35 protein-coding genes, 1 other RNA gene and 1 pseudogene are annotated in these 42,337 nt (G+C 64.7%); 13 read left to right on the forward strand and 24 right to left on the reverse strand.

Annotated elements, in window-relative coordinates:
* Positions 1-365, forward strand: a 365-nt coding sequence (locus B0E41_RS23110; protein ID WP_143433983.1) for an integrase core domain-containing protein, incomplete at its 5' end; no start/stop codon positions are given.
* Between the two features lie 56 nt (positions 366-421).
* Here the strand turns inward: B0E41_RS23110 and B0E41_RS23115 are convergent.
* The 5 genes from B0E41_RS23115 to dnaX form a co-directional block, all read right to left on the reverse strand.
* Positions 422-1,414, reverse strand: coding sequence for an ABC transporter substrate-binding protein (locus B0E41_RS23115; RefSeq protein ID WP_171984852.1), 993 nt, complete (start codon positions 1,412-1,414; stop codon positions 422-424).
* A gap of 217 nt (positions 1,415-1,631) precedes the next feature.
* Positions 1,632-2,036, reverse strand: a complete 405-nt coding sequence (locus B0E41_RS23120; RefSeq protein ID WP_077334922.1) for an MAPEG family protein — start codon at positions 2,034-2,036, stop codon at positions 1,632-1,634.
* 26 nt (positions 2,037-2,062) lie between these two features.
* On the reverse strand, positions 2,063-2,668 hold the full coding sequence (recR, locus tag B0E41_RS23125; RefSeq protein WP_077334924.1) for a recombination mediator RecR: 606 nt from the start codon (positions 2,666-2,668) through the stop codon (positions 2,063-2,065).
* A gap of 22 nt (positions 2,669-2,690) precedes the next feature.
* The gene (locus B0E41_RS23130) at positions 2,691-3,023 is read right to left on the reverse strand and encodes a YbaB/EbfC family nucleoid-associated protein (RefSeq protein ID WP_077334926.1); all 333 of its coding nucleotides are present in this window, start codon (positions 3,021-3,023) and stop codon (positions 2,691-2,693) included.
* A 46-nt stretch (positions 3,024-3,069) separates the two neighbouring features.
* Positions 3,070-4,998, reverse strand: coding sequence for a DNA polymerase III subunit gamma/tau (gene dnaX / locus B0E41_RS23135; RefSeq protein WP_077334928.1), 1,929 nt, complete (start codon positions 4,996-4,998; stop codon positions 3,070-3,072).
* A 64-nt stretch (positions 4,999-5,062) separates the two neighbouring features.
* Between dnaX and ffs the strand changes: the two genes are divergently transcribed.
* An RNA gene (ffs, locus tag B0E41_RS23140) (signal recognition particle sRNA small type) lies at positions 5,063-5,159 on the forward strand.
* A 79-nt stretch (positions 5,160-5,238) separates the two neighbouring features.
* Here ffs and B0E41_RS23145 read toward each other — a convergent pair.
* From B0E41_RS23145 to B0E41_RS23160, 4 genes are all read right to left on the reverse strand, one after another.
* Positions 5,239-6,231 (reverse strand): tripartite tricarboxylate transporter substrate binding protein, encoded by a 993-nt coding sequence (locus tag B0E41_RS23145; RefSeq protein WP_077334930.1) that lies wholly within the window; start codon positions 6,229-6,231, stop codon positions 5,239-5,241.
* A gap of 78 nt (positions 6,232-6,309) precedes the next feature.
* Positions 6,310-7,587, reverse strand: coding sequence for a TIGR03862 family flavoprotein (locus tag B0E41_RS23150; RefSeq protein WP_290440864.1), 1,278 nt, complete (start codon positions 7,585-7,587; stop codon positions 6,310-6,312).
* Positions 7,588-10,974, reverse strand: coding sequence for a UvrD-helicase domain-containing protein (locus B0E41_RS23155; RefSeq protein WP_077334932.1), 3,387 nt, complete (start codon positions 10,972-10,974; stop codon positions 7,588-7,590).
* A complete protein-coding gene (locus B0E41_RS23160; protein WP_143433984.1) occupies positions 10,971-13,628 on the reverse strand; it encodes a PD-(D/E)XK nuclease family protein in 2,658 nt (885 codons plus the stop codon). Before B0E41_RS23160 ends, B0E41_RS23155 begins: the two co-directional genes overlap by 4 nt.
* A 114-nt stretch (positions 13,629-13,742) precedes the next feature.
* Between B0E41_RS23160 and trxA the strand changes: the two genes are divergently transcribed.
* From trxA to B0E41_RS23180, 4 genes are all read left to right on the forward strand, one after another.
* Positions 13,743-14,075: a thioredoxin TrxA gene (gene trxA / locus B0E41_RS23165; RefSeq protein ID WP_077334934.1), complete on the forward strand. Its 333-nt coding sequence runs from the start codon at positions 13,743-13,745 to the stop codon at positions 14,073-14,075.
* A gap of 192 nt (positions 14,076-14,267) precedes the next feature.
* Positions 14,268-15,530: a transcription termination factor Rho gene (rho, locus tag B0E41_RS23170; protein WP_077334936.1), complete on the forward strand. Its 1,263-nt coding sequence runs from the start codon at positions 14,268-14,270 to the stop codon at positions 15,528-15,530.
* A 220-nt stretch (positions 15,531-15,750) separates the two neighbouring features.
* Positions 15,751-16,008 carry a type B 50S ribosomal protein L31 gene (locus B0E41_RS23175; RefSeq protein ID WP_077334938.1) on the forward strand — a complete coding sequence of 86 codons (258 nt, stop codon included), beginning with the start codon at positions 15,751-15,753 and terminating at the stop codon, positions 16,006-16,008.
* Positions 16,009-16,110: 102 nt separating this feature from the next.
* A complete protein-coding gene (locus tag B0E41_RS23180) occupies positions 16,111-17,808 on the forward strand; it encodes a hypothetical protein (RefSeq protein ID WP_077334940.1) in 1,698 nt (565 codons plus the stop codon).
* Between the two features lie 9 nt (positions 17,809-17,817).
* Here the strand turns inward: B0E41_RS23180 and phoR are convergent, their stop codons facing one another.
* From phoR to B0E41_RS23220, 8 genes are all read right to left on the reverse strand, one after another.
* Positions 17,818-19,137, reverse strand: a complete 1,320-nt coding sequence (gene phoR, locus B0E41_RS23185) for a phosphate regulon sensor histidine kinase PhoR (RefSeq protein ID WP_077334942.1) — start codon at positions 19,135-19,137, stop codon at positions 17,818-17,820.
* Entirely contained in the window at positions 19,134-19,856 is a 723-nt protein-coding gene (phoB, locus tag B0E41_RS23190) for a phosphate regulon transcriptional regulator PhoB (protein ID WP_077334985.1), read from the reverse strand. The genes phoR and phoB overlap by 4 nt, the downstream gene beginning before the upstream one ends.
* A 142-nt stretch (positions 19,857-19,998) precedes the next feature.
* Positions 19,999-20,700, reverse strand: a complete 702-nt coding sequence (phoU, locus tag B0E41_RS23195) for a phosphate signaling complex protein PhoU (RefSeq protein WP_077334944.1) — start codon at positions 20,698-20,700, stop codon at positions 19,999-20,001.
* A 16-nt stretch (positions 20,701-20,716) separates the two neighbouring features.
* The gene (pstB, locus tag B0E41_RS23200) at positions 20,717-21,505 is read right to left on the reverse strand and encodes a phosphate ABC transporter ATP-binding protein PstB (protein WP_077334946.1); all 789 of its coding nucleotides are present in this window, start codon (positions 21,503-21,505) and stop codon (positions 20,717-20,719) included.
* 32 nt (positions 21,506-21,537) lie between these two features.
* Positions 21,538-22,392: a phosphate ABC transporter permease PstA gene (gene pstA / locus B0E41_RS23205; RefSeq protein WP_077334948.1), complete on the reverse strand. Its 855-nt coding sequence runs from the start codon at positions 22,390-22,392 to the stop codon at positions 21,538-21,540.
* Between the two features lie 2 nt (positions 22,393-22,394).
* Positions 22,395-23,375, reverse strand: a complete 981-nt coding sequence (pstC, locus tag B0E41_RS23210) for a phosphate ABC transporter permease subunit PstC (RefSeq protein ID WP_253195108.1) — start codon at positions 23,373-23,375, stop codon at positions 22,395-22,397.
* A 108-nt stretch (positions 23,376-23,483) separates the two neighbouring features.
* Positions 23,484-24,515, reverse strand: coding sequence for a phosphate ABC transporter substrate-binding protein PstS (gene pstS / locus B0E41_RS23215; protein ID WP_077334952.1), 1,032 nt, complete (start codon positions 24,513-24,515; stop codon positions 23,484-23,486).
* Between the two features lie 142 nt (positions 24,516-24,657).
* Complete coding sequence (locus B0E41_RS23220; RefSeq protein WP_077334953.1) at positions 24,658-24,864, reverse strand: ribbon-helix-helix protein, CopG family; 207 nt, start codon at positions 24,862-24,864, stop codon at positions 24,658-24,660.
* A gap of 569 nt (positions 24,865-25,433) precedes the next feature.
* Between B0E41_RS23220 and B0E41_RS23225 the strand changes: the two genes are divergently transcribed.
* The 4 genes from B0E41_RS23225 (at position 25,434) to ppx (ending at position 29,528) form a co-directional block, all read left to right on the forward strand.
* The gene (locus B0E41_RS23225; protein ID WP_077334955.1) at positions 25,434-26,228 is read left to right on the forward strand and encodes a fused MFS/spermidine synthase; all 795 of its coding nucleotides are present in this window, start codon (positions 25,434-25,436) and stop codon (positions 26,226-26,228) included.
* A 179-nt stretch (positions 26,229-26,407) separates the two neighbouring features.
* Positions 26,408-26,746, forward strand: coding sequence for a zinc ribbon domain-containing protein YjdM (locus B0E41_RS23230; RefSeq protein ID WP_077334957.1), 339 nt, complete (start codon positions 26,408-26,410; stop codon positions 26,744-26,746).
* 85 nt (positions 26,747-26,831) lie between these two features.
* Positions 26,832-27,863 carry an isocitrate/isopropylmalate family dehydrogenase gene (locus B0E41_RS23235; protein ID WP_077334959.1) on the forward strand — a complete coding sequence of 344 codons (1,032 nt, stop codon included), beginning with the start codon at positions 26,832-26,834 and terminating at the stop codon, positions 27,861-27,863.
* Positions 27,864-28,043: 180 nt separating this feature from the next.
* Complete coding sequence (ppx, locus tag B0E41_RS23240; RefSeq protein WP_077334961.1) at positions 28,044-29,528, forward strand: exopolyphosphatase; 1,485 nt, start codon at positions 28,044-28,046, stop codon at positions 29,526-29,528.
* A gap of 132 nt (positions 29,529-29,660) precedes the next feature.
* Here ppx and B0E41_RS23245 read toward each other — a convergent pair whose 3' ends face one another.
* From B0E41_RS23245 to B0E41_RS23275, 7 genes are read right to left on the reverse strand one after another with little or no spacing between them, the layout of a single operon-like run.
* Positions 29,661-30,218 carry a hypothetical protein gene (locus B0E41_RS23245; protein ID WP_143433985.1) on the reverse strand — a complete coding sequence of 186 codons (558 nt, stop codon included), beginning with the start codon at positions 30,216-30,218 and terminating at the stop codon, positions 29,661-29,663.
* A gap of 19 nt (positions 30,219-30,237) precedes the next feature.
* Positions 30,238-34,122: a PilC/PilY family type IV pilus protein gene (locus B0E41_RS23250; RefSeq protein WP_077334965.1), complete on the reverse strand. Its 3,885-nt coding sequence runs from the start codon at positions 34,120-34,122 to the stop codon at positions 30,238-30,240.
* A 20-nt stretch (positions 34,123-34,142) separates the two neighbouring features.
* Positions 34,143-34,724 (reverse strand): hypothetical protein, encoded by a 582-nt coding sequence (locus B0E41_RS23255; RefSeq protein ID WP_077334967.1) that lies wholly within the window; start codon positions 34,722-34,724, stop codon positions 34,143-34,145.
* Positions 34,724-35,986, reverse strand: a complete 1,263-nt coding sequence (locus B0E41_RS23260) for a PilW family protein (RefSeq protein ID WP_143433986.1) — start codon at positions 35,984-35,986, stop codon at positions 34,724-34,726. The genes B0E41_RS23255 and B0E41_RS23260 overlap by 1 nt, the downstream gene beginning before the upstream one ends.
* Positions 35,929-36,363, reverse strand: a complete 435-nt coding sequence (locus B0E41_RS23265) for a fimbrial assembly protein (RefSeq protein ID WP_143433987.1) — start codon at positions 36,361-36,363, stop codon at positions 35,929-35,931. The genes B0E41_RS23260 and B0E41_RS23265 overlap by 58 nt, the downstream gene beginning before the upstream one ends.
* Positions 36,357-36,950 (reverse strand): GspH/FimT family pseudopilin, encoded by a 594-nt coding sequence (locus B0E41_RS23270; protein WP_077334971.1) that lies wholly within the window; start codon positions 36,948-36,950, stop codon positions 36,357-36,359. The genes B0E41_RS23265 and B0E41_RS23270 overlap by 7 nt, the downstream gene beginning before the upstream one ends.
* Entirely contained in the window at positions 36,950-37,423 is a 474-nt protein-coding gene (locus B0E41_RS23275; RefSeq protein WP_363352529.1) for a type IV pilin protein, read from the reverse strand. Before B0E41_RS23275 ends, B0E41_RS23270 begins: the two co-directional genes overlap by 1 nt.
* A gap of 486 nt (positions 37,424-37,909) precedes the next feature.
* Here B0E41_RS23275 and B0E41_RS23280 point away from each other — a divergent pair, with 486 nt between their 5' ends.
* From B0E41_RS23280 to B0E41_RS23290, 3 genes and pseudogenes are all read left to right on the forward strand, one after another.
* On the forward strand, positions 37,910-39,022 hold the full coding sequence (locus tag B0E41_RS23280) for a response regulator (RefSeq protein WP_077334975.1): 1,113 nt from the start codon (positions 37,910-37,912) through the stop codon (positions 39,020-39,022).
* Between the two features lie 3 nt (positions 39,023-39,025).
* A complete protein-coding gene (locus B0E41_RS23285) occupies positions 39,026-41,953 on the forward strand; it encodes a hybrid sensor histidine kinase/response regulator (protein WP_077334977.1) in 2,928 nt (975 codons plus the stop codon).
* Between the two features lie 122 nt (positions 41,954-42,075).
* Positions 42,076-42,337 (forward strand): annotated as a pseudogene (locus tag B0E41_RS23290) (hypothetical protein); the annotation flags it as partial.

Raw genomic sequence — 42,337 nt, forward strand, 5'->3', positions numbered from 1 at the left:
AGGACGCGCTGGCCATGGCGTGGTGGCGCCGCCGACCGCTGCCTGGTCTGATATTCCACAGCGACCGTGGCAGCCAGTATTGCAGCGGTGAGTTCCAGGACGCTTTGAAGGACTGGAAGATGCGCTCATCGATGAGCAGGAAGGGCAACTGCTGGGACAACGCGCCGACTGAGAGCTTCTGGGGCCGACTGAAAACGGCCAGCGTGCATGGGCACAAGTTCGCCACCAGAGACCAGGCCAAACAGGCTGTGATGGACTGGATGGCTTTCTACAATCACCGCCGGCTGCATTCGTCGCTTGGCTACCTCAGCCCTATGAAGTTCGAGCAACGCTGGTACGAGGCACCGCGTAAAAAGGCCGCGTAAACCGTGGGCTAAGAACTACACCAAACGAGGGCAAGGTCAGCCCTCTCCTCACATGGTCAAGCGCGGAATCGGGCTTTGGCCTTCTGCGCCAGGGCGTTGGTGTAGGTCTGCGCCAAGTCCACTTTCTTGGGCACAGAGGGCTCTTCGAACCGCTCCAGCACCCGCGCCACGGTTTGTGGCCCGGTCTCTGGCATCAGGCCATCGGGGGCCCAGGCCTCGCGTGCCCGGCTGAACGCGGCGAGATACAGCGCCCGGTCACCTGAAAAATAAGACTCGGGCACGGTCTTGTTGATGTCCGATGGCCCTGCGGTCTGAAGCCATTTCAGCGCATGGACCATCGCGTTCACCATCGCCTGGCACTCTGCTGGGTGGCTGGCCAGGTACTCCGCCGACACGCTCAGACAACCCGCCGGCATCGGCCCGCCAAACACCTCGGCGTTGCCACGCACCGTGCGCGTGTCCGCCACCACCCGCAAGCCTCCGTCTTGCTCCAGCTGCGTGATCACCGGATCGGTGTAGCAGATGGCGTCGACCTGACCGTTTCGAAAAGCAGCCACCGCCGCCGAAGGGCTGCCCATGGGCACGTACTGCACGACATCACTCCCCATCCGGGCATTGGCCAGCAGCATCTGGGTCAAGCGCTGGCTGGCCGACCCCAAAGCGGTCACAGCGACCTTGCGGTCGCGCAGGTCACGGACATCGCGGAAGGCACCCATCGTTTTACGAGAGACACCCATCACGACCTGAGGGGCACGCCCTTGCAGAACGATGGAGGGAAACACCTGCCCACGGGCCTGCAGCCTGATGGCCAGGCTGTAGGGCCCTGACAGGGCCTGAACCGACCCTGAAAGAAGCGCCTGAAGCGCCTGACCAGGCTCGCTCAGGTCACGCACCTGAACGTCCAGCCCCTCTGCGGCGAAATAGCCGAGCCGTTCTGCGATGGTCAAGGGCAGGTAACAAAACGCGGACTTGTTCTCGACCGCCAGCTGCACGCGACCAATGGGCGCGCGCGGCACCACAGGCGGCGCAACGGGTCTGATCTGGCCCATTGCCGCAGGAACCCCTGCGCTCAACGCGGCCGAAGCCACCCAGCGCGCGCAATCACGGCGACTCCACATGCCACATCCTCTCTTGCCCCTGACTTGATTGAAGTCCCGAGGCTAGAGGATGGCTGCCGCGAGCGCATCGGGGCGACTCCCGAGCGGGTTTCCACCGAGAACGAATTTGCAAGCAAATGTCATCGCAGCGCGGTTGCGCCCGGCGCGATCAGAGGAACAGGATCGCGATGTTCAATGCCAGCGCGGCCGTCCACACCACGCTGCGGAACGTGGCCATGTCGGCCAAGTAAAACAGGATGTACATCAGGCGCAGCACGATGTAGAGAAACGCCAGCAGATCCAGCCGGGTCTGGAACACGCCGAGCTGGTGCGCAATGATCACGGCACCGATGTAAAAAGGCAGGGCTTCAAAGCTGTTGGCCTGGGCCGCGTTGGCGCGCGCACGCCAGTCGGTTTGCTGTGCCAGCCAGGCGCGCGGGTGGTGGTTGTCGTACCCGCCCTCGCGGCGCGGCTTGGACAACGCACCCCACTTCGCCAGCGTGGCGCACAAGATGGGCAGCAACGCGGCCACCAGCACCGTCCAGTAGGCCAGGGTCAGTCCGGCGAATTTCATGGGTCGCTTTCCAGGGTCGTGGCCGCTCAGCGGCGGTCCACCAAAGCATGGGCAATGGTGCCCAGATCAACGTATTCAAGTTCACTGCCCACGGGCACACCGCGCGCAAGTCGGGTCACGTTCACGCCACGCGCCTTGAGCGACTGCGCAATCACATGCGCCGTGGTTTCACCCTCGGCTGTGAAGTTGGTCGCGAGAATCACCTCACGCACCTCGCTCTGCCCATCCACCTGCGTGTCGATGCGGTCAAACAGCTTCTGCAGGCCAATGTCGTGCGGCCCGACACCATCGAGCGGGCTGAGCTTGCCCATGAGCACGAAGTACAGCCCTTTGTAGGCACCGGTGCGCTCCATCGCGTCCTGATCGGCGGGCGTCTCCAGCACGCACAGCTGGCTGCGGTCACGTCGCGCGTCCAGGCAGGTAGGGCAAATGTCGTTCTCGGTGAAGGTGTGACAGAGCGCGCAATGCTTCACCTCGGCACAGGCGTGCTGCAAAGCCTGTGCCAGGTGCAGCGCGCCTTCCCGGTCGTGCTGCAGCAGGTGAAACGCCATGCGCTGCGCCGACTTCACGCCCACCCCGGGCAGGCGCCGAAGCGCCTGCACCAGCAGTTCAAGCGGGTGAGTGGAGGTCACGCGGAACGGCGGCGGCAGTGCATCAGAAGGGGAACTTCATGCCGCCCGGCAGGCCAGGCATGCCCGCCGTGAGCTTGCCCATCTTCTCATTCGACGTCTCTTCTGCCTTGCGCACCGCCGCATTGAACGCAGCAGCCACCAGGTCTTCCAGCATGTCTTTGTCATCGGCCAGCAAGCTGGGGTCGATGGTGACGCGCTTGACGTCGTGTTTGCAGGTCATCAGCACCTTCACCAGGCCCGCGCCCGATTCGCCGGTGACTTCGACGAAAGCCAGCTCGTCCTGCGCTTTCTTCAGGTTGTCCTGCATGGCCTGAGCCTGCTTCATGAGACCGGCGAGTTGTCCTTTGTTGAACATGGTGATCCTTGTGTTTTGAATGGAGAAGAAAGGGATTCTTGAGCGCTCAACCAGCTGTGGACTTGAGCGTACCGGGCACGATTTTGCCGCCAAAGTCGCGCATCATCGTCTGCACGAAGGGGTCGTCCCGGATGATTTGTTCGGCCTCGCGCTGACGGCGCGCGGCTTCGGCCGCCAGGCGCAGCGCGGCAGAGTCGCTCACCGGGCCGATCTCCACCGCCAGGCGGATGTCGTGGCCCAGCGTCTTCAACGCCGTGCCCAGGCGTTCCCGGGTGTTGCCCTGATTGAGCGACTCGCGCTCCACGCGAAGCACCCACTGGTCGGCGTCGCGCGCCACCAGCTGGGACTGCAGCCCCAGCTCGCGCACCAGGGCCGTGATCGTTTCGGCACGCACGAGCTGCATCACCGCATCGAACCAGAAATCGCCTTCGGCGCTGAGCACCGGCGCGGGCAAACGCACCGCTTCGCCGGGCTCTCGCAGCTGGTCCAGCCGAGGCGACGGTCCCGCCTCTCGCACCGGAATATCCACCACGCAGCGGCTGGTTTGCACACCCTCGTCTGTCGGCACCTCTTCGGGCTCCTCCACCCATGGCGGGCCATCGTCGTCATCTTGGACAGCGCGACGGGGGACCGCTGCCGGAGCGGGTGCCTCGACCACGGGCCGAACATTGACGGGAGCCGGTTGGGGCGGGGTCGTGGATGGCACGACATGCATGCCCGCCGGGCGCGCGACATCCTGGGAAGGCTGAACCACCGCTGGCGCCCGTGGGGGTGCAACCGGCGCTGGCGCGGTGCGAGGAACCGCTGCAGGCGCCTCAGCCGCCGTTTTCAGTGTTTTTTTTTCCACCGCAGCCACAGTGGCCGTGCCGGAAGGTTTGAACGCCAGCAGCCGCAACAGCACCATGGTGAGGGCGGCGTATTCGTCGGGCGCCAGGCCCAGCTCGCCACGGCCGTGCAGGCACAGGCTGTAGAGCAGTTGGGTTTCGTCGGCAGGTAACGCGTGCGCCAGGCGCACGATCTCGGGAGTGTCCGGGTCGTCCGATTCCTGCAAGGCCAGCCGCTCCGGCACCGCTTGCAGCACCGCCATGCGCTGCAGCAAGCCGGTCATTTCTTCCAGCGTGGAAGCGGCGTTGAGGCCGTTGGTGCGCAGGCTGTCCACCGTGTTCACCACCTGGGCGCCGTCGGCCCGCGCCAATGCATCGATCAGGCGCAGCACATATGAGCGGTCCACGGCGCCGAGCATCTGGCGCACGGTCGCTTCCTGCAACTGGCCGCCGCCAAAAGCGATGGCCTGGTCGGTCAGCGAGAGCGCGTCGCGCATGGAGCCGCGCGCGGCACGGGAGATCAGGCGCAGCGCCTGCGTCTCGGCCGGCACGTTCTCGGCCTTCAGCACCAGGCCCAGGTGCTCCAGCACCGTCTCTGGCGCCATCGGTCGCAGGTTGAACTGCAGGCATCGCGAGAGCACCGTGACCGGCACCTTCTGCGGGTCGGTCGTGGCCAGCACGAACTTCAGGTACTCGGGCGGCTCTTCCAGCGTCTTGAGCATCGCGTTGAACGCGTGCCCAGTGAGCATGTGCACCTCGTCGATCATGAAGACCTTGAAGCGGCCCTGCACCGGTTTGTAGACCGCCTGCTCCAGCAGCGCCTGGACCTCGTCCACTCCCCGGTTGGAGGCTGCGTCGAGCTCGGTGTAGTCCACGAAGCGGCCCGAGTCGATGTCGGTACAGGCCTGGCACACGCCACAGGGCTCAGCGGTGATGCCGCCCTGCCCGTCGGCGCCCAGGCAGTTGAGCGACTTGGCCAGGATCCGCGAGACGGTGGTCTTGCCCACGCCGCGCGTGCCGGTGAACAGGTAGGCGTGGTGCAGGCGCTGGGTCGTGAGCGCGTTGGTCAGGGCCTGAACCACGTGCGACTGCCCCACCATTTCGGTGAAATTGCGTGGGCGGTACTTGCGGGCCAGAACGACGTAAGACATGGCGGTGATTCTAAGCGTCGCCCCTGAGGCACCAAGGCCATCTGCATCGCCTACAATTCACCTCGACGGGCCTTCCCGCATGGTGAAGCGGCCAACCGGGTCAGGTGGGGAACCAAGCAGCCCTAACTGTGGAGTCAGTGCCGGGGTCAAGGCTCGTCACCTTATTCAGCGCATCGCATGCGCCACAACGCAAAAGGCCGCATCAGCGGCCTTTTTGCTTTCCGGGCCGGACGGCCCCGATCAGAAAGCGTCGATCTTGAGCTTCTGGCGCTCCACCACCCGTTTCCAGCCGTCCAAGTCTTTCTGCAGGAACTGCGCCAGTTGCGCCGGCGTGCCAGTGGCGGGTTCCAGGGCGTCTTTGGCCAGGCGCTCTTTCACATTGGGCATGGCCACGATCTGCGCCAGCGCGGCGTTGATCTGCTGCACCACGGCGTCAGGCGTGCCCTTCGGCGCCACCAGCGCAAAGTAGTTCAACACGTTGACATCGGCAAAACCCGCCTCCTGCATGCCAGGCACCTGCGGCAGCGCAGGGCTGCGGCCTGGGCTGGTGACGGCGAGTGCTTTGAGGCGACCGTCCCGTATGTAGGGCGCGAGCGCGGGAATGGTGCCAGTGAGCAGCTGGATCTGGCCGGCGAGCGTGTCCACGGTGGCGGGCGCGATGCCACGGTAGGGGATGTGCGTGATGTACGTGCCGGTGCGCGCCTTGAGCGATTCGAGCACCAGGTGGTTGATGCCCCCGACGCCGGCGGAGCCGTAGTTCAAGCGCCCGGGCTGGCTGCGCGCCAGCGCCACCACCTCCGCCAAGGTGTTCACGGGCAGGTCTTTACTGGCAACCCAGACCAGGGGGCCGTGGGCAAACATGCCCACTGGGGTGAAGCCGGCGATGGGGTCGTAGCCCGCACCGGGCAGCGCGGCGGGCACCGTGGTGAAAGGTGCTGCAGCGAGCAACAGGGTGTGGCCGTCGGGCGTGGCCTTGGCGACCTCCTGAGCTCCCAAGGCACCAGAGGCCCCCGCGCGGTTGTCCACGACGACGCTGACTTTCAGCAGCTCGGCCAGCTTTGCTGCGATCAGGCGGCCCATGGCGTCGGTGCCGGCGCCAGGTGCAAACGGCACGACGATCTTGATGGGCCGATCAGGGAAGCCGCTGGCGTGGGTGGCGCCCGCGCTCAAGGCAACCAGGCCGACAGCGAGTTGGTGGCAAAAGCGACGGCGGTGCAAAACGGACGCGAACATGGGCAAACATCTCCAGGACGTGGCAAAAAGAACCCGCTGAACTCTAGGCCCAGGTCTTGACGGCGTGATGACACCGCCTCAATGGGCCTTGAGCCAGCGCTCCACGCCCTGCCCCGCCACCACACCACTGGCCAGACATGCCGTGAGCAGGTAGCCGCCGGTGGGCGCTTCCCAGTCCAGCATTTCACCCGCGCAGAACAGGCCGGGGCGCTGCTGCACCATGAGCCCTTCGTCCAGGGCTTCGAAGCGAACACCACCCGCCGTGCTGATGGCTTCGTCGATCGGCCGGGTGGCGGAGAGCGTGATCGGCAGGGCCTGGATCGCCGCGGCCAGCGCGACCGGGTCGTTCATCGTGGCCTTGGGACACCGCTCATGCAGGATCGCCATCTTGATGCCGTCCAGACCGAGCCGGCTCTTGAGGTGGCTGGAGAGGCTTCGCGATCCGCGCGGGTGAGCCACCTGTTTGAACACGTCTTCCGCGCTGCGGTCGGGCAGCAGGTTGAGGTGGAAGGTGGTGCTGCCGGCGCGGTTGATCTGGTCGCGCAGTCCGCTGGAGACGGCGTAGACCAGACTGCCTTCCACGCCGGTGGCGGTGGCGACGAACTCGCCCTTTTTCTGGAAGCTGTGGCCCTGGTCGTCGGTGAACCGGATCGCCACCGATTTGAAGGGCTGACCGGCGAAGCGTTCGCTGAACAAGGGCGTCCATCCGCCCTGCACGTCAAAGCCCCCGTTGGACGGCTGCAGCGGCGCCAGATCCACCCCCGCGGCCTGCAGCCACGGCCACCAGGCGCCATCCGACCCCAGCCGGGCCCAGCTCGCGCCGCCCAGGGCCAGCACTGTGGCACGTGCGCTCACCTGCCGTTCACCCTCAGGTGTCTGAAAGCGCAGCGACGTCCCGTCCTCAGCCCAGCCGAGCCAGCGGTGGCGCATGTGGAACCGCACGGGCTCGCCGTCGGGCGCGGGGTGACGCAGGCCTTGCAGCCACGCGCGCAACAGGGGCGCGGCCTTCATGTCGGTGGGAAACACGCGCTGCGAACTGCCGACGAAAGTCGCAATGCCCAGGCCAGCCGCCCAATCGCGCACTTGCTGCGGACCGAAGGCCTGCAGCATCGCTTGCAAGGTGCTGGCCCGCTCGCCGTAGCGGGAAATGAACGCGTCCAGCGGTTCGGCATGCGTCAGGTTCAGGCCGCCTTTGCCGGCCAGCAGGAACTTGCGCCCCACCGAGGGCATGGCGTCGAACAGATCGACGCGCACGCCGGCGCGTGACAGCACATCGGCCGCCATCAGGCCGGCAGGGCCGCCGCCGACGATGGCGACATTCAGGAGAGAAAAAATCGGGTTCAAAACGTCGGTCACTTACTTGGTTTCGTTCATTGCGGGCAGCTCGATCAGCTGTCCGTTGGCGTTGATGAAGGCGAGGCGCACCACGGCGCCGGGCTGCGCCGTCTGCACGGCGCGGCGGTAGCGGCCCATGTGGGCCAGCAGCTGGGCTTGTTGTTCGGGGCGCTCGGCGCTCTTGTGGTCCAGTACCCACCATTCGCCGCTGTCACGCCGCCGCACCAGGCGGTCCAGGCGCAGCAACTGACCCTCAAACCAGAGCTCGACCTCGTTGCCCCAGTGCAGCAGCTGATCGGCGTCCCAGGCCCAGGCGGCCTCGCCCGAGACGATGGCGCGCGCCATGGTGTGCGCCTGCGCGGACTGCTCAGCCGACAGCACGAACTCCCGCGCCACCGCCTGCCGATGCAGGTCGGTCCACTCAAAGCCGCCCAGCGGCGTGGGCCGCCATTGCAGCAGGCGGTGCAGCGCGAGTCCGGTGCGGGCCAATGCGTCCAGGGCGGCGTCTTCGGGTGCTTGCTCAACCGGTTCGCCTCCAGACGCAGCCGTCGGCACAAAGACCGGCAGTGTGAGCAGTTCGAAGGACTTGGGCTCGGCGGCTTCTGCCCTCAACAACTCGGGTGCTGCCGCCACCGCGATGGCGTGCGGCTGGATGCGGCGGTACCACGACGGCGCGACGGCCGCCCGGTGGGGCTCGGTGCTGGAGACCACCAGGCGGTGCTCGGCGCGGGTCAGCGCCACGTAGAGCGCGTTGAGTTCTTCCAGCGCGCGGGCCTGCTGCTCAATGGCGAGCACGCCCTCGGCGCAGGCGGGTGGCGACTTTTCGCTGGCGAGGAACACGAACCGGCGCGGCCCAGACGCTTCGCCCGGCCAGTCCACCAGCACGCCCATGCTCTCGGCCTTGGGGGGCGCTGCGTCGGTGTCAAGCAACAGCACGGTGTGGGCCTCCAGACCCTTGGCACCGTGGATGGTGAGCAGACGCACCGCGTTGTCCTGCGCGGCCTGCGGGGCCCGGATGTCGCCGGCCTTGAAGGCGCGCACCAGCCGGTAGGGGCTCAGGAAACGCCCGCCGTCCTGCGCAAGGGTGTGCGCCAGCAGGCTGTGCAGCTGAGCCAGCACCACCTCGCGTTGGTGCGGCGGCACGGCCTGGGCAAAGCGTGCGAGCACATCCCCATCGCGGTAGATGGCGGTGAGCGCGTCGTGGGGCGGCAGGCTGTCCACCCAGGCGCGCCAGCGCGACAGGCGGATGGCGGCAGGACCGATGGCGTGGAGGTCTTGGGTCCCTCCGCCATGCAGGCTGGCGGCCAGTGCATCTTGTTCGTCGGGTTCGAGGGAGGACCAGCGCTGCAGCACGTCCCACCAGGATGGGGCTTGCGCTTTCTCGCCCGCCTCGCCCACTTCGGCGGGAGGTGTCCAGCGCTTTCGCAGGCGCGCGATCTGCGCCAGCGACGCGTCGCCCAGCCCGAGCAGCGGCGACCTGAGCGCACGCGCCAGGCTCAGGTCGTGGGCCGGTGAGACCAGCGCATCGAGCAAAGCCACCACGTCCTGCACCGCGGGCGCGTCGGCCAGGTCCAGTTTCTCGGGTTGCTCGCAGGCAATGCCGCGCTCGCGCAACGCGTCGAACAACCAGCCCAGGCGCTCGCGTTTGCGCGACAGCACCATGATGTCGCGGGGCTTCAACGCGCCGCTGGCCAGCTCCGCGGCGATCCAGTCGGCCGCCTGCCGGGCCTCGATGGCGCTGAGGGTGTCTTCGGGGGTCACACGCGGCTCGCTCAGGCTGTCGCGCCAGATGGGCTCGCCCTCCGCGGCGGCGTCGTCACTGCCGCCAGCCGCGCGCGGCACCTGGGGCAATGACAGCACCGCGCCCAGCGCGTCACTCTCGGTGGTGTGGGTGCGGTACCCGGCGTAGCCCGCGTCCTGCTCTGCGGTCTGCATGACCGCGTTGAGCGCGTCCACCACGCCGGTGGCACAGCGGCGCGTGTGGTCGCAGGTGAGCAAGGCCCCGTCAAGCCCCTCGACCACGAAGGCCTGCGCCGCCTTGAACACCTGCGGTTCGGCGCGGCGGAAGCGGTAGATCGACTGCTTGGGATCGCCCACCAGAAACACGCGCGGCGCTTCGCCCGGGCCGGCGCCGGCGTAGGCCGATAGCCAGCCGTAGAGCGCCTGCCACTGCAGGGGGTTGGTGTCCTGGAACTCGTCGATCAGCAGGTGACGCACGCGCGCGTCCAACCGCTGCTGCATCCAGCCCGAGAGCTCTGCGTCGCCCAGCAGGCGCAGGGCCGCGCCCTCGATGTCGTTCATGTCGACCCAGCCACGCTCGCGCTTGAGTGACGCGTACTCGGTGCTCAAGCAGCGGGTCAGGCGCGTCAGGCGCCGGTGGTGCTGCCAGGCCTGGTGCTGGCGGCGCGCTCCGCACAGGTCTTTCAACTCGGCCTCGGCTTCTTGCGCGGCGGCAAATTTGCTCAGGTGGTTGGTGAGCCGGTCTTCGTCGGCCACGAAAAAAGCCTTGCGCAGCAGGGCGAACCGGGCCGCCATCTGCCCCGGCTCGTCGGGCACGGCGAACGCGTCCACCACGGCACTGGCGGCCTTCTGTGGCGTCTTGTTGCCCTCCCCGCCCAGCGCCTTGGCCCACGCCAGCCAGCGCTCGCGGACCGCGCTGCCGAGCAAGGCGTCTTCCGGTGCATCGAAGCGGGCCAGCGACGGGTACAGCGCAGCGAAGGATTCCACCGAGGCTTCGACCACGCCGCTGGCGTCGGCCAGCGCGAATTCGACCCGCTTGTTCAGCGCGTTCTTCAACGCCTCGCCGGTCTGGTGGCGCCCGTGCTGGGTCACGCTGTCGAGATAGTCCTGCCGCAAGCCGGCGTCGGCGGCCACTGCCGCGTAGAAGCGGGGCCAGACGCGTTGCACCGCTGGTTTGTCGTCTTCCAGCAGTTCGTAGGGTCCGGGCAGTTCCAGGTCTTGCAGCACCGAGAGCGGCGCGTTGCGCAACAAGGAGGCGAACCAGCTGTGGAAGGTTCGGATCTGCACCGACCGGCCCAGCGCGGTCAGGCGCGCATGCAAGGCCTGCAGATCGCCGGCGCGCACGACCGCCTGCGCCGGGTCCATGCCACGCAGGGCCAGTTCTTGCACCAGCTTGTCTTGCGGCATGCGAGAGAACGCCAGCAACCAGTCGAGCAGGCGTTCGCGCATTTCACCAGCGGCCTTTTTGGTGAAGGTGATGGCCAGGATGTCTTGTGGCGCGGTGCCGTCGAGCAAGGCGCGCAGGATGCGCGAGACCAGCATCCAGGTCTTGCCGGCGCCCGCACAAGCCTCCACCGCCACACTGCGCGCCGGGTCGCAGGCGACCGCGTAAAAGGCCTCGCGCGACACCTGTTCGCCGTTGAGGCGGTAAGCCGCTGGTTCGCTCATTTCACCGTCCAGAAGTCTTTGCGGCAGAGACCACGCGCGACGCAGAAGTCGCACACCTTGCCCTCGCCCAGGGCCGGCATGCCGTGCCCCGCTGCGACCCGATCGAGATCGCGCACCAGGCCATCTCGCAGCGCATCTCGAGCGGCGATCACCTGGGCCTGCTCGACCAGCAAGGTGGCGCCCGCGTCGCGGCTCTCGGTCACGCTCAGGTAGGCCGCCCGCACCGTTTCCTCGGGCAACAGCGCGGCGTAATACGCGATCTGCGTGTCTTCCAGCGGCGCTTTCACACGGTTGCGCGTGGTGTCGCGCGGCTCGGTCTTGTAGTCGATCACGAAGGGGATCACACCTTCCGGGCTGTCCTGGTGGTCCACCCTGTCCAGGGTGCCGATCAGCCGATAGGGGCCTGCCTCGCTGCGCAGCGACAGCTCGGCCTGGGCGAACCGGGGGCCGGCACGATCACCGCTGGCTTCAAACTTCCATAGCCAGTCCAGGTAACCGTCGCGCACCGCGGGCCAGGCCGCCTGGAACGGCAAGAAGCCCGCGCGACCTTCTGCCACGTCGTCGGCAGCCGCGAGCGCGTTGAGACCCATGTGCTCGGCCGTGCTCCGGGCCAGCCGGTCGATGCGCTCACGATCACTTCGGGCGTCCGGCGCTGTGCCCTCGGTTTGCGTCTGCGCACGCTCTTCGTGGAAAGCCTTGAGCACCGCGTGCAGCCAGATGCCCATGTCGCGTTTGTCGGGCTCGACCTCCAGCTCGTCGGCGTCCTGCAGGCGCAACTGGCGCAGGGCAAAGAAGCGGTAGGGGCAGTCGCGCAGGTCTTGGTAGGCGCTGGCCGACAAGGCTTCGGGCAGCAGATCACCCGCCGACGGACTTGGCAGGACCACCGGCTCGGGCATGAGCTGGCGCCGTTGGCGCGGATCGACGGTGGCGGCAAGCGCGGCACCGTCCTGCGCTCCGTCGAGCATCAGCACCCTTGGGCTGGGCAAGACCGCTTCCCCTTGCTCCTCAGTGCGCCAGAGCAGGTGAACCTCGGGCAACCGGATCAGCATGTCCCAGGTCTGCCGGGCGGCCTCGGCGAGGACTTCGCGATCCGGCAGGCCCAGGGCCTTGCATTCCTGCGGGGTCCATGCGCCGGGCGGCTCCGGGCTCGCGGGCAGATGGCGCTCGTCACACCCCGGTGCCACGGTGGCCGCGAAGGAGCGCCCCAAGAGTTGCGCCATGGGCAGGATGACCACGTCGGGCGTGCCGGTGTGGGGCTCCATGAAGCTCGCCCCTTCCAGCGCGTCCCGCACCCAGGCAGTGAACGCGCCCAGGCTCATGCGAGGGCGACGGCGCGGCGCTTCTGCTTGCGTCACATCCTCTTGCAGCCCTTGCTCCAGCACCGCGAGTTCTTGGGACGCGCCATCGCCGAGGCGCAAGATCTGCACGATCTGCTGACCGGCGGCGTCAGCGCGCCACTCGTCCCACCAACCACAGCTGCGCAAGGTTTGCGCCAGATCGGGGAGCCACTGCGACAACGGACGCGGCGCCTGGAGCGCGGTGATCAGCTCGGGCAGACCCACCGGGACGCTGCCCACGAGTTGCGGGTGGCGCAGGGCCAACCCGGCCTGGGCCAGACCCAGCGCGCGGGCGCGGCGCTCCAGCGATTGCAGCTGCGCTGCAGGCCAGATCCGTGTCTGCTGCAGGAAATCGAGCAGGTCGTCGGTGCGCGCGCGCGAATCGGCCGCTCGCAAGAGGCTCATGAGGCGGGCGGCCGCATGGGTGGTCGACAGCTTCCACCCCGTCTCGTCGCGCACCATCAACCCCGCGCCATGCAATTGCGCGCTCACCTGCCGCACCAGCAGGCGGTCGTTGGCCACCAAGGCCACTGGCGTGTGACCGGCATTGGCCTGGGCAATCACGCAGGCCGCTGCGCGCTGCGCTTCGTCTTGCGCATCGCGGCAAGCGTGCAGGCTGACCATGGGCGGATCGTCTGACGGTACATGCAGCGACAGAACCGTCACACGATCCCCCCACAACGCCGCCAAGGCGGTCGCCAACGGGTCGGGCTGAAAACCCTGCAACACCAACAACTCGTCAAACGCGACACCTGGTGCGGCCAGCGGGGTCCACAACACATCGGTCGGATATGCCGACGAAGACGACCACGCGAGCGCAAGTGACGCCACCAGGGACTCCCATCGGAGCGCCTGACCTCCAGTGGCCATCGCTTCGCGCATGGCCGCTGCCCAGTCGGCGCGCGCCTCGGGCGGGTGAGCCGCGGCCAGCGGCGCGAGCTGGCGGGCCGCCTCGACCAGCCGGCTCACCAGCACCGGCCTCAGGGACTGCTCCACCCGACCACGGCCCACGCGGTCGATCAGGCTGGCCGCCACGAGGCTGTCCCGCGCCACGTCACCTGACAGATCGTTGGTGGACGGCATGAAGGGTTGAAGCGTCGCCGCCCAGTTGCGGCTGGACTCGAACCGCGGAGAGAAACCGCTGGAGTGCGTTTGCGCCCAGGCCCTGCGCCCTGCGTCCATGAGCTGGGCGTAAGGCACCAGCACCAGGGCGCGCGAAGCATCGACCGAACGGTTCTTCAGCCTCTGCCCGATCTGCTCGGTCAGCGCCAACCAGCGGACGTCTGCGGGGTGGTTGATCAGAGGCGCAGGCATCATGGAACGGGCGTTTCTGTCACAATTGAGCGGTTGTAGCTGTGCATCGAGACCCCTGGTCTTGCGGTACAGCCCATTGACTTTAACTCCCTCTTTCAACGTTCCTTAGGATGGACCATGGCCAGCGACCTGATCACCCACGTTTCTGACGCAACTTTCCAGGCCGATGTGCTCGAAGCCAAAGCCCCCGTGCTGGTGGACTTCTGGGCCGAGTGGTGCGGTCCTTGCAAAATGATCGCCCCCATCCTGGACGAAGTTGCCGGCTCTTACGGCAGCAAGCTCAAGATCACCAAGCTCAATGTGGACGACAACCGCGATGTGCCAGCCAAGTTCGGCATCCGTGGCATCCCGACCTTGATGCTGTTCAAAGACGGCCAGCTGGCTGCCACCAAGGTCGGCGCCATGAGCAAGGCTCAGCTGACCGCGTTCATCGACCAGCAGCTGGCCTGATCGACCTGCCAGCGAAACAGGCCCGGGTGCAACGCCCGGGCTACGCGCAGCAGTCGATATTTTTCCTGTCATAATTCTCCTGTCAGCTGGCCAACCACAGCCCAGCCTCTCTCGACAGCGCCAGTCCGCCAACCGGACGTCAGCGCCCCCTCCCCCGGTTTTTTGACTCGACTCCCTTCCGGAGTGAATTCCATGCACCTCAACGAACTCAAGGCACTGCACGTGTCTGAAGTCCTCAAGCAGGCCGACGCGCTTGAGATCGAAAACACCGGCCGCATGCGCAAGCAGGAGCTGATGTTCGCCATCATCAAGAAGCGCGCCAAGGGAGGCGAACTGGTGAACGCCGACGGCGTGCTGGAAGTCCTGCCTGATGGCTTCGGCTTCCTGCGCAACATGGACACGAGCTTCACCGCGTCCACCGACGACATCTACATTTCGCCGAGCCAGATCCGTCGTTTCAACCTGCACACCGGCGACATGATCGAGGGCGAGGTTCGCATCCCCAAGGACGGCGAACGCTACTTCGCACTGAACAAGCTCGACAAGATCAACGGCCTGCCTCCCGAGGACAACAAGCACAAGATCATGTTCGAGAACCTGACGCCGCTGTTCCCCAAGGAACAGATGCGCCTGGAACGCGACATCAAGACCGAAGAAAACATCACCGGCCGCGTCATCGACATCATTGCGCCCATCGGCCGCGGCCAGCGCGCACTGATCGTGGCGCCGCCCAAGAGCGGCAAGACGGTGATGATGCAGCACATCTGCCACGCCATCACCGCCAACCACCCCGAGGTGGAGCTGCTGGTGCTGCTGGTGGACGAGCGCCCGGAAGAAGTGACCGAAATGCAGCGCACCGTGCGCGGCGACGTGATCGCTTCCACCTTCGACGAACCGGCCGCGCGCCACGTGCACGTGGCCGAGATGGTGATCGAGCGCGCCAAGCGCCTGGTCGAACTGAAAAAAGACGTGGTGATCCTGCTGGACTCGATCACCCGCCTGGCCCGTGCCTACAACAACGTGCTGCCCTCCTCCGGCAAGGTGTTGAGTGGCGGTGTGGATTCCAACGCCCTGCAGCGCCCCAAGCGTTTCTTCGGTGCGGCGCGCAAGATCGAAGAAGGCGGTTCGCTGACCATCATCGCCACCGCGCTGGTCGACACCGGCAGCCGCATGGACGAAGTGATCTTTGAAGAATTCAAGGGCACCGGCAACTGCGAAATCCACCTCGACCGCCGTCTGTACGAAAAGCGCGTGTTCCCCTCGATCCAGCTCAACCGCAGCGGCACCCGCCGCGAAGAGCTGCTGCTGGCGCCCGAGATCCTGCAGAAGACCCGTATCCTGCGCCAGTTCATGTACAACATGGACGAGATCGAGGCCATGGAAATGGTCTTGAAGAGCATGAAGGCGACGAAGAACAACTCGGAGTTCTTCGACATGATGCGACGGGGCGGTTAATCAAGCCCACCCCCATCGCAGGCTCACTTCGTGTAGCCAGCTCAGCCCCTCAAGGGGCAACAACACCAGCGGCCCGGCAAAGCCGGTTCTGCGGTGTTCCCGGTTCAAGGCCCCTCCTCCGGCTGCACTTCTCGGGCTATAATCCAAAGCTTTGCAATTTGCGACAAGTACAGTGGAATGGTTCCGCTGCGGCTGCCGCACCTGACCTCAAGGAATCGTCATGAAAGACGGCATTCACCCCAACTACCGCGACGTGTGCTTCCAGGACATGTCCAACGGTTTCAAGTTCGTGACGCGCTCCTGCGCCAACACCAAAGAAATGATCAAGATGGAAGACGGCCGCGATCTGCCGCTCTTCAAGCTGGACACCACCAGCGAATCGCACCCCTTCTACACGGGCACCCAGAAGTCCGTGGACAACATGGGTGGCCGGGTGGAGAAATTCCGCAACCGCTTCGGCAAGACTGCAGCCAAGTAAACAGACGGCGCGCGAGCCAACAGGCCGCAGCCTCTGCACAAAAGCAGCCGGTTTTCCGGCTGCTTTTTTTTCGGCTCGTCATCCCCCTGTATATTTGCCGCCGTGAACCTTGCCACCCCCGCCATCGTGCCTCAGTCGGCAGTGCGCCGCCTGCCCAGGCTCGCTCTGCTGCTGTTTTGTCTGGCCTACGTGCTGCCCGGCTTCGTGGGGCGGGAGCCCTGGAAAAATGCGGATGTGGCGGCCTTTGGCGCCATGCTGGAAATGGCCCGTGGGCAGAGCAGTTGGTGGCAGCCGCAAGTGCTTGGCGTAGCGGCCGACGTGGCCGGCCCGCTGCCCTACTGGCTGGGCGCCGTCTTCATACGGGCGTTGCCTTTTCTCGATGCCGACATCGCTGCCCGAATCCCGTTTGCCCTGCTGCTGGCGTTGACTCTGGTCTGCACTTGGTACGCCGTGTACCACCTGGCGCGCCAGACCAGCGCACAACCGGTGGCCTTCGCCTTTGGCGGAGAGGCCGATCCGATCGACTATGCGCGCACGCTGGCCGATGCTGCGCTGTTGGCCCTGGTGGCCTGCCTGGGTCTGGCCCAGATGTCGCACGAAACCACGCCCGACCTCGCGCGGCTGGCGATGGTGAGCGCCGTGCTGATGGCCGCCACCCGCATGGCGCTGCCCGCCACCCGGCACCCGTGGCGGACGGTGGTCCTTTGGGGCGCTGCGACCCTTGGCCTGGTCTTCAGCGGCGCTCCCTGGATCGCCATCACCCTGAGCAGCGGTCTTCTGATCGGCGTATGGCTGGCGAGAACAACCCAAGACACGCGCCCGCCGCTGGAATTGACCTGGGTGGCCGGCTTGCTGGGCCTGGCCACCGCGCTCGCCGCACTCACGCAGCAGATCCAGTGGCCAACCGAACTGGCCTTGCCGGCCATTTGGACCGAATGGCAGCGTTGGGCGCGCCTGCTGGTCTGGTTCACCTGGCCCGCGTGGCCGCTGGTGCTCTGGACCTTGTGGCGCTGGCGGCGCCAGTTGCTGAGCCCTCACGTGGCCCTGCCCCTGTGGGCGGCGCTGGTCAGTGTGGTCAACAGTGCGATCAACCCGGACTTTGACCGAGCGCTGCTGCTCGCCTTGCCCGCACTGGCCGCGCTGGCGGCCTTTGCGCTGCCCACGCTCGGGCGCAGTGTGTCGGCCCTCATCGACTGGTTCACCTTGGTCTTTTTCAGCGGCTGTGCGCTGGTGATCTGGGTGATCTGGTTTGCAATGCAGACGGGCGTACCCGCCAAACCTGCGGCGAACGTCGCGCGACTCGCACCGGGCTTCGTGCCCGAGTTTTCGCTGGCGCTGCTTATGCCCGCGCTGCTGGCCACCATCGCGTGGTTCTGGCTGGTGTCGTGGCGCGTCGGACGGCACCGTCAGGCGCTCTGGAAAAGCCTGGTGTTGCCGGCCGCGGGCGCCACGCTGTGCTGGCTTCTGCTGATGACGCTGTGGCTGCCGCTGCTGGATTTCGGCCGCAGCTACGGCCCCGTGGTGCGCCGCATTGCCAAGCTGGTGCCAGCGTCTTCGTCCTGCGTGCTGGCAGACGGTTTGAGCCAGGCCCAAATCTCGGCCCTGCAGTACCAGGGTGGACTGACCATGGTGCGCAGCGGCCCGAAGGCCGATCCCCGCTGCGAGGCGATGGTGGTTCACCCCGATACCCAGCCCACGCTGGATGAACGTGTACAACTGTTCGAGTGGGCCTACAAGGCCACTGTGCGCCGCTTGAACGACAAGGAAAGCCTGTTGCTGTACCAGCGCGTAGGCGGCTGATTTCCGGGGCTACCCAATGGCGTGCTGGCGCACCCGCGAGGGGGGCAGCGAAATGACGAAGGTGGACCCTTCTCCAACAACGCTCTGCACCTGCACCTGACCACCGTGCCGCTGGGTCACGTGCTTGACGATGGCCAGACCAAGACCCGTGCCCCCGGTTTCGCGCGAGCGGCTGCGGTCGACACGGTAGAAGCGTTCGGTAAGGCGTGGCAGGTGTTCGGCCGCGATGCCGGGGCCGCTGTCCCGCACAAAAAACTCGCCCGTACCGTCGTCCAGCAAACGCCATCCCGCACGAATACTCCCGCCCGCCGGGGTGTATCGCACGGCGTTGCTCAGCAGATTGGACATGGCACTGAGCAGTTCGGTCTTGACACCCGATACCCAGAATCGAGGGCCTGGCTCCAGTGCAACGGCATGCACAGGCCGTGCGATCGCCGCCGACAGGCCGATCGCCTCTTGCACCACGTGCTGGGCCAGTTCCGTGGCATCAACCCACTCGCCAGGGCCCGGTGCCGGGCTGCCTTCGAGGCGCGAGAGTGTCAACAAATCGCTCACCAGCGTCTGCATGCGCTGGGCCTGCTGGCTCATCAGGCCGAGGTAACGCTGGCGGTCTTCTTCCTCCAGGGGGATGCTCTGCATGGTTTCGACGAACCCACTGAGCACGGTCAGGGGCGTGCGGATTTCATGCGAGACGTTGGCCACGAAATCGCGCCGCATCGCCTCGGCCAGCTGCACCGCCGTCACATCGCGGGTCATCATCAGCCGCCGCTTTTTGCCGTAGGGGTGAATCTGCAGCGAGATCTTGCTCGGCTGGGAGGGCCGCTGGCCAGGGCCGTCGAACTGGATCTCGTGCCTGAAGTCACCGGCCTCCATGTAGGCGGTGAACACCGGATGCCGGACCATGTTGCGCACATACTGGCCGAGATCGCGCTGGGGATCAAAACCAAGGTGCTGGGCCGCCGTCAGATTGCACCATTCGATGCGGGACGAGGCATCGAGCAACACCACCCCGTTGGGTGAGGCCTGGATCGCGGCGAGAAAGTCTTCGAGCCGGTCGTCGCTGTTCTGGGCCTTCTTCTCCAGCTTCTTGACCAGCTTGCGGCTGCGGTCCGTCAACTCACCCCACAAGCCCGAAAGGCGGGGTGTGCGGTCCAGATCAGCTTTGCCCAACCAGTTCAAGAATCGGTAGGCACGCACACTGTCGAACGCCAGCCAAGTCAGCGCACCCAGCAAAGCCCCCAACAAGGTTGCGGGCGCCGAGTCGCGAATCCAGCCCCAACTGGAGGCCAGCCCCATCAGGAGCAACAGCCCCACTGCCCGACGGATCATGCCGACAGGTCGGTGCTGCCCAGTCCCACCGCAGGTCGGACCGTGAGGCGGTAACCCGCGCCGCGCACCGTTTCGATCATGCCGGCGGCTTCACCCAGAGATTCCCTCAAACGCTTGACATGCACATCCACGGTTCGCTCCTCGATAAAGACATGGTCTCCCCATATCTTGTCGAGCAGCGTACCACGCGTGTGCACCCGCTCCGAGTGCTTCATCAGGTAGTGCAGCAGCTTGAATTCGGTCGGCCCCAGCTTGAGTTCTGCGTCGCGAAAGCTCACACGGTAGGTGGCCGCGTCCAGCGCGAGCTCGCCCACCTGAACCGAGTCGTTGACGATCTCGGGTGCGCGACGGCGCAGCACCGCACGGATGCGCGCGAGCAATTCGTTGGTGGAGAAGGGTTTGGTGATGTAGTCGTCTGCACCTGCGTCCAGCCCCTGCACCTTGTCGGACTCGTCGCTGCGTGCGGTGAGCATGAGAATGGGGATGGTCTTCGTGCGGTCCTGCTTGCGCCACTGGCGCGCCAGCGACGCCCCGCTCTCGCCGGGCAGCATCCAGTCGAGCAGGATCACGTCGGGCAGCACCGCGTCGATCTCGCGCTGCGCGGCCTGACCGTCAAACACCACCGTGGGCGCAAAACCGTTGTGGCGCAGGTTCACCGCGATGAGCTCGGCAATCGCCGGCTCGTCTTCGACCACCAGAATGCGAGGGAGTCTTCTCACGATAGCCACCCCCGGCTGACCAAGCATGTTTCAGGAAAGCGACTCCGTCCCAAGGCCAGCGCAGAACCGGCTTTGCCGGGCTGCTGCTGGCGCCCCCCTCCCAGGGGGGAGACGCGAAGCGGCGCAGGGGGTGTGATTCTGATCATCCGACCACCGACTCCACCTTGTCCATCGGTGAGTGGCGCACGTCCTCGCCCTTCACGATGAAGATGATCTGTTCAGCGATGTTCTTGGCGTGGTCACCCACGCGCTCCAGCGACTTGGCCAGGAACAGCAGGTCCAGGCTGGGGGAAATGGTGCGAGCGTCTTCCATCATGTAGGTGATCAGCTTGCGCAGGAAACCGTTGTACTCGGTATCGATCTCGTTGTCGTCCTTGATGATGGTCAACGCCATGGCGGTGTCCAGCCGGGCGAAGGCATCCAGCGTCTTGCGCAGCATGCCGGCAGCGAGATCGGCCGCCAGGCGCAGCTCGGAGATCGGCAGCGAGCGCGGCGTGCCGCCTTCGATGATGGACTTGACCATGCGGGCCACGCGGGCCACCTCGTCGCCCGCGCGCTCCAGGTTCTGGGTGGTGCGCGAGATCGCCATCAGGAAGCGCAGATCGCGCGCGGTCGGCTGGCGCCGGCCGATGGTGGAGATGATCTCGTGATCAATGGCCACCTCCATCTGGTTGATGCGGTTTTCAGTTTCGAGCACCTGTTCGGCCGTCTCCAGGCTGAGGTGGATCAATGCGTACACCGCCTGGTGCAGCTGCGACTCCACCAGACCGCCCATTTCGAGCACGTGGGTGGAGATGGAGTTGAGTTCGGCGTCGAACTGGCTGGAAATGTGTTTGTCGCCCATGTCTGGCTCCCTGTGATCAGCCGAATCGGCCGGTGATGTAGTCTTCGGTCTCGGTGCGCTTGGGCTTGAAGAAGATCTGCTCGGTGGCGCCGAACTCGATCAACTCGCCCAGGTACATGTAGGCCGTGAAATCGCTGCAGCGCGCGGCCTGTTGCATGTTGTGCGTGACGATGGCGATGGTGTAGTCCTTCTTCAGTTCGTGCACCAGCTCCTCCACCTTGCCCGTGGAGATCGGGTCGAGCGCCGAGGTGGGCTCGTCCAGCAACAAGACCGAGGGCTTGACCGCCACGCTGCGCGCAATGCACAGGCGCTGCTGCTGACCGCCTGAGAGAGACAGCCCGCTCTGGTTCAGCTTGTCCTTCACCTCGCCCCACAGAGCGGCTTTGGTCAGTGCCCATTCCACCCGATCGTCCATGTCGCTGCTGCTCAGGCTTTCGTAGAGCTTCACACCGAAGGCAATGTTGTCGTAGATCGACATGGGAAATGGTGTCGGCTTCTGGAACACCATGCCGACGCGCGCGCGCAGCAGGTTCAAGTCCTGCTTGGGGTCCAGGATGTTGTCGCCATAGAAACTGATCTGGCCCTCGGCGCGCTGGCCGGGGTACAGGCTGTACATGCGGTTGAGTGTGCGCAGCAGCGTGGACTTGCCGCAGCCCGATGGGCCGATGAAGGCGGTGACCTTGTGCTCGGCGACATCCATGCTCACATTCTTCAGGCCCTGAAACTTGCCGTAGAAGAAATTGAGGTTGCGCACTTCAAGCGCGTTTTTTTGCTCGACGTCGATAGCGTTAGCGATGGCGTTCATAAGACGGTTCCTGTTGGAGATGTGCTGCGGGCTTAGGAAGGCGCCCGGTCGCGGAAGAAGACACGGGCCAGGATGTTCAGCACCAGCACCGCCAGGGTGATGAGGAGCGCGCCGCCCCAGGCCAGACGGATCCAGTTTTCATAGGGGCTCATGGCGAACTGGAAGATCACCACAGGCAGGTTGGCCATGGGCTTGGTCATGTCGGCGCTGTAGAACTGGTTGTTCAGGGCCGTGAACAACAGCGGTGCTGTTTCACCGCTGATGCGTGCCACGGCCAGCAGCAGACCCGTCATCACGCCGCTTTTGGCGGCACGCAGCGTCACCATGGTGGCCACCTTCCAGCGAGGAGCCCCCAGAGCGAAGGCCGCTTCGCGCAGACTGCCTGGCACCAGGCGCAGCATGTTCTCGGTGGTACGCACGACCACGGGCACGGCGATCAGCGAGAGCGCCAGCGTGCCGGCCCAGCCCGAAAAGCTGCCCACCGTGGCCACCGCGATGGCGTACACGAAGAGTCCCAGCACGATGGACGGAGCGGACAACATGATGTCGGTCACGAAGCGCGTCATCTCAGCCGTCTTGCTGGTGTCGCCGTACTCGGCGAGGTAGACGCCCGCAAAGATGCCGACGGGCGTGGCCAACAACACGGTGAAGCCGACCATGAGCAGGCTGCCCACGATGGCGTTGCGCAGACCCCCGCCTTCGGTACCGGGCGCGGGCGTGTCCTGAGTGAACATGTTGAGGTCCAGCGCCGACAGGCCGTTGCCGAACAGCACCGTCAAGATCCACAGCAGCACAGCCAGGCCGAGGATCATGGAACCCATGGAGAGCGTCAGGCCCACGGAGTTGGCCAGCTTCCGCCGGCGGTAGAGCGTTTGATTGAAGTCCATGGTCAGAGTCCTTTGGCTTTTTCGGCGCGCATGATCATCCACTTGGCCAGCGCGAGCACCACAAAGGTGATGACGAACAGCAAGAAGCCGAGCGCGAACAGGGCCGAGATGTGAAAGTCCGCCGCCTCGCCAAACTCGTTGGCGAGCGTGGAGGCAATCGAGGTGCCGGGCGAGAACAGCGAGGTCGGCATGCGGTTGGCGTTGCCGATCACGAAGGTCACAGCCATGGTCTCACCCAGCGCGCGGCCCAGGCCAAGCATCACACCGCCGATCACGCCCTTTTGCGTGTAAGGCAGCACCACTCGGCGGACCACCTCCCAGGTGGTGCAGCCCAGGCCGTAGGCCGACTCGCGCAGGATGGGCGGGACGATTTCAAACACGTCGCGCATCACCGCCGCCACAAATGGCAGCACCATGAAGGCCAGCACGACGCCCGCGGCCAGAATGCCGAAGCCGTTGGTGCTGCCTCCGAACAGGAACCCGATCAATGGCATGCCACCGAGCATGTTCTGCACCGGCACCTGGAAGTGGTCGGCGAACAGCGGCGCGAACACGAAGAGACCAAACATGCCATAGATGATGGACGGTACGGCCGCCAGCAACTCGATGGCGGTGCCCAGCGGGCGGCGCAGCCAGGTGGGGCAGGTTTCGGTCAGGAAGAGCGCAATGCCAAAGGCCAGCGGCACCGCAATCAGCAGCGCGATGCTCGCGCTGGCCAGTGTCCCGACGATGGCAATGGCCGCACCAAATTCTTCATTGATGATGTCCCACTCGACATACCAGATGAACCGGGCACCGAATTTCTGAAACACGGGCCAGGCGTTGATGAACAGCGAGACGATGATGCCCATCAGGGCGATCAGCACCAGCAGTGAAAACACCTGCGTGACGCGGTGAAAGAAGAAATCCTGCAGTCGCTGCTTGCGTGCAATCGACAGCATCTGGGGATTGGCCGCTGCTGCGGTCTTGTGATGCGAACTCATGGTGATTCCCACGCTCATATTGATTCCCCTCAGGGCGCGTCCGGACTAAGAATGGCCTGAGAACCGAAGCACAGTGTGCATCAGCCCCCAGGCCAGCGGGAGCGGGAATTACTTGGCGACCTGGTTCCAGACCTTGCTGCGGATCTGTGCGGTCAGGGTGTCGGGCAGCGGCACGTAGTCCAGCTCGGTGGCCAGGCCCTTGCCCTTGCTGAAGGCCCAATCAAAGAACTTCAGGGCTTCAGCTGAAGCGGCCTTGTCTTCCGGCTGCTTGTACATCAGGATGAACGAAGCGGTGGACACAGGCCAGCTCTCGGCACCCTTGGCGTTCACCATCGACACGCCCATGCCCGGCACGCTGAACCAGTCAGCGCTGGCGGCGGCGGCGGCGAAGGTCTTGTCGTCGGGGCTCACGTACTTGCCGTCGGCGTTTTGAAGCTGCATGAAGTTCATGTTGTTCTTCTTCACGTAGGCGTATTCCACATAGCCCAGCGCGCCTTTGACACGGTTCACGTTGGCGGCCACGCCTTCGTTGCCCTTGCCACCGACCGACGAGGGAGCCGGCCACTTGACGGCTGCGCCCTTGCCCACGGTGTCGGCCCACTCTTTGCTGACCGAAGTCAGGTAGTCGGTCCAGTTGAAGGTGGTGCCCGAGCCGTCGGCGCGGTGCACGATGGTGATGTTTTGATCAGGCAGTGCCTTGCCCGGGTTCAGAGCAGCCAGCTTGGGGTCGTTCCACTTGGCGACTTTGCCCAGGAACATCTCGGCCAGCACAGCGCCGGTCACACGCAACTCGCCGGGCTTGAAGCCTTCCAGGTTGATCACAGGCACGGTGCCGCCGATGATGGCTGGGAACTGGACCATGCCGTCCTTGTCCAGGTCGGCGCCGGGCACGGGTGCGTCGGAAGCGCCGAAGGTCACGGTCTTGGCGCGGATCTGCTTGATGCCGCCCGACGAGCCGATCGACTGGTAGTTCAGGCCGTTGCCGGTTTCTTTCTTGTAGGCTTCGGCCCACTTGGCGTAGATGGGGAACGGGAACGTGGCGCCCGCGCCGGTGATGTCGGCGGCAAAGGCCGAGCTCATGGCCATGGCGGCCAGGGCAGCGGCGGCAACGGTCTTCAGAAGGGTGCGTTTGGTGTTCATTCGAGTCCTCTCGGTTGGGGGAAATAGTTCGCAACCGGGACTCTAGGGCGTCAATGTGACATGTCTGTGACAGTCACAAAACCGTTATGTGAAAGTCAAGTCTGGATGACCAATGACGTCATCTTCTTCCCTCCGCGCAGCCCTACACGGGAGCTTCGCTGTCTTCTTCAGTGACGGGTTGTGCCAGGCCGCTGGGGATGAAGCCCTCGCCGTGGCTGGCCAAGTAGTCGCGGATCAGACGCCGCACGACCTGGGACGGGGTGACGTCCTGACGTGCGCACAGGCTTTCGAAGGCTTTCTTCTTGGCCGGGTCGATCAGGACGGTCAGGCGGGCGGTTTTCAACTCCATGTGTGCATTCCTTTGTAAATCTGATGAACACGTCAGCCAGCATCTGGCCCCAGTAGCGCCCCATCCAGCGCCCTTCAAAAAACGAATCCGGGCGCTTGGCGGCCGACAACGGGCTGGGCGCCGGTTGCGGCTCACGCGCCTGCGGCGCGGCGGGCACGGGCGCTGGCGTCCCTTCCTCGATGGCGAAGGACGCTGATGGCAAGTCGGGGTCCAGCACCACCAGCACATCCCCTAGGTACGGCAAGCGCAATCCGGTCGCCTCTGGGTCACTCAGCGGCACTTCCCGCTGCGTGAGAAGGTTCGCGGCCTTGAGCGCGTACCAAAGGCGCAGGTTGACGCGCACACACCGGGGACGGGACCGTTGGGAGCGCAACGACTGTTCAAGCTGTGACAATGACATGATAATGTTATTGCAATTAGATGTGTCTCGAAGGCATACTATAGACACATTGGAGATGTGTTACAAGCAGCTCGGCGGCCGGCTGGCGTTGGTGGCGGGAGCCGCGAATGCGGGTGGTTTTCTGGCCATCCCGGATGGATTTCCCTGAACCAGCCACGCCTTTGACGACATGACCGCTTCGAGCCCATCCTCCATCGCCGCCGCAGTGCACAAGGCCGGTTTGACCCAGCAGGGCACGCGGGTGGACCACGTGCACTTCAAGCGCAAGCTGCGCTTTGGCTCGACCGACATCCAGAGTGCGATGGACCTGCGCGATCCCGACCGGCTGGTGCTGAGCTACACGCGCCTGATGATGGGCTTCCTCCTGTTTCAGCCGCAGCCCCAGCACATGCTCATGATCGGGCTGGGCGGCGGTTCGCTGCCCAAGTTCTGCCACCGACACCTGCCGGGTTCTGACATCACTGTGATCGAGATCGACCCGGCGGTGATCGCCTTGCGCGAACAGTTTGAAATCCCGCCCGATCAGGCGGACTTCCGCGTGGTCCAGGCCGACGGTGCCGACTTCGTGGCGACGCTGGACGATCAGCGTTTCAATGTGATCCTGGTGGATGGCTTCGAGGCCGAACAGATGGCGCCCGCCCTGGGAACCCAGAACTTCTACGGCCATTGCGCCCGCCTGCTGCGCCCCGGCGGGGTGATGCTGTGCAACCTGCACGAGTTGGACATTTTCTACGGCGTGTTCATGGAACGCATTGCCTTTGCGTTTGACGGCAATGCGCTGGCGGTGAGCACGCGCGAATACGGCAACGCCATCGTTTTTGCGCGCAAGGACTGCGCCATCGACGCGCGCCTGCCCAAGCACCTGGTGCGCCCCGTGTCCATGGCACCCGGCGCCTGGTCGGGCATCGAGACAGATGTGCACGACGTGCTGCGCGAGGCGCGCCGGGTCAAGGAATGCCGGTGATCACTGTCCCGGACAGCCCAACGCTCGAGCCCATTCGGAAAGGGTCGCCTGGTGCCACCGCCTGCGCGCCAAACGCTGGAAGAGCCACCACGCCGACGACCTGGCCGGCGTGCTGCGCCGACTCCCTGTCGACCTGACGGTCTGGCATCCTCCTTTTATCCACATTTATCTGTCCATTCATGAGCCTCCCACCCTGCCCCCAATGCCAGTCCGCCCTCACCTACCCCGACGGTGAACTGCTCGTCTGCCCCGAATGTGGCCACGAATGGAGCGCCAGTGCATCCACAGAAACAGCTGAGCCCTTGACGGTCTGGAAAGACGCTGTGGGCAATGCGCTGCAGGACGGTGACACCGTCACGCTGATCAAGGACCTCAAGCTCAAGGGCTCATCGACCGTGCTCAAGGTGGGCACCAAGGCGCGCAACATCCGGCGCATCCAAGGCGACCACGACATCGATTGCAAGGTGGACGGCGTGGGGGCGATGCAACTGAAGTCATCCGTGGTCAAGAAGGCCTGAAAACAGCGTATCTTTCCCCGCGTGCCTGCCTGAGAGGCTGAGCGCGGGCAACCATCCCAACCACCCTCTTGCCAGGACCTCCACCATGACCACCTTGATACCTGCCACCCTGATCCCCGGCGACGGCATTGGCCCCGAGATCGTCGATGCCACGCTGGCCGCCCTGGACGCCCTCAAGGCGCCCTTCGCCTGGGACCGGCAGATCGCGGGTCTCGAAGGCGTCAAACAAGCCGGGGACCCGCTGCCACAGGCCACCCTCGACAGCATTCGCCGCACGCGCCTGGCACTCAAGGGTCCGCTGGAAACGCCCTCGGGCGGGGGTTACCGCTCGTCGAACGTCCGGCTGCGTGAAGAGTTCAAGCTCTACGCCAACCTGCGGCCAGCCCTGACCATCATTCCCGGCGGTCGCTTCGACAAGATCGACCTCGTCGTGGTGCGCGAAAACCTGGAGGGCCTGTACATCGGGCACGAACATTTCGTGCAGATCGATGACGACCCACATGCCGTGGCCATGGCCACCGGCATCAACACCCGCGCGGGGAGCCGCCGCTTGCTGGAGTTCGCGTTCGAACACGCCGTGGCGACCGGCCGAAAGAAGGTCACCATCGTGCACAAAGCCAACATCATGAAGGCCCTCACCGGCATCTTTCTGGAGACCGGTCTGGACTTGTATGAACGCAAATACAAAGGCAAGTTTGAACTCGACACCGTCATCATCGATGCCTGCGCGATGAAACTGGTGCTCAACCCGTGGCAGTTCGACATGCTGGTCACCACCAACCTGTTCGGCGACATCCTGTCTGATCTGGTCGCTGGTCTGGTCGGTGGACTCGGCATGGCGCCCGGCGCCAACATCGGTGCCGACGCAGCCATCTTCGAAGCCGTGCACGGCTCAGCGCCGGACATCGCAGGCAAGGGGATCGCCAACCCCACCGCCCTGTTGCTGGCCGCCGCGATGATGCTGGACCACGTCCAGCTCACAGAAAAGGCCATGCAACTGCGTCAGGCACTCGACGCGACGCTGAACATCGACAAGGTTCGGACCGGTGATCTCGGTGGCAAGGCCAGCACGGTGGAATTCACCCAGGCCCTGGTCAGCCGCATCACGAACGGCTGAGCGCTGGCGCTTCTTTTAAGGGCAGTGAAGATCAGCTGGTCCACGCCTTGGCGGCCGTTTGGCTGGGCTATTGGCCTCCAAAGGCCACTCGGGTGATGTCGGCGGCATGTCACGCGCTTGCGTCACAATCCAGCCACATTTCAATCGAGCGCTTCCTGCGCCCCGAGCCAGTCACACCCCATGCACAACGGAACCCTCCTCGCCGCCATCGACCTCGGCTCGAACAGCTTTCGACTCGAGATCGGCCGCTTTCAGTCGGGCCATATTGAGCGCATCGAGTACATCAAGGAAACCGTTCGCCAGGGCGCCGGACTGGACGAAAACAAGGCGCTGAGCCAGGCCGCCATGCAGCGCGGCTGGGAGTGCCTGGCCCGGTTCGCCGAGCGCCTGCACGGCTTCAAGAAACAGCAGGTGCGCGCGGTGGCCACACAGACCCTGCGCGAGGCCACCAACCGCGACGAATTCCTGCGCAATGCCCAGGCCATCCTCGGTTTCTCCATCGAGGTCGTCTCCGGCCACGAAGAAGCCCGGTTGATCTACCAGGGCGTGTCGCACCTGCTGCCGCAGTCCGACGAAAAGCGCCTGGTGGTGGACATCGGCGGCCGCTCGACCGAAATGATCATCGGCGAGGGTTACGTGGCCAGCAAGATGGAGTCGTACCGACTGGGCAGCGTGGCCTGGTCCACCAAGTACTTCCCCAAGGGCCAGTTCACCGCCGCCGCGTTCAAGACCGCCGAAGTGGCCGCGAAGGCGGTGCTCGACCAGGCGCTGGACCGCTTCCCCCCCACCGAATGGGACATCGCCTACGGCTCGTCCGGCACGGTGGGCTCCGTGGCCGACGTGCTGTCGGCCAACGGCTGGGCCTCGGGCGTGGTGACCCGCTCCGGCCTGGACTGGCTGGTGGAGCGGCTGATCAAGGCCGGCAACGTCGACCAGCTCAAGATCGAAGGCATGAAGGACGACCGGCGCCCGGTGATCGGCGGCGGCGTCAGCGTGTTGCGCGCCATCTTCGACCTGTTCGACATCCAGCAAATGGTGCCGGCGCAAGGCGCGCTGCGCCACGGCGCCCTGTACGACCTGATCGACCGCGACACCGGCGGCGGCGACGTGCGGGAGCGCACGGTGCGCTGGCTGTGCGCCCGCTTCTCGGTGGACGAGGCGCAGGCGCAGCGGGTCAGCACCGTGGCCACCGCCCTCTTTTCCCAAGTGGCGGCGGTGGACGCCCAGAACGAACGCTATTCACAGAAGCTCGCCTGGGCCACGCGCCTGCACGAGATCGGCACCCACATCTCGCACGACCGCTCGTACCACCACGGCGCCTACATCCTCGACAACGTGGACGCACCCGGGTTTTCGTTTCCCGAACTGCACCGCATGAGCCAGTTGGTGCTGGGTCAGCGTGGCAAGCTCAAGAAACTGGATCAAGCGCTGACCGACGAGCTGTTCGCCAAGCAGTTGATGTGCCTGCGGCTGGCGGTGGTGTTGTGCCACGCGCGGCAGATGCCCGAACACGAGTCGGTCAAGCTCGGCTACAAGCCCGGCGCCTTCAAACTCACCACCAACCCGGGGTGGTCACGGCGCTACCCGCAGTCGGCCTGGCTGATCGGGGAAGAGGTGCTGGCCTGGCAAAAAACGGCCTGGAAATTCACCGCAGACATCCGGTGATGCTGTGAGAAGGTGATACCGGGGCCATGCGCCACTGGCATGGCCCCTGCCCTGCTCCAGCGCACAGGGCAAGAGCGCCGCCAAGGCATCCGCCAAAGCGGCACCGCCCAAGCTGTGCCCTGACTCAGCCTTTCATGCCCCGGGGCCAAAGAACAGCTCAATGTCCATTTCGCTCGCCACATCGGCAGCGTCCCGGCGCGCAGGAACAAATGCCGTGTGTGAAAGCACCTGGCTCACGGCCTCCGTCACCTCGGGCGCTTCCGCCGACGAGAGCACGATCACGTCACGAACCTGACCCAAGGCGTCAATGACCAGCCGCAGGCGAATTGGGAGGCCGGAGAACGTCAGGCCTTGAAGCTGCTCCAGGTGTGGGGCCGAGCGTGGCACGGGGGCCCGCTGTCCACCCTCCGCGGCTTCCTGCAACGCATCCTCTGTCTGGGTCAACGAAGAGGCCGTTGATATCGGCAACTGCACCCGTTCGCTTGGCTCGGGCTTGGGGTCGCCAATGGGGCTGGGTTTGGGCGAAGCGATGGCCGGAACCGCGACCGACTGATCGGGACCGCCCCCTGGCAACATGCGAGTTTGCACGAACAGGGGGGCGTCAGGAACCGGCCGCCGGACGGCCTGTGGCGTCCCCAACCAAAAGATTCCGGCAACGTGAAACGCCAGCACCAGGGCGGTGATGGCCATGCGCACACCGAGACCCATGTCACTTCGACGAAGTCATGCCACGCCAGTTCATTTGTTTCAGGCCAGATGCGGTCGTCAGTTTGGCAGGAGCCCTCATCACCGTCGGTTTCCCGTTGGCATCGTTGCCGCCAACGGTGATCTGCAGGCGATCATCCACACGCTGAATCGCGATGTCCGTCAGCGTTCCGTTGGTGGGCGACAACCAGGCAACGGCCTTGCCATCCTTGCCCGTCAGAACGCTCTTGCCGTCCGCAAAGACCGTGGCGTAGACGGCACCGACGCCGCCAGGAGAACACGCATCCCCATTGGGGCGATTCGCCACAAAAGCGACCACGCCCTGGTTCGCGGTCGGGTTCACATTCACACGCTGTGCGATGCCATTGGTGACCGGCAAGTCAAAGTACCACCCCATGCTGGAAGTCGGCGCACTGCCAATGCCATTCAGGAGGTCTTTGTTCTCTTCCAGTTTCGATCGCGTGACGGGAAAACTGACACCGCTGGGCAAGGTGGCGCCGGTGTAGAAGTCTCCGTGCTTGCCGGTGCCATCGATGATGGCGTAGAAGCTCTGAGCGTCACCATTGGCAAGATCACTGTCGGCCAGCAACTTGCCCGTGCCCAGGAGAACATAGCGCCTGCCGGAGTTGGGTTCCACCTCGATCAATGGGCGGGTACTGACTGGCTGGGCCACATCAGCGGCATTGGCCAAGGTGGCGATCTGTACCGGTTTGTCGTAGGTGGTGCCGGTCTTGCCCGTGAGGTCCAGTCGCCAGACATTGCCCGCCAGGTCCCCGGCGTACACGGCGTCCGCCGTCATGTCGGTGTAGCTGGACACGTACGCGGTGTGCTCGCCGATGTTCAGCGGATGGTCGGCCGTTCCCCCTGCCTCCACGGCCTCGATAAGCTCTCCGTTGCGGGGATTGACGATGAAGAAATAGCCTTTCCCGTCGCTGTTGTTGTAGCCCGAGGTGAACAGGACGACCCACCCATATTTGGCAGTCTTGACCACGCTGGGTCGCCCGTAGCTGTACCCCATGCGCTTGTCGGTGAATTCCCAGAGCACCTTGCCGGCCACTTTCGACTCATCGGTCCATGTTGAGGAATCGGTCACGTCAATCGCGAAGTAGCCCTTTCCCCCCTTGCCCAGACCACCGATGAGCACCGTGCGCCAGTCGCGCTTGGTGGCATCCGCCGCGCCGTCCGTCTTCGAGAAATCGAGGTCAAAGTGGGCGGCCGTCGCGTCCACGTAATAACGGTGGGCGTAGCTGGGACTGCCCAGGGCAGCCAGGCCCGACGTGGCCGCGGTGTCTTTGTCGCCATAGACAAAGCTGGGCACATAGGCGAACAGTTCCTTCCCGGAACCGGTTTGACCGATGCTCCCATCGAAAGCGTGCAGCATCCCGTCATTGGCACCGACATACACCACGGTCGAACGCTTGGCATGGGTCGTCTTGAACGCGCTGTAACCCGGGTTGTAGACGTCGAAGTAAGGGAAATCGGGCTTGCCGACGGCAATGGGTTTTGAACTGACGATGTCGCCGAGCCGGTACTGCCGCGTGCGGTAGGCGCCTCCGTTGGCGATCTCCTGATCCGTGTCGCCGCGCAGGTACTCGATGTAGCTCTTGATCGACTGCGCCTCCGTGGAGACGCCTGGCACATTGGCAAAGCTGGCGAGATAGGTCCTGCTGATCAGCGACGCATCCTTCATGGCGTCGTACTTGAAGGGCAATGCAGCCCCGTCGCTCTTTTTGCAACAGGTCACGATCTTGCGCGTCGCTGAGGTTGTCGTGGACGCGCTCAGCAAGGTCCTCGCATTCCACTTTTCGGTGCTGGTCGGGTCCCCCTTGCTGTCGAAAGTGAGCTCATAGGCGACCAGTGCGCCCGTCCAGTTGGTGGGATCGTAAGACGCGGCAAAACTTGCGGTACCGGCACTGGCCACATTGGGCGACACCGTGGACAACGCCGTGCCGGTGGCCGAATCGGTCTCACTGACGATTTTGGCGAACGCTGCCGTCAGGCCCGACTGCATCACATCCGGGCGATTGCCGGGAAAATAGTTGTCCGGGCGCTTCTGCTTCTTCGCAGCGTTCATCATGTCAGAAGACGTGTACCAGGCTTCGTCGGCAATGGTGCCGGTCCCGTTGCTGGAGGCGTAGGGAGAGAAGCCGAATGGAACGGTGAAGCCCCCGTACTTGGCCGCCAGCCAGTACTGGTTCCGGTGCTGGTACTTCTGCTCCTCCAGGACGTCCATGAAATAGCTGTTGACCGTCTGCGACCCGATCAGGTCGGGCCGTATGTCTTTGGTATGGGCGTCATAGGCCAAGCCTGCAAGGTAATAGCTGTTGCACCGATTCCACTTGCTGTTGTCGTTCAGTTCAGTAAGGCAGCTGCTCTCGCCGATGTCAGCAAACTTGTCCCCGAGCTTGCTGAGACCTTCCAGTTGTCCCACCATGTTGGTGGCCACCGCAACGTCGACAGAATCGTCCGTGACAGCCGGGTTGATGTTGTCCAACGTGCTTTTACTGCGCAGCGTGCTGCCGGGGAGGTTGGCGTCCCTGTGCGAATTGATGTCACCGATACCCAGGACAAAGTTCTTCTGGCAGGTATAGGCAATCGGGTCATTCCAGTGGGTGACGGCGGGAAAACCATCCAGCCAGGCGCTGGCCGTCTCCTTGGAACCGGCACCCGACAGGTTGGTGTATTGATCCAGATTCCCCTGCTTTTTGAAGTAGCGGAGCGCGGCATAGTAAAGCTCGCTGACCGGGTCGGCATTTTTGTACGATTTGGCCGAGTAGCCGAACTTGTTGAGGTAGTTCATGACCCCGCTGTTGGGAATGGAGACGGTGTATCCCGCTCCCTTGGCGTCTGCTTCGGTTTGAGTGGCGTCTGCGCTGTCCGGGTTGGTGAGCATGACACCGGTCTGTGCGTCCCACTCGGTGGCGCTGTTGGTGGTGGCAGGCTTGCCAGGAGCGGTGGCTTCCGGGCCGATGAATTTCATCCCCGCCCGCATCACCCCCCCATCGCGCTGAAATTTCTCCGAACCATTGTGGTTGTAGTAACCAAAGGCGGAGTAGCGGAGTTTGGACGCGTACTTCTGCATCAGCCCTTCAGGTTTCGCGTGTTTCGAAGGGTAGCTGGTGCAATTGCTCTCCAGCCCGGCGCCTGCATCACACACCTTCACATTGATGTAGACGCGGTAGACGGTGGTGTCACTGGGCTTCTCCTGGTTGGTGTAGTCAACCGGGGCCGTCGTCGTGTCGACGTCGCCGCCTTTGGTGATGTACATCGCCGTTCCCAGGGTACGCAGCCGGGTGGTTGCCGCGTCCCAAGCCAATGGTGTCGCACCGGAAACCGACGAAGACCCCTCGATTTTCTTGTTCGGAATCCACGTTTTAGCGTTGTTTGCCGCGTAGGTCTTGGTGAGAATCGTGGTGTCTTTCGTGTCGGTGCTGCGGTAGCCCCCGGTCATGACCCAGCGAAACGCATCCAGGGTCTGCATGGCCGCCCAGTTGAGGTAGTTGCCGCTCCACTTGCTACTGCAGGTGTGTTTCGACGCCTCCGAACTCGGAGAAAAATAGCTGTTCGAATAGTCTGGCGATTCCTTCTTCCCCGTGGAGACGGGCACGTACACGTAGCACTTGTCCGGGTCGAAGTACCCCAGGTAGGTACTGGAATCACTGTAGGCTGTGGTGCTGTCGTAAGCGGGCGTGGTCGCCGTCGGCCATTCCACCGACAGAGCCAGAATCAGGTTGCCCGGTACGTTGACGGTGGCGAACAGAGGCTGGTCGGCCAGGTCCACCGCCCGGCTTGTGCCCGGCGAGAGCAATGACAGAACGCTCAGGCTGGTCCACAGCAGCGCCTTGATGCGTCGGCCGAAACGAAAGGGGAAATGGCGTGACTGTTCCATGGCAGAGGTGCTGGAGGCGTTCAAAGTGCGAACGTCGATTGAAAGAATGCTTGCGTGTTGCGCGGCCCGGTCACGCGGACACTGACGCGGTACAAAGGGCGCTTCTCGGCCCCAGGCTTGCGCAACCAGCTGGAGCCCGAAGCGTCTGATGAACCGGCGAATGTCTCGCAGTTCGCCTCGTTGAACGCTCCGGTGGCGAGGCACTGCCGGTCGATGACAAAGCGCACGGTCACACCGTTCTCGCTGATGTCGGCGACGGAAAACCCTGCATCCGTGTAGGTGCTCTCGCTGGTGAGGACCCTGGGTATTCCGCTGGCATTGGTGGTCAGTCTCGCGGCCGCGTAATTGCTCGTGATCAGGTGCGACTCCCGCGCGGTCTCTGCGGCCAATGCGCCTGAAACCATGAGTGTTCGTGCGGCGGCAAAGCCTCGTTCGGCCTGGTTGGTGAGGTCGCGCTGGAACGACAGGTTGCCCGCCAACATGGCCGAGATGTCGGACGACCTCAGCATCGCGGTGGCGGCCAGCATCAGCAAGACCAGGGCAAACAAGGTACTGATCAGCACAAAGCCTTGTTCCTGGCGACGAAAGGGCACTGTTTTCATCACAGGATGTTGTTGCGCAAAGGGATGGTGGACTCCAGCGTTCTGTAGCGGTAGTGCCGCTCGCTGCTCGTCAAGGCACGCGTATGGGTCAGGCCATTGAGGTCGTTGAACAATGTCACCGATGCGGCGGACACCTCGTCGCGCTCCGGTAGAGCCGTTCGCAATATCAGACCGACCCGAATCGCCTTGATGTTTTGTAGCTTGCCCGCCGCCGCCAGGCTGCCGTCCGACAAATCAGCCAGCGCGTACCCCGAACCGCTGGCAGAGGGCGAAACCCACTGGTCAACCGTCTTGTTGGCGTCGGTATCGATGCCATAGAGCGCATGCAGCTCGAACACGCCTTCGGCTGTGGCCTGCAACGGGGTGCCTGTTGTCTGGAGCAGGTCGTGCGTGTAGAGCGTGTTGTCGTCTCCAACACCCACGAGCACGAATTCCGGCAATCGACCCAAGCCCACATTGCCCAGCACGGTCGCCGTCCCGGTGTCGGAATAGCCCGTCACGCTCGTTTTGTCCACCGTTGCGGCATACCAATCGCCCCCCAACGCCAGGGAGGTGGTGGCCGAGCCCGCCGAGGCGGACTTGCTGACCTGCGTCAACAGGCAAGGCGCCACGCCGCCGGCTTGGGCGGGTTGCTCGTCATTGAGCAGCACCAGATCGTCGGAAGAAAACGGCAAGGTGTTGGCCAATGTCAGCACATCGGTCTTCTTCAGTTCGTCGGTGGCGGCGGCCTCAGTGAACGGCGCGGGAACTGCGCCCCAGGCCGCCGCCGATGCCATGATCACCAGCACGTCGGAGGCCTGGCCGCTGCTGGCGGGCGTGGTCTGCCCGGGAAGGATCAACACCGGCGCCAGCCGGAAAATGCCCGAAGCTCCGGGGTTCACGCTGGCGAACGGTGCGGCGAGAGCCGTTTTGGCCGGGAGAATCTGTGTATTCGATTTCGCCGCCTGCAACGCACAACCATAGGCAAAGCTGGCCGCCTGCGCAAAACCGCTGCCGGCGCTGCGCAGCCGGCGATCGATCTGCGCCATGGCCAGCGCCCCCGCCTTGTCGAGTTCGGAGCCGGCCGTGTTGGTGCGGCGCCTCGATTCGAAGTTGCCCATGACCGTGTACACGGCGAGCGTCAGAAACAGGCCGATCACCAGGGAAACCATCAACTCGATCAGCGTGACACCCCGCTGGCGATGAAGCAAAGCATGGGTGCGGCTCATGGAATCACCACCTGCGTCAGGTAGGTCTGATCGGGTTCGCTCGCCGCGCGCCAAGGGGGGTGCCAGGTGATCGTGACCGTCGTCACCCCGTCCTTCGCAGTCACCTCACCCTTGCCGTTGGGCAATCCGCCGCGTGCGGCGTCGGCCACACGATCATTCCATGCCGTCTTCACTTCCTCCGAAAGACCGCTGGTCTGGCTGGTCCACATCTGCGTCACAACCTCGTTGGCCAGCTCCGCTGCGCGATTTCTGTCGCCGGCTTGCGTGTCCACCTGGATCGCGTGCGCCTGAAGCTTGACCAGCCCGAGCACACCGATCAAGAAGATCACGAGCGACACCATGACCTCGATCAGGCCCACGCCAAGAACGGCGCTTCGCCGGGCGCTGCGACCGCTCCTCGGCAGGTTTGTTTTTGTTGCCATCGTCAGCATCCGTCTGGGTTGTTGCTGGACAGTTCCTTGCCCGGGTCGCACATGCGAACCCGCCCGCCCAAATAGACACGCAGCCGCAAGGGCCTGCCCGCGCCACGTGTCACGTCAAACTCGGCTGGGTTCGCCACGCTACAGGGCGCACCGACACCGGTCTCGTCTATGGTGCGGCTGACCAACTGTCCTTTTGCGCCAAAGCAGAGCACCGATGGCCCCGCGATGCTCACCCCGTTCTGGGTGCCGAGACTGGCGGCCTGAACGAGATCGTCTGCGTTGGCCGTCTCATCCGAGTCGGCCAACGGGAGTGCGCGCACGTACCAGTTGCTTCCAGAGCCGCTGGCGGAGGCGTTCCACGCGGGCGCAGCAGCCGTGCGCACCAGCACGGTGGTCTTGCCCCGGGTCACGGCGGTGGATTGCGCCACCCGCAAGGCCCCCATCAGCGATTCCGAGGTGTTGCGGATGTTGGCGTCCGCCACCCAGGTCCCCAACGAAGGCACGGAAAGCATCACCACCACGGCGACGATCGCGATCACGACCATCAGCTCGATGAGGGTGAACCCCCGCTGAGCGGAAAGCCGCCAGCGGCTCATCAACACGTCCCGCCTTTTTTGCCGATCCAGCAGGCATACCCCCCCTCGGGAACCGTCCCCCACGCTGCGGGCAAGCCGGTCGTGGCCTGGGTCCCGTTGTTGTTCATGGTGAAAACAAAACCAGCGGTCGTCCCTGCGCCCGTGGCCTGGAGCACGTAGCTGGCGTTCCCCAGCGTGGGACAACTCACCGTGAAGGTGCCCGCCGTGCTGCTGTTGGCACAGGGACTGACGAAGGTGCCCACGCTTTGGTAGGTGCGGTTGTCCTGGTAGTACTGCTCCATGCGGGCGCGCAGCGACGACAGCGCCGTCGTGGCATCAACCAGGCGCCCGCGCAGGACATAGTCTTGGTAGGAAGGCAAGGCCAGTGCGGTCAGGATGGCGATCACCGCCACCGTGATCATCAACTCGATCAAGGTGAAGCCCTGGTGTTTTCCCTGACCAGAGGGAGCGCACCGGGCAGCCGAGGACGCCAACGCGGTTTCAGCCCTCCATCCGCAAGACCCGGCATGGATCGACGCGCCCGCGCTGACCTGGGATGACATGGCGGAAACACAATTCAACGGTGATCGGTTCATAAGCAAACCATGCGAACTGCAGCCTCTCAGATTTGCGTCAGCGAACGCAACGGATGGACCGCGCCCAGGCCAACAAGCCGAGTGCGGTGGATAAGGAGGGCGATTCTGTGAGGTCAAACTTAGTTCGAGTGTCAAACTTTTTACAATGTGTTTACATGTAACAACCATGCTGAGATCAATTTTTGCAATCGTTTGCATCTTTGTGAAAAACATCACATTTCGTCGCGCGCTCAGTTCTCTGCCTATGCCAACGGAGATACCAAGGTTCTGTGTGTCGATGGAGCGGTCCTGGAACTTGGCTCGTTGGCGCATGGCCTGCCAGCATGGCGTGATACCCCCTACCGGTAACATGTGCCCTCTCTCAATCAGGACAAGTGAGCGGCAATGGCATTGATCGTGGTGGCGGAAGACGATGGCGGTACGCTCAAGCTGATCCAGGTGGTGCTGCGCAACCAGGGCCACAGCGTGATCACCGCCGGCGACGGCCATGGGGCCTGGCAGCTGATTCGCGAACACCGCCCGGACCTTGTGGTCAGCGACGTCAACATGCCGGGAGCGACCGGCTTCGAGTTGCTGCGTGCCGTGCGCGAGCACGATGACCTTAACCAAACTCCCTTCATCTTGCTCACCTCCCTTCAGGAACGGCGCGACATGCGCCAGGGCATGACCCTGGGTGCCGACGACTACCTGACCAAACCCGTGCGCCCGAGCGAACTGGTGGACGCGGTGTCGGCGCAGATCAACCGGCTCGCCACGCGCTCTGCCGCGCTGGACATGCAGGTGCGCGACGCCGTGTCCGAAGCCCTCGAAGAGCAGGCCTGGAGCCTGCAGGAGCAATACGAAAAACGGCTGGCGCGCGAGCTCAGCGAGCAATGGCCCGGCGAAAACCGGGGCCAGCAGGAACACCATCACACCCATGCCACCGTGCTGTTCGCCGACATCCGGCACCATGCCGACTGGCTCGCGGCGCTCGACGCCGACCAGTTGGTCACCCTGCTCAAGCGCTTCTACGAGGGCAGCGGCGACACCGTCCACCTCTTTGGCGCCAGCACCGTGCAGTTCGTGGGCGACGGCCTGCTCGCACTGTTCACCGACCGTGACGCCGGCACCACGGCGCACCAGGGCCTGCGGGCGATCAAGGCCGCCTTCGGGCTGCGCAATGCCGCCGCGGGCATGCAGGGCTTCGTGAACCAGCGGTTCCCTGGCATGGCGTTGCCGCGCTTTGCGGTCGGCGTCGCGGTCCACAGCGGCCCGGTGGCAATGATGCGGCTCGACGGCCTGCTCGGCGGCGCCCAACAACGGTTGCCGGTGGGCGAGACCGTGGTCGACGTGATGGCCATGCAGCGCCTGGCGCCGGCCGCGCACAGCGTGACCGTGTCGATCCCCGTGCTGCGCAGCATCACCGGCGCCATCCAACCGCTGTCGCGGCATTTCATCACCCTGCCCCACCGCAGCGAGACCCTTGAGGTGTGCGCGGTGGAGCCTTTGACGGTCTGATCCATGGCAGCCACCCACACCACCTCCCCAGCGCCCACCCGCCGTCGCCTGTCGCTCGGCCCCGCGCTGATCGCGGCCCTGGTGCTGACCGCGCTGGTGCCCTCCCTGCTGGTGTCCTGGCTGCTGTCGTCCAACAGCTCTCAGTCCATCGACACGCTGGCCGAAAACGCCATGAGCCAGGCCGCGTACCGCGTGGACGTGGGCGCACTGGCCCACCTGGGCGAATCGCACACCGTGGTCAACGCGCTGGTCCCGCCCTTCGCCACCAGCGGTGCCGAAGGCGAACGCACCCGCAACTGGCTCAAGGACACGGCCGCCTTCGAGTTGATGGCACACGCGCTGACCCAGCAGTCCCCCAACGTGCCCTACCTGTACTTCGGCACCGCCGATGGCAGTTTTTTTGGACTGGAGCGGGAAGACGGCCACTTCATCGTGCGCGAGATTCACCCGGGCGACAGCGGTCGGCGTCACTTCCAGATCAGCGAGCCCGGCGACCGCAGCCGGCTCGTCAAAACCGAAACCACGGTGTACGACCCCCGCAAGCGCCCCTGGTACCAGCTGGCCGCGAGCACCGGCCAGCGCGTGTTCACCGACGTGTACCGCTCGGCGGTGAAGAGCCAGTTCGACCTGACGCTGGCGCAGCCGATCTTCGACACCGACGGCAAATCACTGCTCGGCGTGATCGCCGTGGACATGAGCCTGGCGCGCCTGACCGAGCTGATCAGCAACACCAAGGTGAGCGACAACGCCGTGACCTACCTGGTGGATGGTCAGGGGCGCATGGTCGCCTCCTCGGTCAAGGAGGAACTCAGCCTGCTGGTCAACAACAAACACCAGCGCATCACGCCCCTGCAGAGCTCAGACCCCCTGGTGCGCGAGTCCTTTGCCCAGCTCAGCACCCAGAAGCGAGACGCACAAGGCCGCGCGCAGGGTGGGCTGGTGCGGCTGGAAACCCAGCAAGACTGGCTGCAGCGACTGGGCCTGACCAACAACCGGCTGATGGCGTTGCAGCGTCCGTTTGGTTCGAAATACCAGCTCGACTGGCAACTCATCGTGGTCGCGCCCGAGCAGGATTTCACCCAGCATGTCACACAGGCCCGGCAATGGGCACTGCTGGCCATGGCCGCGCTCATCGGCGTCGGCGTGATCGCGGCCTATGCGGTGGCGCAAGGTCTGTCACGGCAGTTTCAGCACCTCAACCGCTCGGCCACGCTGGTCGGCACCGGCCAGGTGCCGGCGGTGCAGGAGAACGCGGCCTTCCGCGAAGTGCACCTGCTGTCGGAGGTGATGCACGACAGCGCCGTCCAGCTGCGCGACAACCACCAGGAGATCCAGCAGAAGAACACCGCCCTGCAAGAGGCGGCCCAGATGCTGGAAGAGCGCGTTCGCCAGCGAACCGCCGAACTGGCCGCCTCGCGAGAAGAGGCCCTTGCGGCGGTCAAGGCCAAGGCCGGCTTTCTGGCGGTGATGAGTCACGAAATCCGCACCCCGCTCAACGGGGTCGTGGGCATGAGCGAGCTGCTGGGCGACACCGGGCTCACCGATGCGCAGAAAGACCTGCTGGGGGTGCTGAAGGTGTCGAGCGAACAGCTGCTCTCGGTGGTCGACGACATCCTGGATTTCTCCAAGATCGAGTCCGGCAAGCTGGCGCTGGAACACCGGCCCCTGGATCTGCGGGGCGCCATCGCCAATGTCTGCGACATCGTGCGGGTCAGGTCACAGGAGAAGGGGCTGTCGATCAAAGTGCACATCGCGCCCGATGTGCCGCCGGCCATGACGGGCGACATCACCCGGCTGCGCCAGGTCCTGCTCAACCTTCTCGCCAACGCGATCAAGTTCACCGATCGTGGCGAGGTGACGCTGCGGGTCTGGGTGGAGAAAAAGGGTGACCCCATGGTGCTGGGCTTCAGCGTGAGCGACACCGGTGTCGGCATCTCGGCGAACCGGCTGGGCGACCTGTTCCAGCCGTTCTCGCAGGGCGACACGTCCACCGCCCGCGTCTATGGCGGCACTGGCCTGGGCCTGATGATCTGCCGCCACCTGGTGGAACTCATGGGCGGGGAGATCATGGTGAGCAGCCAGGTGGGGGTGGGCTCCACCTTCCGCTTCACCATCCGTGCCGCAGCCGCCCAAGCGCGAGACGTGGAGCCGCTGAAAGCTCCGATGCTGCCCACGGCGCAACACCGGCAACGGGTGCTGGTGGTGGACGACAACCCGGTCAACCTGAAGGTCGCCTCAGCCATGCTCACGCGGCTGGGCTACCCGCACGACACGCTGGACAACGGTCTCAGGGCCATCGAAGCGGTCGAGCAGGCGCAGCGTGAACAGCATCCCTACGCCCTGATGCTGCTCGACAGCCACATGCCCGGCATCGACGGCGTGTCGACCGCCCAACAGATCCACGAACGCCTGGGGGCGCGGGCGCCGGTGATCATCGGCGTGTCGGCGTCCAGCCTCGCGCAAGACCGCGTGCGCTGCCTGGCGGCGGGCATGGCCGACTACCTGGTCAAACCCCTGGAACTGCAGGTGCTGGGGCAGGTGCTTCAGCGCTGGACCAGCGCCCAACCCGTGCCAGGCAACACCGCTTGGATCAACCCTTCGCGCCTGGCCAGCGTGGCCGAGTTCGACGACGCAGAGGGCCGCTTGCGCCAAGGCATCGTCGACGACTTTCTCTCCACGCTGGACGACCGCACCCGCGCCATCGGCCAGGCCGCGCAAGCGCATGACTTCGAGGCGCTGCTGGCCGCGGCCCACTTGCTCAAAGGCGCCTGCGACAACGTCGGCGCCCAACCGCTGTCCGACCTGTGCGCCACCTTCGAGCAGGCCGCCAGCGAACACGCGCTGCCCGAGGCCGGCATCCACACGCTCCTGGCGGCCGCCACGGCCACCCGCCGCAGCCTTGAAGAAATGACCCAAGGCACCGGCCTTTGACCCTCGACACGGTCATGCCGACGCCACGACACCGCCCTGTCGTGACGCCTCTTCTCGAAAAGATATAAACGGTATATACGGTTTACAATCCCGGCCTTTCTCCACTTTGACAGGACACGCCGATGAACGATTCACAGACCAAATCCGCCGGGAAAAAACCCAAGCTCGTGCGCGACAGCTTCACCATTCCCAAGGCCGAATACGCCGCCATCGACGCGCTCAAGGGCCGCGCGCTGACGCTGGGTGTGAGCGTGAAGAAAAGCGAACTGCTGCGTGCGGGTCTCATGTTGCTGCAGCAACTGAGCGACGGGCGCTTCAAGGCCGCGATGGCCGCGGTGCCCACGATCAAAACCGGGCGCCCCGCCACCTCGATCCAGGTGAGCA

The organism is Hydrogenophaga sp. A37 (genome assembly GCF_002001205.1).
In the GTDB taxonomy this organism is placed as follows: domain Bacteria; phylum Pseudomonadota; class Gammaproteobacteria; order Burkholderiales; family Burkholderiaceae_C; genus Hydrogenophaga.

Bases quoted from the DNA above. Each gene is read 5' to 3' on its own strand.
- B0E41_RS23175 (WP_077334938.1), top strand. From the start codon at position 15,751: ATGAAAGACGGCATTCACCCCAACTACCGCGACGTGTGCTTCCAGGAC.
- phoU (WP_077334944.1), bottom strand. From the start codon at position 20,700: ATGGGCGACAAACACATTTCCAGCCAGTTCGACGCCGAACTCAACTCC.
- B0E41_RS23245 (WP_143433985.1), bottom strand. From the start codon at position 30,218: ATGGCCATCACCGCCCTGGTGCTGGCGTTTCACGTTGCCGGAATCTTT.
- B0E41_RS23230 (WP_077334957.1), top strand. From the start codon at position 26,408: ATGAGCCTCCCACCCTGCCCCCAATGCCAGTCCGCCCTCACCTACCCC.
- B0E41_RS23265 (WP_143433987.1), bottom strand. From the start codon at position 36,363: ATGCTGACGATGGCAACAAAAACAAACCTGCCGAGGAGCGGTCGCAGC.
- B0E41_RS23155 (WP_077334932.1), bottom strand. From the start codon at position 10,974: ATGAGCGAACCAGCGGCTTACCGCCTCAACGGCGAACAGGTGTCGCGC.
- pstB (WP_077334946.1), bottom strand. From the start codon at position 21,505: ATGAACGCCATCGCTAACGCTATCGACGTCGAGCAAAAAAACGCGCTT.
- B0E41_RS23220 (WP_077334953.1), bottom strand. From the start codon at position 24,864: ATGGAGTTGAAAACCGCCCGCCTGACCGTCCTGATCGACCCGGCCAAG.
- pstA (WP_077334948.1), bottom strand. From the start codon at position 22,392: ATGGACTTCAATCAAACGCTCTACCGCCGGCGGAAGCTGGCCAACTCC.
- trxA (WP_077334934.1), top strand. From the start codon at position 13,743: ATGGCCAGCGACCTGATCACCCACGTTTCTGACGCAACTTTCCAGGCC.
- pstS (WP_077334952.1), bottom strand. From the start codon at position 24,515: ATGAACACCAAACGCACCCTTCTGAAGACCGTTGCCGCCGCTGCCCTG.
- B0E41_RS23250 (WP_077334965.1), bottom strand. From the start codon at position 34,122: ATGGAACAGTCACGCCATTTCCCCTTTCGTTTCGGCCGACGCATCAAG.
- B0E41_RS23255 (WP_077334967.1), bottom strand. From the start codon at position 34,724: ATGAAAACAGTGCCCTTTCGTCGCCAGGAACAAGGCTTTGTGCTGATC.
- B0E41_RS23160 (WP_143433984.1), bottom strand. From the start codon at position 13,628: ATGATGCCTGCGCCTCTGATCAACCACCCCGCAGACGTCCGCTGGTTG.
- B0E41_RS23270 (WP_077334971.1), bottom strand. From the start codon at position 36,950: ATGAGCCGCTGGCGGCTTTCCGCTCAGCGGGGGTTCACCCTCATCGAG.
- B0E41_RS23235 (WP_077334959.1), top strand. From the start codon at position 26,832: ATGACCACCTTGATACCTGCCACCCTGATCCCCGGCGACGGCATTGGC.
- rho (WP_077334936.1), top strand. From the start codon at position 14,268: ATGCACCTCAACGAACTCAAGGCACTGCACGTGTCTGAAGTCCTCAAG.
- B0E41_RS23285 (WP_077334977.1), top strand. From the start codon at position 39,026: ATGGCAGCCACCCACACCACCTCCCCAGCGCCCACCCGCCGTCGCCTG.
- phoR (WP_077334942.1), bottom strand. From the start codon at position 19,137: ATGATCCGTCGGGCAGTGGGGCTGTTGCTCCTGATGGGGCTGGCCTCC.
- B0E41_RS23145 (WP_077334930.1), bottom strand. From the start codon at position 6,231: ATGTTCGCGTCCGTTTTGCACCGCCGTCGCTTTTGCCACCAACTCGCT.
- B0E41_RS23115 (WP_171984852.1), bottom strand. From the start codon at position 1,414: ATGGGCCAGATCAGACCCGTTGCGCCGCCTGTGGTGCCGCGCGCGCCC.
- B0E41_RS23120 (WP_077334922.1), bottom strand. From the start codon at position 2,036: ATGAAATTCGCCGGACTGACCCTGGCCTACTGGACGGTGCTGGTGGCC.
- pstC (WP_253195108.1), bottom strand. From the start codon at position 23,375: ATGAGTTCGCATCACAAGACCGCAGCAGCGGCCAATCCCCAGATGCTG.
- dnaX (WP_077334928.1), bottom strand. From the start codon at position 4,998: ATGTCTTACGTCGTTCTGGCCCGCAAGTACCGCCCACGCAATTTCACC.
- B0E41_RS23130 (WP_077334926.1), bottom strand. From the start codon at position 3,023: ATGTTCAACAAAGGACAACTCGCCGGTCTCATGAAGCAGGCTCAGGCC.
- B0E41_RS23280 (WP_077334975.1), top strand. From the start codon at position 37,910: ATGGCATTGATCGTGGTGGCGGAAGACGATGGCGGTACGCTCAAGCTG.
- ppx (WP_077334961.1), top strand. From the start codon at position 28,044: ATGCACAACGGAACCCTCCTCGCCGCCATCGACCTCGGCTCGAACAGC.
- B0E41_RS23225 (WP_077334955.1), top strand. From the start codon at position 25,434: ATGACCGCTTCGAGCCCATCCTCCATCGCCGCCGCAGTGCACAAGGCC.